Annotated in this window: 57 protein-coding genes and 3 tRNA genes (1 of these 60 only partly in view); 45 read left to right on the top strand and 15 right to left on the bottom strand. The window is 71.5% G+C overall.

From position 1 onward, the window contains the following. The first annotated feature begins 4 nt into the window (after positions 1–4). The 23 genes from ACPPVO_RS59765 to ACPPVO_RS59655 all read left to right on the top strand — a co-directional run bounded on the left by ACPPVO_RS59765 (position 5) and on the right by ACPPVO_RS59655 (position 25,509). Positions 5–865, top strand: a complete 861-nt coding sequence (locus ACPPVO_RS59765) for an Fpg/Nei family DNA glycosylase (protein WP_426508843.1) — start codon at positions 5–7, stop codon at positions 863–865. Positions 866–870: 5 nt separating this feature from the next. Continuing rightward, the gene (locus ACPPVO_RS59760; RefSeq protein WP_426508841.1) at positions 871–2,310 is read left to right on the top strand and encodes a DUF2142 domain-containing protein; all 1,440 of its coding nucleotides are present in this window, start codon (positions 871–873) and stop codon (positions 2,308–2,310) included. 205 nt (positions 2,311–2,515) lie between these two features. Then, positions 2,516–4,018, top strand: coding sequence for a sugar transferase (locus ACPPVO_RS59755; RefSeq protein ID WP_426508840.1), 1,503 nt, complete (start codon positions 2,516–2,518; stop codon positions 4,016–4,018). Positions 4,019–4,425: 407 nt separating this feature from the next. Then, entirely contained in the window at positions 4,426–5,610 is a 1,185-nt protein-coding gene (locus ACPPVO_RS59750; protein ID WP_426508838.1) for a sensor histidine kinase, read from the top strand. Further along, positions 5,607–6,368 (top strand): LytR/AlgR family response regulator transcription factor, encoded by a 762-nt coding sequence (locus ACPPVO_RS59745; protein WP_360368390.1) that lies wholly within the window; start codon positions 5,607–5,609, stop codon positions 6,366–6,368. Before ACPPVO_RS59750 ends, ACPPVO_RS59745 begins: the two co-directional genes overlap by 4 nt. Positions 6,369–6,528: 160 nt before the next feature. Further along, complete coding sequence (locus ACPPVO_RS59740) at positions 6,529–7,176, top strand: response regulator (protein ID WP_426514917.1); 648 nt, start codon at positions 6,529–6,531, stop codon at positions 7,174–7,176. Continuing rightward, on the top strand, positions 7,173–8,198 hold the full coding sequence (locus ACPPVO_RS59735) for a HAMP domain-containing sensor histidine kinase (RefSeq protein WP_360368396.1): 1,026 nt from the start codon (positions 7,173–7,175) through the stop codon (positions 8,196–8,198). The genes ACPPVO_RS59740 and ACPPVO_RS59735 overlap by 4 nt, the downstream gene beginning before the upstream one ends. Positions 8,199–8,290: 92 nt before the next feature. Beyond that, a complete protein-coding gene (locus ACPPVO_RS59730; protein WP_426508836.1) occupies positions 8,291–9,895 on the top strand; it encodes a DUF4153 domain-containing protein in 1,605 nt (534 codons plus the stop codon). A gap of 82 nt (positions 9,896–9,977) precedes the next feature. Next, entirely contained in the window at positions 9,978–10,367 is a 390-nt protein-coding gene (locus ACPPVO_RS59725; protein WP_426508834.1) for a hypothetical protein, read from the top strand. Beyond that, entirely contained in the window at positions 10,364–12,061 is a 1,698-nt protein-coding gene (locus ACPPVO_RS59720; RefSeq protein ID WP_426508833.1) for a cation acetate symporter, read from the top strand. Before ACPPVO_RS59725 ends, ACPPVO_RS59720 begins: the two co-directional genes overlap by 4 nt. A gap of 42 nt (positions 12,062–12,103) precedes the next feature. Continuing rightward, entirely contained in the window at positions 12,104–12,883 is a 780-nt protein-coding gene (locus ACPPVO_RS59715; RefSeq protein WP_426508831.1) for an ABC transporter ATP-binding protein, read from the top strand. Next, positions 12,874–14,655, top strand: a complete 1,782-nt coding sequence (locus ACPPVO_RS59710) for an ABC transporter permease (protein WP_426508829.1) — start codon at positions 12,874–12,876, stop codon at positions 14,653–14,655. The genes ACPPVO_RS59715 and ACPPVO_RS59710 overlap by 10 nt, the downstream gene beginning before the upstream one ends. Positions 14,656–14,748: 93 nt before the next feature. Further along, positions 14,749–15,258: a flavin reductase family protein gene (locus ACPPVO_RS59705; protein ID WP_426508827.1), complete on the top strand. Its 510-nt coding sequence runs from the start codon at positions 14,749–14,751 to the stop codon at positions 15,256–15,258. Positions 15,259–15,426: 168 nt separating this feature from the next. Next, entirely contained in the window at positions 15,427–15,813 is a 387-nt protein-coding gene (locus tag ACPPVO_RS59700) for a DUF485 domain-containing protein (protein WP_426508826.1), read from the top strand. Next, positions 15,806–17,563: a solute symporter family protein gene (locus ACPPVO_RS59695; RefSeq protein ID WP_426508824.1), complete on the top strand. Its 1,758-nt coding sequence runs from the start codon at positions 15,806–15,808 to the stop codon at positions 17,561–17,563. Before ACPPVO_RS59700 ends, ACPPVO_RS59695 begins: the two co-directional genes overlap by 8 nt. A gap of 80 nt (positions 17,564–17,643) precedes the next feature. After that, complete coding sequence (locus ACPPVO_RS59690) at positions 17,644–18,612, top strand: UDP-glucuronic acid decarboxylase family protein (protein WP_426508822.1); 969 nt, start codon at positions 17,644–17,646, stop codon at positions 18,610–18,612. Positions 18,613–18,682: 70 nt separating this feature from the next. Then, positions 18,683–19,918: an LCP family protein gene (locus ACPPVO_RS59685; RefSeq protein WP_426508820.1), complete on the top strand. Its 1,236-nt coding sequence runs from the start codon at positions 18,683–18,685 to the stop codon at positions 19,916–19,918. Between the two features lie 334 nt (positions 19,919–20,252). After that, a complete protein-coding gene (locus tag ACPPVO_RS59680) occupies positions 20,253–21,329 on the top strand; it encodes an LCP family protein (RefSeq protein ID WP_426508818.1) in 1,077 nt (358 codons plus the stop codon). Positions 21,330–21,356: 27 nt separating this feature from the next. Further along, positions 21,357–21,695 carry a rhodanese-like domain-containing protein gene (locus tag ACPPVO_RS59675; protein WP_360368428.1) on the top strand — a complete coding sequence of 113 codons (339 nt, stop codon included), beginning with the start codon at positions 21,357–21,359 and terminating at the stop codon, positions 21,693–21,695. Further along, positions 21,676–22,527 (top strand): glycerophosphodiester phosphodiesterase, encoded by an 852-nt coding sequence (locus ACPPVO_RS59670; RefSeq protein WP_426508816.1) that lies wholly within the window; start codon positions 21,676–21,678, stop codon positions 22,525–22,527. Before ACPPVO_RS59675 ends, ACPPVO_RS59670 begins: the two co-directional genes overlap by 20 nt. Positions 22,528–22,593: 66 nt before the next feature. Next, positions 22,594–24,099: a sensor histidine kinase gene (locus tag ACPPVO_RS59665; RefSeq protein ID WP_426508812.1), complete on the top strand. Its 1,506-nt coding sequence runs from the start codon at positions 22,594–22,596 to the stop codon at positions 24,097–24,099. A gap of 4 nt (positions 24,100–24,103) precedes the next feature. Further along, entirely contained in the window at positions 24,104–24,505 is a 402-nt protein-coding gene (locus ACPPVO_RS59660; protein ID WP_360368437.1) for an ATP-binding protein, read from the top strand. A gap of 119 nt (positions 24,506–24,624) precedes the next feature. Beyond that, positions 24,625–25,509 (top strand): DUF5926 family protein, encoded by an 885-nt coding sequence (locus tag ACPPVO_RS59655; protein WP_426508810.1) that lies wholly within the window; start codon positions 24,625–24,627, stop codon positions 25,507–25,509. A 102-nt stretch (positions 25,510–25,611) separates the two neighbouring features. On the opposite strand, the gene ACPPVO_RS59650 is transcribed toward ACPPVO_RS59655, so the two are convergent. After that, on the bottom strand, positions 25,612–26,784 hold the full coding sequence (locus ACPPVO_RS59650) for an arginine deiminase (protein ID WP_426508808.1): 1,173 nt from the start codon (positions 26,782–26,784) through the stop codon (positions 25,612–25,614). Positions 26,785–26,976: 192 nt separating this feature from the next. Here ACPPVO_RS59650 and ACPPVO_RS59645 point away from each other — a divergent pair, with 192 nt between their 5' ends. From ACPPVO_RS59645 to pheA, 5 genes are all read left to right on the top strand, one after another. After that, on the top strand, positions 26,977–27,678 hold the full coding sequence (locus ACPPVO_RS59645; RefSeq protein WP_426508807.1) for a hypothetical protein: 702 nt from the start codon (positions 26,977–26,979) through the stop codon (positions 27,676–27,678). 118 nt (positions 27,679–27,796) lie between these two features. Next, entirely contained in the window at positions 27,797–28,225 is a 429-nt protein-coding gene (locus tag ACPPVO_RS59640) for a hypothetical protein (RefSeq protein WP_426508806.1), read from the top strand. A gap of 117 nt (positions 28,226–28,342) precedes the next feature. Further along, positions 28,343–28,735, top strand: coding sequence for an ACT domain-containing protein (locus tag ACPPVO_RS59635; RefSeq protein ID WP_426508805.1), 393 nt, complete (start codon positions 28,343–28,345; stop codon positions 28,733–28,735). A gap of 36 nt (positions 28,736–28,771) precedes the next feature. Next, positions 28,772–29,284, top strand: a complete 513-nt coding sequence (locus ACPPVO_RS59630; protein ID WP_426508804.1) for a hypothetical protein — start codon at positions 28,772–28,774, stop codon at positions 29,282–29,284. Positions 29,285–29,308: 24 nt separating this feature from the next. Further along, a complete protein-coding gene (pheA, locus tag ACPPVO_RS59625; protein ID WP_426508802.1) occupies positions 29,309–30,253 on the top strand; it encodes a prephenate dehydratase in 945 nt (314 codons plus the stop codon). Between the two features lie 63 nt (positions 30,254–30,316). Here pheA and ACPPVO_RS59620 read toward each other — a convergent pair whose 3' ends face one another. The 4 genes from ACPPVO_RS59620 to ACPPVO_RS59605 form a co-directional block, all read right to left on the bottom strand. Then, positions 30,317–31,030 carry an AIM24 family protein gene (locus ACPPVO_RS59620; protein WP_360368460.1) on the bottom strand — a complete coding sequence of 238 codons (714 nt, stop codon included), beginning with the start codon at positions 31,028–31,030 and terminating at the stop codon, positions 30,317–30,319. A gap of 352 nt (positions 31,031–31,382) precedes the next feature. Next, entirely contained in the window at positions 31,383–32,111 is a 729-nt protein-coding gene (locus ACPPVO_RS59615; RefSeq protein ID WP_426508799.1) for an AIM24 family protein, read from the bottom strand. Positions 32,112–32,207: 96 nt separating this feature from the next. Continuing rightward, a complete protein-coding gene (locus ACPPVO_RS59610) occupies positions 32,208–32,561 on the bottom strand; it encodes a metallopeptidase family protein (RefSeq protein ID WP_426508797.1) in 354 nt (117 codons plus the stop codon). Positions 32,562–32,614: 53 nt separating this feature from the next. Next, positions 32,615–33,040 (bottom strand): OsmC family protein, encoded by a 426-nt coding sequence (locus tag ACPPVO_RS59605; protein ID WP_360368466.1) that lies wholly within the window; start codon positions 33,038–33,040, stop codon positions 32,615–32,617. A gap of 68 nt (positions 33,041–33,108) precedes the next feature. Between ACPPVO_RS59605 and ACPPVO_RS59600 the strand changes: the two genes are divergently transcribed. From ACPPVO_RS59600 to ACPPVO_RS59585, 4 genes are all read left to right on the top strand, one after another. Continuing rightward, the gene (locus ACPPVO_RS59600) at positions 33,109–33,603 is read left to right on the top strand and encodes a hypothetical protein (RefSeq protein ID WP_426508795.1); all 495 of its coding nucleotides are present in this window, start codon (positions 33,109–33,111) and stop codon (positions 33,601–33,603) included. After that, complete coding sequence (locus ACPPVO_RS59595; RefSeq protein ID WP_426508793.1) at positions 33,596–34,261, top strand: hypothetical protein; 666 nt, start codon at positions 33,596–33,598, stop codon at positions 34,259–34,261. The genes ACPPVO_RS59600 and ACPPVO_RS59595 overlap by 8 nt, the downstream gene beginning before the upstream one ends. Positions 34,262–34,354: 93 nt before the next feature. Then, the gene (locus tag ACPPVO_RS59590; protein ID WP_426508791.1) at positions 34,355–35,173 is read left to right on the top strand and encodes an HAD family hydrolase; all 819 of its coding nucleotides are present in this window, start codon (positions 34,355–34,357) and stop codon (positions 35,171–35,173) included. Beyond that, positions 35,170–35,970: an HAD family hydrolase gene (locus tag ACPPVO_RS59585; protein ID WP_426508790.1), complete on the top strand. Its 801-nt coding sequence runs from the start codon at positions 35,170–35,172 to the stop codon at positions 35,968–35,970. The genes ACPPVO_RS59590 and ACPPVO_RS59585 overlap by 4 nt, the downstream gene beginning before the upstream one ends. A 243-nt stretch (positions 35,971–36,213) precedes the next feature. Here ACPPVO_RS59585 and ACPPVO_RS59580 read toward each other — a convergent pair whose 3' ends face one another. Beyond that, positions 36,214–36,753: a bacterial proteasome activator family protein gene (locus tag ACPPVO_RS59580; RefSeq protein ID WP_426508789.1), complete on the bottom strand. Its 540-nt coding sequence runs from the start codon at positions 36,751–36,753 to the stop codon at positions 36,214–36,216. A gap of 95 nt (positions 36,754–36,848) precedes the next feature. Between ACPPVO_RS59580 and ACPPVO_RS59575 the strand changes: the two genes are divergently transcribed. Together ACPPVO_RS59575 and ACPPVO_RS59570 are read left to right on the top strand one after the other, a co-directional pair. Further along, positions 36,849–37,667 (top strand): alpha/beta hydrolase family protein, encoded by an 819-nt coding sequence (locus ACPPVO_RS59575; RefSeq protein WP_426508787.1) that lies wholly within the window; start codon positions 36,849–36,851, stop codon positions 37,665–37,667. A gap of 110 nt (positions 37,668–37,777) precedes the next feature. Then, positions 37,778–38,989, top strand: a complete 1,212-nt coding sequence (locus tag ACPPVO_RS59570) for an ABC transporter substrate-binding protein (protein WP_426508786.1) — start codon at positions 37,778–37,780, stop codon at positions 38,987–38,989. A gap of 4 nt (positions 38,990–38,993) precedes the next feature. On the opposite strand, the gene ACPPVO_RS59565 is transcribed toward ACPPVO_RS59570, so the two are convergent. Further along, the gene (locus ACPPVO_RS59565) at positions 38,994–39,386 is read right to left on the bottom strand and encodes a hypothetical protein (protein WP_426508784.1); all 393 of its coding nucleotides are present in this window, start codon (positions 39,384–39,386) and stop codon (positions 38,994–38,996) included. Between the two features lie 68 nt (positions 39,387–39,454). After that, entirely contained in the window at positions 39,455–39,880 is a 426-nt protein-coding gene (locus ACPPVO_RS59560) for a hotdog fold thioesterase (RefSeq protein WP_426508782.1), read from the bottom strand. A gap of 91 nt (positions 39,881–39,971) precedes the next feature. Here ACPPVO_RS59560 and ACPPVO_RS59555 point away from each other — a divergent pair, with 91 nt between their 5' ends. Both ACPPVO_RS59555 and ACPPVO_RS59550 read left to right on the top strand, forming a co-directional pair. Then, positions 39,972–41,327, top strand: a complete 1,356-nt coding sequence (locus tag ACPPVO_RS59555) for an ABC transporter substrate-binding protein (protein WP_426508780.1) — start codon at positions 39,972–39,974, stop codon at positions 41,325–41,327. Between the two features lie 80 nt (positions 41,328–41,407). Beyond that, on the top strand, positions 41,408–41,656 hold the full coding sequence (locus tag ACPPVO_RS59550) for a hypothetical protein (RefSeq protein ID WP_426508778.1): 249 nt from the start codon (positions 41,408–41,410) through the stop codon (positions 41,654–41,656). Positions 41,657–41,683: 27 nt separating this feature from the next. On the opposite strand, the gene ACPPVO_RS59545 is transcribed toward ACPPVO_RS59550, so the two are convergent. Both ACPPVO_RS59545 and ACPPVO_RS59540 read right to left on the bottom strand, forming a co-directional pair. Next, positions 41,684–43,102, bottom strand: coding sequence for a hypothetical protein (locus ACPPVO_RS59545; RefSeq protein WP_426508776.1), 1,419 nt, complete (start codon positions 43,100–43,102; stop codon positions 41,684–41,686). 75 nt (positions 43,103–43,177) lie between these two features. Beyond that, positions 43,178–43,492, bottom strand: coding sequence for a hypothetical protein (locus tag ACPPVO_RS59540; protein WP_426508774.1), 315 nt, complete (start codon positions 43,490–43,492; stop codon positions 43,178–43,180). A 216-nt stretch (positions 43,493–43,708) separates the two neighbouring features. Between ACPPVO_RS59540 and ACPPVO_RS59535 the strand changes: the two genes are divergently transcribed. Further along, positions 43,709–44,047 carry a hypothetical protein gene (locus ACPPVO_RS59535; RefSeq protein ID WP_426508772.1) on the top strand — a complete coding sequence of 113 codons (339 nt, stop codon included), beginning with the start codon at positions 43,709–43,711 and terminating at the stop codon, positions 44,045–44,047. On the opposite strand, the gene ACPPVO_RS59530 is transcribed toward ACPPVO_RS59535, so the two are convergent. Beyond that, on the bottom strand, positions 44,044–45,312 hold the full coding sequence (locus tag ACPPVO_RS59530) for a cryptochrome/photolyase family protein (protein ID WP_426508771.1): 1,269 nt from the start codon (positions 45,310–45,312) through the stop codon (positions 44,044–44,046). The genes ACPPVO_RS59535 and ACPPVO_RS59530 overlap by 4 nt on opposite strands. After that, positions 45,309–46,271 carry a phytoene/squalene synthase family protein gene (locus ACPPVO_RS59525; protein WP_426508769.1) on the bottom strand — a complete coding sequence of 321 codons (963 nt, stop codon included), beginning with the start codon at positions 46,269–46,271 and terminating at the stop codon, positions 45,309–45,311. Before ACPPVO_RS59525 ends, ACPPVO_RS59530 begins: the two co-directional genes overlap by 4 nt. Before the next feature lie 100 nt (positions 46,272–46,371). Here ACPPVO_RS59525 and crtI point away from each other — a divergent pair, with 100 nt between their 5' ends. The 7 genes from crtI to ACPPVO_RS59490 all read left to right on the top strand — a co-directional run bounded on the left by crtI (position 46,372) and on the right by ACPPVO_RS59490 (position 50,697). Beyond that, positions 46,372–47,865 (top strand): phytoene desaturase family protein, encoded by a 1,494-nt coding sequence (gene crtI, locus ACPPVO_RS59520; protein WP_426508767.1) that lies wholly within the window; start codon positions 46,372–46,374, stop codon positions 47,863–47,865. 3 nt (positions 47,866–47,868) lie between these two features. Then, positions 47,869–48,396 carry an isopentenyl-diphosphate Delta-isomerase gene (gene idi, locus ACPPVO_RS59515; RefSeq protein WP_426508765.1) on the top strand — a complete coding sequence of 176 codons (528 nt, stop codon included), beginning with the start codon at positions 47,869–47,871 and terminating at the stop codon, positions 48,394–48,396. Further along, a complete protein-coding gene (locus ACPPVO_RS59510) occupies positions 48,393–49,271 on the top strand; it encodes a MerR family transcriptional regulator (RefSeq protein WP_426508764.1) in 879 nt (292 codons plus the stop codon). The genes idi and ACPPVO_RS59510 overlap by 4 nt, the downstream gene beginning before the upstream one ends. Positions 49,272–49,394: 123 nt before the next feature. Beyond that, the gene (locus tag ACPPVO_RS59505; protein WP_426508762.1) at positions 49,395–50,288 is read left to right on the top strand and encodes a polysaccharide deacetylase family protein; all 894 of its coding nucleotides are present in this window, start codon (positions 49,395–49,397) and stop codon (positions 50,286–50,288) included. Positions 50,289–50,430: 142 nt separating this feature from the next. Further along, positions 50,431–50,503: transfer RNA gene (locus ACPPVO_RS59500), tRNA-Glu, on the top strand. Between the two features lie 21 nt (positions 50,504–50,524). Then, a tRNA-Asp gene (locus ACPPVO_RS59495) sits at positions 50,525–50,598 on the top strand. 25 nt (positions 50,599–50,623) lie between these two features. Then, positions 50,624–50,697 (top strand) — tRNA-Phe (locus tag ACPPVO_RS59490). 325 nt (positions 50,698–51,022) lie between these two features. Here ACPPVO_RS59490 and ACPPVO_RS59485 read toward each other — a convergent pair. Then, complete coding sequence (locus ACPPVO_RS59485; RefSeq protein WP_426508760.1) at positions 51,023–51,415, bottom strand: hypothetical protein; 393 nt, start codon at positions 51,413–51,415, stop codon at positions 51,023–51,025. A gap of 119 nt (positions 51,416–51,534) precedes the next feature. Between ACPPVO_RS59485 and ACPPVO_RS59480 the strand changes: the two genes are divergently transcribed. After that, positions 51,535–52,092: a Uma2 family endonuclease gene (locus ACPPVO_RS59480; protein ID WP_426514916.1), complete on the top strand. Its 558-nt coding sequence runs from the start codon at positions 51,535–51,537 to the stop codon at positions 52,090–52,092. Positions 52,093–52,537: 445 nt separating this feature from the next. Here the strand turns inward: ACPPVO_RS59480 and ACPPVO_RS59475 are convergent, their stop codons facing one another. Further along, positions 52,538–53,605 carry a MerR family transcriptional regulator gene (locus tag ACPPVO_RS59475; protein WP_426508759.1) on the bottom strand — a complete coding sequence of 356 codons (1,068 nt, stop codon included), beginning with the start codon at positions 53,603–53,605 and terminating at the stop codon, positions 52,538–52,540. A 403-nt stretch (positions 53,606–54,008) separates the two neighbouring features. Continuing rightward, positions 54,009–55,734: the 3' portion of a PKD domain-containing protein gene (locus tag ACPPVO_RS59470; RefSeq protein ID WP_426508757.1), read on the bottom strand. It continues 326 nt past the right edge of the window; only the last 1,726 of its 2,052 coding nucleotides appear in the window; its start codon lies beyond the right edge, outside the window — the gene reads right to left on this strand; the stop codon is at positions 54,009–54,011.

The following is a 55,734-nucleotide window of genomic DNA, read 5'->3' as shown; positions in this document are numbered from 1 at the left end:
ACGGGTGCCCGAGCTTCCCGAGGTCGAGGCGCTCGCCGCGTTCCTGCGGGAGCGTGCCGCCGGCCACACCATCGACCGCATCGAGGTCTCCTCGCTGAGCGCGCTGAAGACCTTCGACCCCCCGATCACGGCCGCGGCCGGCCAGCCGATCACCGGCGCCTCCCGGCACGGCAAGTTCCTCGACGTGCACATCGGCGAGGATCTGCACCTCATCACGCATCTGGCTCGGGCGGGGTGGCTGCACTACCGCGACGCGTTCAACGCCAAGACCCCGCTCAAGCCCGGGTCGGGCCCGATCGCCGTGCGCGTGCGCCTCGACGACGAGTCCGGCTTCGACCTGACCGAGGCGGGGACGAAGAAGAGCCTCGCGGCGTACTTCGTGAAGGACCCCCGCCTCGTCCCCGGCATCTCCCGCCTCGGGCCCGACGCCCTCGCGGTGAACGCGGACGAGTTCGCCGCCGCGATGCGCTCCCGCAAGGGCCAGATCAAGGGCGTCCTGACCGACCAGACGATCCTCGCCGGGGTCGGCAACGCGTACTCCGACGAGATCCTGCACGCCGCGAAGATGTCTCCGTTCGCGCTGACCAGCAAGATCCCGGACGAGGCGATGGCCCGGCTGCACGCGGCGATGCGCACCGTGCTCACCGACGCCGTCGCGCGCTCGGTCGGGCAGAAGGCGGCCACGCTCAAGTCCGAAAAGCGCTCCGGCCTGGCCGTCCATGCGCGCACCGGGCTGCCGTGCCCGGTCTGCGGCGACACCGTCCGCGAGGTGTCGTTCGCGGACACGTCGCTGCAGTACTGTCCGACCTGCCAGACCAACGGCAAGCCCTTGGCGGACCGGCGGCTGTCGAAGCTCGTACGCTGACCGCCGTGCGTCGTGCGTTCCTCTTGGCCTTCGCGGCCTTCTTCCTCCTCGGTGCGGCCTGGGCCCTCGCCCTGCCGGTGAACGGGACCTACGACGAGAAGCAGCACCTCGTCCGGGCCTACGCGGTGTGGACGGGCCAGTGGCTGCCGCATGAGCGGACCGCGGACGCGAGCGGCATCGAGACCAGCGCGTTCACCGGCCCGCGCAGCCTGCTGCCGGAGAACGCCGACTGCACCTGGATCGACAAGCCCGCCTACCACCCGGCGAGCTGCCTGGTGACGGTCGGCGACCACGCGGACACGCTGATGCCGAGCGCGGCCGCGCGGTACAGCCCGGTCTATTACGCCCTCGTCGGCCTGCCGCTGCGGATCAGCCCCGACGGCACCGGCCTGATCTGGGCCCGGCTGCTGTCCGCGGCGCTGTCGGCGGCCCTGCTCGCGGCGGCGGTGGCGATCGCGCCCGGCCGACTGGAGCGGCTGGCCGTGGTGCTGGTCACCACCCCGATGCTGGCGAACCTGGCCGGTTCCCTCAACCCCAACGGGCTGGAGATCGCCGCGGCCGTGCTGCTGTTCGTGGCGCTGCTGCACCGCCGGTGGGGGCTCGCCGGGGCCGGGGCCGCGCTGCTGTTCACCGTGCGGGACCTGGGGCCGTTCTTCGCGCTGGCCGCCGTGCTCATCGCGCTCTTCGTGACCGGGCAGCATCCACGGGTACTGCGGCAAAAGGCCTTTCTCGTTCCGGCCGCGCTCGGCGCCGCGTTCGCGGTGTTCTGGGCCGCGGTCGCCTCCCGCGGCAGCGATCTCGTGCCGGGCCGGCCGGTGCCGCCGACGACCTCCGGCGCGATCCTCTCCGACATCGCGCACGGCCGCGCCGAGTTCTGGGCCCGTCAGATCGTGGGCCAGTTCAACTACGGCGAGACCACGATCTCGATCGCCGTCATCGCGCTGTGGTACCTGCTGTGCGCCGCCCTGGTCCTGCCCGCCCTCGTGTTCGGCGACCGGCGCCTGCGGCTCGGCATCGGGGCCGCCTTCGTCGGCAGCGCGGCGCTGCTGGTGGCCCTGGAGCTGTACTTCGCGCCGAAGGTCGGCCAGTTCGCGCACGGACGGTACGTGATGCCCCTCGGCGTCGGCGTGCTCCTCCTCGCGCCGTTGGCCACCGGTTACACAGGGTGGCTGTCGTCCTCGCGGTGGCTGGAGTGGGCGCTTGTGGCCGCGGCGGCGCTGACGGTACCGATGCAGCTCTATGCCCTGGCCCGGGTCATGACCCGCTTCCAGCGCGGCATCTCGGCCGGGCTCAACCCCTTCGGGGGAGCGTGGTCACCCCCGCTGGGCACCCTCGTGCCGCTTCTGTGTGCTTTGGTGGGTGCTGGGCTACTCGGGGTGATTGTCACGCGCAGTTCTGTCCGCCCTACGCCAGTGCACTCGACAGCCAACACGTTCAGCAACTAGTGTCGGCCGGTCGTCATCGGTTGCTACGGCGCTCATGGGACACTTTGCACGTGCTTTCCGGTGTCCGTGAACCAGCAGCAACGGACCTAGTCGTAACCGGCCGAGCAGAGCTGTGCCGCGATCACTGCGTCGCGGCACGAGAGGACGCACTGAGGTGACCGCTAGTCTCCAACGTCCGGCCACCCCGCCGAGCCGGAGATCGACCTTGGGTGAACTCGACAGCTTCGAGATCCTGCCGGACCACGCGGTAGTCCCCCCCAACGGTGTGCCACGGTCGGGCTGGCAGCGGACGAAGCGGGCGGCGCGGTGGCACCGGCCCTACGCGGCCATCCTGGTCCTGCTCGACGTGTGCGGGGTGGCGTTCTCCTCGTTCATCGCCGAGACCAACCTGGCCAACGCCGACGTCGGCTTCAAGGACGAGCCGGGCCTGTTCGGCGTCATCGCCTACCTGGCGCTCCCCGCCGTGTGGCTGCTGGTCCTGTGGGGCCACGGCGCCTACGACCGCCGCTACCTCGGCACCGGCACCGACGAGTTCAAGCGGGTCGTGCGCGCCTCCTGGACCGTGGTGGCGATCGTCGCCTTCGCCGCGTTCGCGTTCAAGATCCAGCTCTCCCGGTTCTCGGTCGGCTCCGCGCTGATCGGCGGGCTCGTGTTCGTGCTCGTGCTGCGGTACATCGCGCGCCGGTCCCTCGTGTTCGCCCGCACGAAGTTCCACCTGGCCACCCACCGCATGCTGCTCATCGGCACGCTGCAGGAGGCGCTGGAGGTCCACTCGGCGATCGCCCGCGACCCCGCCTCCGGGCTGGTGCCGGTCGGCATCCACCTGATCGAGGGCTACGCGCCGCAGCCGACCAAGATCACTCCGGTCCCCGTGCACGCCGGCCGCGACATCCTGTCCCTGGTGCGCGAGCTCAACGCCGACACGATCGCGGTCTGCGGCTCGGCCAGCGCCGAGCCCGTGGAGCTGCGCCGGCTCGCCTGGCAGCTCGAGGGCACCGGCATCGACCTCGCCGTGGCGCCGCAGCTCACCGACATCGCCGGGCCGCGCGTGCACATCCGCCCGATCGAGGGCATCCCGCTGCTCTACGTCGAGGAGCCGAAGCTCTCCGGCGTCGCCTGGCTGTTCAAGAACATCCTCGACCGCATCCTCGCGCTGCTCGGCCTGCTGATCGTCCTGCCGTTCTTCCCGTTCATCGCGCTGGCCATCCGGATGTCGGACCCGGGCCCGATCTTCTTCCGCCAGCCGCGCATCGGCCGCGAGGGCAAGATGTTCCGGGTCTGGAAGCTGCGCACGATGTACGTCGACGCCGAGGAGCGCCTCGCGACGCTGCACGACCAGAACGAGAGCGACGGGCTGCTCTTCAAGATGAAGAACGACCCGCGCGTGTTCCGGGTCGGCCGGTGGCTGCGGGCGTCCTCCATCGACGAGCTGCCCCAGCTGATCAACGTGCTCATGGGCGAGATGTCGCTGGTCGGGCCGCGGCCGCTGCCCGCCGAGGACGGCGACTTCCTCGGTGACGTGCGCCGGCGGCTGCTGGTGCGCCCGGGCATCACCGGCCTGTGGCAGGTCTCCGGCCGCAGCGAGCTGAGCTGGGACGACGCCGTCCGTCTGGACCTGTACTACGTCGACAACTGGTCGCTGGTGCTGGATCTGCACACGATGTGGCGGACCATCTGGGTCGTGGTCTTCCGCAAGGGCGCCTACTAGGCCGCGAAAGTCCACACTGTTTCCCCCGAGCGCGCGTGAGCGCCGGCAAAGAGTGGCCGCGTGCGGCCATGGGGGTGCGGGGTGGGAACCCCCCGCCGCGTATCGGACGAAGTCCGCGCCAGGCTAGGAAAGCAGCAACACCGAGCGCGCGTGAGCGCCGGCAGAGAGTGGCCGCGTGCGGCCATGGGGGGTGCGGGGTGGGAACCCCCCGCCGCGTATCGGACGAAGTCCGCGCCAGGCTAGGAAAGCAGCAACACCGAGCGCGCGTGAGCGCCGGCAGAGAGTGGCCGCGTGCGGCCATGGGGGGTGCGGGGTGGGAACCCCCCGCCGCGTACCGGACGAAGTCCGCGCAAAGCTAGAAACAGTCAAGCTAGCTAACACCCCCCAACTCACGGCACCATGACGCGGTGGGTGCCAACCTCGCCGCCGGGCTGATCGTCGTCGTGCTGGTGTGCGCCCTCGGCTGGGCGGTCTTCGCCGTGATCCGCCACCGGGGCCGCCGGGCCATCGCGACCGCGGCCCAGCGCGCCACCTACGACGTGCTGCACATCGCCGAGCTCGCCGCCGAGCCGCTGCGCAACGGGCTCACCGAGGCCGCGGCCGGCAAGGCCATCCGGCACCTGCGCACCCTCACCGGCGCTCCCGGTATCGCGGTCACCGACTCCCGGCGGGTGCTCGCCTTCGACGGCATCGGCGAGCACCACCGCGAGCACGCGGCCGCCGCGGCGGTGAAGGCCGTGGCCGCGGGCCGCCCGACCGTGCTCGGCGGCCGCGAGCTGCCCTGCGACCTGGTCGACTGCCCGATCCGGGGTGCCGTGGTGGTGCCGCTGGCCCAGCGCGAGGGCGCCCTTGTCGCGCTCTCCGACGGCCCGCCGGCCCCGGGGCTGGTGCAGGCGACCGCCGAGACCGCCCGGTGGGTCGGCACCCAGCTCGCCCTGGCCGAGCTCGACACGTCGCGGGCGCGGCTGGCCCGGGCCGAGGTGCGGGCGCTGCGGGCGCAGATCAGCCCGCACTTCATCTACAACGCGCTGACCGCCATCGCGAGCTTCGTGCGCACCGACCCGGAGCTGGCCCGGGAGCTCATCCTGGAGTTCGCGGAGTTCACGAGGTACAGCTTCCGCGCTCACGGGGAGTTCACGACGCTGGCCGAGGAGCTGCGCTCGATCGACCGGTACCTCACCATCGAGCGGGCCCGCTTCGGCGAGCGGCTCCAGGTGCGGCTGCAGATCGCGCCCGAGGTGCTGCCGGTGACGCTGCCGTTCCTGTGCCTGCAGCCGCTGGTCGAGAACGCGGTCCGGCACGGGCTGTCGCGCAAGCCCGGCATGGGCACGGTGAGCATCGTGGCCCGCGACGCCGGCGCCGAGTGTCACATCACCGTCGAGGACGACGGCGTCGGCATGGACCCGGCCGCCCTGCTCAGCGCCGACGACACCACCGACGCCGGGCAGCACGTGGGCTTGCGCAATGTCGACGATCGGCTACGTTCGGTCTTCGGCGACGGCTTCGGTGTGGTGGTCGAGACCGCCCCCGACGCCGGCACCAAGGTCAGCATGCGGGTGCCGAAATTCCATCCCGGGGTGACTTCGAAATGAGCGAACACGGCTTTCTCCGCGTGCTGGCCGTCGACGACGAGGTGCCGGCCCTCGACGAGCTGGCGTACCTGCTGCGCGCCGACCCCCGCGTCGGGCGGCTGCACTGCGCGGGCGACGCGACCGAGGCCCTGCGCGTGCTGCGCGACGCCGACGTCGACGCGGTGTTCCTCGACATCCGCATGCCCGGGCTCGACGGGATGGAGCTCGCCCGCGTCCTGGGCCGGTTCGCCAAGCCGCCCGCGGTCGTGTTCGTGACCGCGTACGACGACCGGGCCGCCGAGGCGTTCGACCTGGGCGTGGCCGACTACGTGCGCAAGCCCGTGCGCGCGGACCGCCTGGCCGAGTCCATCCGCCGCGTGCTCGCCACCCGGCTCGTGCCCACCCACCCGGCCGTGGCCGCGCGCCGGGACCGCCAGGACGACCCGACGATCCCGGTCGAGCTCGCGGGCACGACCCGGATGCTGCCCCGCTCGTCGGTGCGGTGGGTCGAGGCCCAGGGCGACTACGCGCGGCTGCACACGGCCGACGCCTCGCACCTGGTGCGGGTGTCGCTGGCGACGCTGGCCGAGCGGTGGGCGGATGCTGGGTTCGTGCGCATCCACCGGTCGTACCTCGTGCAGCTCAAGCTGATCACCGAGCTGCGTATGACGAACACCGGCTATGTCGTGCTCATCGACGAGCATGAGCTGCCCGTGTCCCGCCGTCACACTCGGGAGCTGAAGGATCGCCTGGTGCGAGCGGCCAAGTCCTGGGGCTGACGGTTCTCCACAATTTCTGCACATCGCCGACCGAGGGCCTGCACGCCCCGGGCCTACGCTGCTGTACATGAAGTCGAACGGTGTTCAGCCGTCGCCGCAGGCGTTGTCATCGAACGCGGCTGGAGAGCGCCGTCGCGTGCTCGTGGTCGACGACGAGCGGATGATCGCCGAGTCGATCGCGGTGCGGCTCCGCGCCGAGGGCTTCTCCGTCGACACCGCCCACGACGGGCCCGCCGCGGTCGCCGCGGCCCGGCTGATGCGCCCCGACCTGGTGGTGCTCGACGTGATGCTGCCCGGCTTCGACGGCCTCGAGGTGTGCCGGCGCATCCAGGCCGAGCGGCCGGTGGCGGTGCTGATGCTGACCGCCCGCGACGACGAGAACGACCTGCTCGTCGGGCTGGCCGTCGGCGCCGACGACTACCTCACCAAGCCCTTCTCGATGCGCGAGCTCGCGGCCCGCGTGCACGTGCTGCTGCGCCGCCTCGAGCGGCTGGCGCAGGTGCAGCCCGACCCGAACCAGACCCCGATCGTCCTCGGCGACCTCGAGATCAACCGGGCGCAGCGCCGCGTCACCCGGGCCGGCATCGAGGCGCACCTCACGCCGACCGAGTTCGACCTGCTCGTCAACCTCGCCACCCGCCCGCGGACGGTCCTGCCCCGCGAGCGGCTGCTGGCCGAGGTGTGGGGGTGGGCCGACGCGTCCGGCACGCGCACGGTCGACAGCCACATCAAGGCGCTGCGCCGCAAGCTGGGGGCCGACCTCATACGCACGGTGCACGGCGTGGGCTATGCCCTGGAGTCCGCATGACGCTGAAGAGGATCGCCGATCTCCTGCCGCGGCCGCTCGACCCGCTGCGGTCCATCAAGCTCAAGCTCGCCGTCCTGCTGCTGGCCTCCGCCTGCGCCGGCCTCGGCGTGTTCTGGATCGGCATCGGCTGGATCCCGCCGAACACGACGTACATCGCGCTCACCGCCGGCCTGCTCACCTCCCAGGTCCTCGCGCACGGCGTGACGCGCCCGCTGCGCGAGATGACCGCCGCCGCGCGCGCCATGGCCCGCGGCGACTACTCGACCCGCGTCCGCGCCACGTCCAAGGACGAGGTCGGCGAGCTGGCGGTCGCCTTCAACCTGATGGTGGGCGAGCTCGCCGCGGCCGACCAGCAGCGCCGCGAGCTCATCGCCAACGTCTCGCACGAGCTGCGCACCCCGATCTCCGCGCTCCAGGCGATGCTGGAGAACATCGTCGACGGCGTCGCCGAACCCGACCCGGCCACGCTGCGCACCGCGCTGGCCCAGACCGAGCGGCTCGGCCGGCTCGTGACGGAGCTGCTGGACATCTCCCGGCTCGACGCCGGGGTCGTGCCGCTGGAGCGCGAGCTGTTCCACGTCGAGGACCTGCTGCACGAGGTCGTCGCCGAGGCCGAGGTGAAGGCGTCGGCGGCCGGGCACAAGGTCGAGTACCTCTCCTGCTCCTTCCCGGAGAACGCGCTGGTCAGAGCCGACCGGGCGCGCCTGCACCACGTCCTGACCAACCTCGTCGACAACGCCACGCGGCACAGCCCCGACGGCGGCACGGTGACCATCGTGGGCCGCCGCGAGCCCGGACGCGTGATGATCGAGGTCGCCGACGAGGGCCCCGGCATCCCGCACGCCGAGCGCGAGCGCGTCTTCGAGCGCTTCACCCGGGGCGCCCGCGCCTCGGGCGGCGGCACCGGCCTCGGCCTGGCCATCGCCCAGTGGCTGACCCAGCTGCACGACGGCACCATCGCGGTCGTCGAGCAGCCCGACGACCTGCCGGGCTGCCGCATCCGGGTCACCCTGCCCGCCTGACGCTCTCCGCTTCCCCCGTGACCGGGCCCGGCCCGGCCGCGCGCCCTTTGCTGGGCAATTTATCCCCTTTAGCACGGTTCAGGAGCCCACGCATGCCCGGAACCACGGTCCAGCCGCCCATGCCCCCGAGGCCCCCGCAAGGTCCGCCGGCCCGTTTCGCGCCGCCGTCGCCCGGCCTCGCGCTGCCGCCCCCGGTACCGAACCAGTTGCTGGTCGCCCTCGGCCCGCCCGCGCCCACCCTGTGGCAGCGCGCCTGGCCGCGGGTCGAGCCCGCGGCCGGCTCCGCGGCCCTGTACGGGGCGCTCGCCGCCGCCCTGGTCGCCGCGGTCGCCCTCCCGCCCGACCGGCCCGGCCTCGGCTGGCCGATCGCGGGCCTCGGCCTGCTGGTACCCCTGCTCCTGCTCCGCCGCCGGTCCACGCGGCTCGGCGCCCGGGTCGAGGCGGTGCTGTGGTGCGCGGCCGCGCTGGCCCTGCTCTCGGTCGGGTTCTTCCGGGCCGCCGGCTGGCTCTTCGCGCTGAGCGCGCTGACCGCCTTCGGCTGCCTGGCCCTGGCCGTGGGCCGGCACGGCCGCATCCCGGCGGTCCTGCACGCGCCGTTCACCGTGGTCTTCGCGATCTTCCGCGCGCTGCCCTGGTCGGCCGCCGGCCTGAACCGCCCGGGCAGGCCCGAGCCCCGGCCCGCCGCCTCCACCAACGGGCTCCGGCTGCTCGCCTCCATCGGCATCGGCGCGGCGCTCGTCATCGTCTTCGGCGCGCTGTTCGCCAGCGCCGACGCCGGCTTTGCCCGGGTCGTCGACGCCGTCACCCCCACGATCGACGCCGGCACCGTGGCGCGGTGGGCGCTGGTCGCGGTCGCGGCGGCCGCGCTGTCGCTGGCCGGGGCGTTCCTCGTGGCGAATCCGTCCACGGTCGGCGACGGCGCGCCGCGGGCCCGGGCCGTGCGCCGGGTCGAGTGGCTGGTGCCGGTCGGGGCGCTGCTGGGGCTGTTCGGGGTCTTCGTGGCCGTGCAGCTCACGGTGCTGTTCGGCGACCGCGACTACGTCATGCGCACCGTCGGGCTGACCTTCGCCGAGTACGCCCGCAAGGGGTTCTGGCAGCTCCTCGTGATCACGCTGCTCACGCTGTGCGTCATGGGCGTCACCGCGCGCAAGGCGCCGCGGACCGACCGGATGCTGCTGCGGGTGGTACTGGGGCTGCTCGCGCTGTGCTCGCTGGTGGTGGTCGGCTCGGCGCTGTGGCGGATGAACGTGTACGAGCAGGCGTACGGCTTCACGCGGCTGCGCGTCTTCGTCAGCGCCGTCGAGGTCTGGCTGGGCGGGCTGTTCGTCCTGGTCATGGCGGCCGGGCTGACGCCGTCGACGAGGTGGCTCGGCCGCGCCGGGGTCGCGCTGTGGGTGGTCACGCTGCTCGGGCTGGCGGTGCTGAACCCCGACCGGTTCATCGCCGCGCACAACGTGGCCCGCTCCGACCGCGGCAACGCCGACATCTGGTACCTGCGCACGCTCTCCGCCGACGCGGCGCCCGAGCTGGCCAAGCTGCCCACCGGGGCGCGGGAGTGCGCGCTGTCGGGGATCTCCGGCGACCTCGCCGAAGAACCGGACGACTGGCGGGGGTGGAACCTGGGCCGGGCCCGGGCGCGTCAGATCGTTCCAGAACCGATCGGTCCGGGGGACTACCCCTGCTACCGGCGGTACTGAAGGGGGAAGGGGCGGGGCCGACGTTCATACGGGGGACGTCGGCCCTTGCTTTTGTTTCACGGGCGTTGCAAGACTGCGGTCCATGGAGCCGCCAACTCCGCGCGTGCGGGTCGTGCTCGGCGACGTCTCCCGGGCCCCCATCCACCCCGCGCGGGCTCGCGTGGAGCTGGAGGAGCAGAGCCCGGTCGGCGCCGCGCTCGCGCGCGGGCTGGTGCGGGCCCAGCTGTCCGTGGCCGTGCGGCTCTCCGCCGTGGTCGCGGTCGGGCTCGGCGGGCTGCCGCTGCTCTTCGCGGCGGTGCCGGCGGTCGCGCACGCGCGGCTGTTCGGGGTCTCGCTGCCCTGGCTGCTGCTCGGCGTGCTGGCGTACCCGTTCCTCTACCTCGTCGGCGCCGTGTACGTGCACCTCGCCGAGCGCAACGAGCAGGAGTTCGTGGCCCTCGTCGAGGACCGCGGCCAGAACCCGCCCGCATGAACTCGTACGCGGTGACGGCCGTCGTCCTGGTCACCCTCGTGACCGTCGCCATCGGCATCTACGGGCTGCGCTTCGCCCGCACCACCTCGGACTTCCTGGTCGCCTCGCGGATGGTGAGCCCGACCTGGAACGCGGCCGCGATCAGCGGCGAGTACCTGTCGGCCGCGAGCTTCCTCGGCGTCGCCGGGCTGGTGCTCAAGCACGGGGCCGACCTGCTGTGGTACCCGGTCGGCTTCGCGGCCGGGTACCTCGCGCTGCTGCTGTTCGTGGCCGCGCCGCTGCGCCGGTCGGGGGCGTTCACGCTGCCGGACTTCTGCGAGGTGCGGCTGCGCTCGAAGCGGCTGCGCAAGCTCGCGACCGCGTTCGTGATGTTCATCGGCTGGCTGTACCTCGTGCCGCAGCTGCAGGGCGCCGGGCTCACCCTGCAGACGGTGACCGGCGCGCCCTATGCCCTCGGCGCGCTGCTGGTCGGGGTCGTGGTGACGCTGAACGTCGCCCTCGGCGGGATGCGCTCCATCACGTTCGTGCAGGCGTTCCAGTACTGGCTGAAGCTCACCGCCCTGGCCGTGCCGTTCGTGTTCCTGCTCATGCAATGGCAGCACGACGGCCGGCCCGGCCTGACGGCGCCCGACGGGCCCCGCTTCCCGGCCGTGACGACCGTCGACGTCGACCACGACACCCGGCTGACGGTGGTCGAGCCGACCGCGGTGGACGGCCGCGGTCTCGTCGACGGCGTGCTGGCCAACGGCACCCTGCTGCTCACCCCGGGCGAGCACGTCGTCACCGAGGGCACGCGGCTCGTGTTCGACGCGTCGGCGGCGGTACCGCGGGTGGCCGCCGTCTCCGCGGACTCCCCGGCCGAGTGGCTGCTGCCGGGCGAGGACGCGCAGGACCTGTTCGGCACCTACTCGCTGATCCTCGCCACGTTCCTGGGCACCATGGGCCTGCCGCACGTGCTCGTGCGCTTCTACACCAACCCCGACGGGGGCGCCGCCCGCCGCACCACGCTGGTCGTCCTCGGCCTGGTCGGCGTGTTCTACCTGACCCCGACCCTCTACGGCGTTCTCGGCCGGATCTACACCCCGCAGCTGCTCATGACCGGCAACACCGACGCCGTCGTGCTCCTGCTGCCCTCGGCCGCGCTCGGCGGCGGGACCACCGGCCGGCTGCTGAGCGCGCTCGTGGCCGCCGGGGCGTTCGCCGCGTTCCTGTCGGCCTCCTCCGGCCTGCTCACCAGCGTCGCCGGCGTGCTGTCCACCGACGTGCTCGGGCACGGCTCGGTCCGCGACTTCCGCCGCTCCGCCCTGCTCGCCGGGGTGGTACCGCTCCTGCTCGCCCTGTTCGTCGCGAGCCTGGACGTCTCCCAGGTCGTCGGGCTCGCCTTCGCCGTGGCCGCGTCGAGCTTCTGCCCGCTGCTGGTGCTCGGCATCTGGTGGCGCGGGCTGACCGCGGTCGGTGCCGCCGCCGGGATCGTGGTCGGCGGCGGGGCGGCCGCGACCGCCGTGCTGCTGACCGTGCTGGGCGGCCCGCTGGACGGCTGGGCCGGGGTGCTCACGGCCCAGCCCGCCGCGTGGACGGTACCTTTAGCCTTTCTGGTCATGATTCTGGTCTCCCTGCTGACAAGGCACCGTTTGCCCGCCGGCGTCGGAGCGATCATGCTTCGCCTGCATGCGCCCGATGCGCTGCGTTTGTGAGCGGTCCGGAGGGGCCACTCACCAGTAGCGAGGGTGGACAGCGTGACCTACGTTCAGAACGTGACGAGCGGGCCGAGTTCGGCTCTCGCGCTGCGGGGGCTCACGAAGCGTTTCGATGACAAGGTCGCGGTCGCCGGGGTCGACCTCGACGTGCCGACCGGCTCCTTCTTCGGGCTGCTCGGCCCGAACGGCGCCGGCAAGACCACCTCCCTCTCCATGGCCGTGGGGCTGCTGCGCCCCGACGCCGGGCAGGCCTACGTGCTCGGCCACGACGTCTGGTCGGACCCGGTCGAGGCCAAGCGGCGCCTGGGCGCGCTGCCGGACTCGGCGCGGATGTTCGACCGGCTGTCCGGCAGCGAGCTGCTGGCCTACACCGGCCTGCTGCGCGGGCTGCCGCAGGACGTGGTCAACGCCCGGGCCGCGGAGCTGATCGACGTGCTCGGCCTGGCCGACGCCGGCCGCACGCTGGTCGTCGACTACTCGGCCGGCATGAAGAAGAAGATCGGCCTGGCCTGCGCGCTGCTGCACGCGCCGCGGCTGCTGGTGCTCGACGAGCCGTTCGAGGCCGTCGACCCGGTCTCCGGCGCGCTCATCCGCGACATCCTCATCCGCTACGTGCGCAACGGCGGGACGGTCATCTTCTCCAGCCACGTCATGGCGGTGGTCGAGAAGCTGTGCACGCACATCGCCATCCTGGCCGACGGCCAGATCAAGGTGGTCGGCACCACCGAGGAGGTGCGCGGCGGCCGCGAGCTCGAGGACGTCTTCGTCGACGTGGTCGGCGGGCGCGTCTCCACGGGCGCGGAGCTGTCGTGGCTGTGACCGGTGGTCCGGAGTTCGAGGCCGCGCAGATCCCGCAGCAACGGACCGCGCCGGCCGAAGCGCCCGCGCTGCGGCCGCACGAGCCGATCGCGACGGGCCAACCGCGGATCTTGTACTTCGTGCGCCTCAAGCTGCGCATCCTGGGCAACTCGCTGCGGCCCGGCCGCGCCCACCGGGCCGACTCGGCGCGCAAGCGGTTCGGGCGGCACTCGCGGCTGATCCTGTTCATCCTCGGCGCCCTGTTCGGGCTGTGGGGCGCGTTCATCGGCTTCGCCGCGTTCGCCGGGAGCAGCGTGGCCGGGGACGACCTGCGCCCGACCGTTGCCGCGTTCGCCGGGGCCGCCGTCGTGCTCGCCTGGATCTTCGTGCCGCTGCTGTTCTTCGGCGTCGACGAGACACTCGACCCGGCGCGCTTCGCGCTGCTGCCGGTGCCGCGCCGCACGCTGATCGGCGGCATGCTCGCCGCGGCCTTCGTCGGCATCCCGCCGGTCGTCACGCTGCTGGCCACGCTCGGCTCGGTCATCGGGGCCGCGATCTACGGCGGGGCCGCGGCCGCGGTCGTCGCGGTGCTCGGCGCGGCCGTCGGCATGGGCGTGTGCGTGGCCGCGAGCCGGGCGGTGACGAGCGCCTTCGCGCGAATGCTGCGCTCGCGGCGGGTCCGCGACCTGGCCGCGCTGCTGATCGCGCTCATGGGCATCTCGTGCAACCCGGTGTTCCAGCTCGTCTTCGCGCTCATCCAGCGCGGCGAGTCGCGGCAGGCGACCTTGGTCGGCGAGGTGCTGTCGTGGACCCCGCTGGCGGCGCCCTACGTGGCGTACGTGGACGCCATCGAGGGCAACTGGGCGCTGGTCCCGGTGCGGCTGCTCATCGGCGTGGCCGGGATCGCGCTGCTGCTGTGGTGGTGGCAGCAGACGATCGAGTCGGCGATGGTCGGCAGCGCCGCGGGGCCGGGCGCCGCCCGCCGGGCCGCCGGCACCGAGACGCCGGTCGCCGGGCTCATCCCGCGGATCGTGCGGTTCCTGCCGGTCGGGCGCTTCACCGCGCTGCTGGCCCGGGAGATCCGGTACTGGCTGCGCGACCCCCGCCGCCGGGCGAGCCTCATCTCGCTGCTGGCCGCGTCGGTGGTCATCCCGTTCGCGTTCACCTTCGGCGCCAACGGCGGCCGGTCGGGTACGACCGGGCTGAGCGACGGCGCGCTCGTGTTCTCGCTGATGTTCGCGGGCGCGTTCGTCGGGCTGGTGCTGGTCAACCAGTTCGGCAACGACGGCACGGCCTACGCCCTGCACATGCTCACCGCCGTCCCGGGCCAGGTCGAGCTCGCGGCGCGGGCGGTGGCCGTGGCCGTTCTGGCCTTCCCGCTGCTGATCGTCGGTACCGTCGCCGCCTCGATCTTGAGCGGGCACGCCGCCCAGCTGCCGGCCGCACTGGGGGTCGGGCTGTCCGCCTTCGGCATCTCGGTCGGGGCCGCGGGCATCACGTCGGTCCTGGCGCCCTATCCGATGCCGGACTCGACCAACCCGTTCGCGATGAACAGCGGCCGGGGCGGGGCCAAGGGCCTGCTGTCGTTCGTGAGCATGATCGCCACCTGGATCCTGACCGCGCCGCTGGCGATCGCGTTCACGCTGCTGCCCGACGGGCTCGGCTGGATCCTGCTGCCGGTCGGCCTGGCCTGGGGCTTCGGCATCGCCTGGCTCGGCACCCGGCTGGCCGGCAGCCTGCTGCAGCGGCGCGCGCCGGAGGTTCTGGCCGCGGTGACGCCCAAGCGGGCCTGACAATGGCGTGAGCGGTCCGGAGCGGAGCGGAGGGGCCGCTCGCCAGGGGTAGAGTCTTGACGCGTCGGCACCGGAGCCTGCGGAGGTGGTGGCGTGAGTATCCATGCCTCGGACCCGTTCGCCACGCCGGACGAGCTCAGGTCGCCCGTCCGGCGGCTGCGCGGGCGGCTGCCGGCCGCCGTCACCCTGTGGACCGCCGCCGGCGAGCGGCACGGCGAGCGGGGGCTGACCGTGTCGTCGATGCTCGTCGTGGACGGCGAGCCGGGGCGGGTGCTCGGGCTCGTCGACGACGAGAGCGACCTGTGGGCCGCGGCCGAGGAGAGCGGCCGGTTCGCGGTCAGCCTCCTGGCCGCCGACGACCGGCAGCTCGCGGACCGGTTCGCGGGGCTGATGCCGGCGCCGGGCGGGCTGTTCGCGGCCGGGGAGTGGGAGCGCACCGAGTTCGGGCCGGTGCCCCGCGGGCGCAGCTGGGCCGGGTGCCGGCTGGCCGGGGCGGCCCCCAAGGGCTGGTCGCTGCTGGTGGAGGCCGAGATCGAGCGGATCGAGCTGCTCGACGGCGACGCCGGTCCGCTGGTGCACGAGCGCGGCCGCTACCGCCGCTGAGAAAGTTTCGATACCACCGGTAAACGGTGTGACGGGTGTCACTCGGCGCACCGGCGGTGCCGTTCGGCGCAGGGCGGTACCGATGCCGGGTGATGATCTTCATAGATGCCTGCCGGGTTCTTAGCGTGCGCGATTACCCGCACCCCTAACGGCAGGTGGTGATCAACCATGAGTACCGAGACCCCGGCTCCCACGGACACCGGCGACAACCGCTACGTCGCCGTCGCCCGCACGCCGGAGTTCGACGCGCTGCGCAGCACGCTGCGCCGCTTCGTCTTTCCCGTATCCGCCGCGTTCCTCCTCTGGTATGCGCTCTACGTGCTCCTGTCCGCATACGCCCGCGACTTCATGGGCACCAAGGTCGTCGGCCACATCAACGTCGCCCTGATCTTCGGTCTGCTCCAGTTCGTAACGACGTTCCTGATCGCGTGGCTCTACGCGCGGTACGCCGAGCGCCGCGTCGACCCGCTCGCCGACGACCTGCGCGCCCAGATCGAGGGCAACGCGGCCCCGGCCGCCGCCCCCGTCGCCACCGAGGGAGACGCCGATGCCTGAGATCCTCGCCGCGACGTCGGTGACCACTCAGCGGACGCTGACCCTGACGCTCTTCATCATCCTGGTCGGCGTCACGCTCGGCATCACCATCTGGGCGAGCCGGCAGAACCGCACCGCCGCCGACTTCTACGCCGGTGGCCGCTCGTTCAGCGGCTTCCAGAACGGCATGGCGATCGGCGGCGACTACATGTCGGCGGCGAGCTTCCTCGGCATCGCCGGCATCATCGCCCTCAACGGCTACGACGGCTTCCTGTACAGCATCGGCTTCCTCGTGGCGTGGCTCGTCGCGCTGCTGCTGGTCGCCGAGCTGATGCGCAACTCGGGCCGGTACACGATGGCCGACGTGCTCGCGTTCCGCATGCGGCAGGCGCCGGTGCGCACCGCGGGCAGCATCTCGACGATCATCGTGTCGATCTTCTACCTGCTCGCCCAGATGGTCGGCGCCGGCGCGCTCGTGGCGCTGCTGCTGGGCATCAAGGCCGGCGACACGTTCATGGGCATGAGCGCCGAGACGGCGAAGATCGTCACGATCGCGCTCATCGGCGTGCTGATGATCGTGTACGTCACGGTCGGCGGCATGAAGGGCACGACCTACGTCCAGATCGTCAAGGCGTTCATGCTGATGATCGGCGCGCTCGTGCTGACCCTGCTCGTGCTCGCGCACTACAAGTTCAACCTGTCGAGCCTGCTCGGCGACGCCGCGGCGAAGTCGGGCAAGGCCGATGCGTTCCTGCAGCCCGGCCTGCGGTACGGCCGCGAGTTCGCCGGCAACGCCACGGCGACGCTGGTGAGCAAGCTGGACCTGATCTCGCTCGGCCTGGCCCTGGTGCTCGGCACCGCCGGCCTGCCGCACATCCTGATCCGGTTCTACACCGTCCCCAACGCCAAGGCCGCCCGCAAGAGCGTGGTCTGGGCGATCGGCCTCATCGGCGTGTTCTACCTGATGACCCTGGCGCTGGGCTTCGGCGCCGCGGCACTGGTCGGCCGGACGGCGATCGTCGCGCAGGATGCGTCCGGCAACACCGCGGCCCCGCAGCTGGCGCAGGAGCTGGGCAAGCGGTACCTCGGCGGTGACTTCGGCGGATCGCTGCTCCTGGCGATCATCGCGGCCGTCGCCTTCGCCACCATCCTCGCCGTCGTCGCCGGGCTCACCCTGGCCTCCTCCTCGTCGCTGGCGCACGACCTGTACGCCAACGTCCTGCGGCGGGGCCAGACCGACGAGCGGCAGGAGGTCGTCGTCGCGCGGTACTCGGCCTTCGTCATCGGCGCCGTCGCCATCGTGCTCGGCATCCTGGCCCGCAACCTCAACGTCGCCTTCCTGGTGGCGCTGGCGTTCGCGATCGCCGCGTCGGCGAACCTGCCGGCGATCCTGTTCTCGCTGTTCTGGAAGAAGTTCAACACCCGCGGCGCGACCTGGGGCATCTACGCGGGCCTCATCTCGGCCGTCGGCGTGGTGCTGCTCAGCCCGATCGCCTGGGGCGGCGTCAGCGACGCCCGCACCCCGGCGACGCTCAACGCGGCCCAGGCCAAGGAGTGCGGCGTGCCGCAGACCTCCAAGGAGGTCTCCAACGCCACGGCGCTGTTCAGCTGCACCACGGCGGCGCCGATCCCGCTGGAGAACCCGGGCTTGATCTCGATCCCGATCGGGTTCATCTTCGCCGCCCTCGGCGCGTTGAGCAGCAAGGAGCGCAACCCGGACAAGTACAGCGAGCTGGAGGCCCGGTCGCTGACCGGCGCCGGCGCGCACTGATCGAGCCGTACCCATCCGCCGGGTCCGGGGGCACCGCCGAGCCCCCGGCCCCGGCACCGGGACACGCTAGGCTGTCGGTCATGGTCGTTGCGCAGCGTTACGGCGCGGGCCACCGCGTCCTTCTGACCGGTGGAGCCGGGTTCGTCGGGTCTCATCTCGCGGATGCCTTGATCGCCCGAGGGGCCGAGGTCGTCGTTGTCGACAACTTCGTCACGGGGAGTAAGGACAACGTCGCGCATCTGCAGGACAACCCGCGGTTCACCCTGGTCGAGGCGGACGCCACCGAGCCGCTGCCGGCCGTGGACGCGCTCGCGGCGCGGTTCGACGTGATCATGCACTTCGCGTCGCCGGCCAGCCCGACCGACTTCGAGGCGCTGCCGGTGGAGATCCTGCGGGTCGGCTCGGTGGCCACCCTGCAGCTGCTGGAGCGGGCCGCGACCGACGGCGCCCGGTTCATCATGGCGTCGACCTCCGAGGCCTACGGCGACCCGCTGGTGCACCCGCAGCCGGAGACCTACTGGGGCAATGTCAACCCGATCGGCATCCGCAGCGTCTACGACGAGGCCAAGCGCTTCTCCGAGGCGGCGGTCATGGGCTACCACCGCGGCCGCGGGGTCGACGTGGGCATTGTGCGGATCTTCAACACCTACGGCGAGCGCATGCGCCCCGACGACGGGCGGGCCATCCCGACCTTCATCTCGCAGGCGCTGCGCGGCGAGCCGATCACCGTGCACGGCACCGGCACCCAGACCCGCTCGATCACCTACGTCTCCGACCTCGTGCGCGGCATCCTGCTGCTGCTCGACTCGGGCGAGACGGGCCCGGTCAACTGCGGCACGACGCACGAGATGACCATGCTCGAGCTCGCCGAGACGATCGTGCGGATTTGCGACAGCTCCTCCCGGGTGGCGCTCGTCGCCCGGACGGCGGACGACCCCGAGCGGCGCCGCCCCGACCTGACCAAGGCGCGTGAGCTGCTGGGATACGAGCCCGTCGTCGGCCCGGAGGACGGATTGGCGCGCACGGTGGAGTACTTCCGCAGCCGCTGACACTCCCGGGTTCGTGCCGCGCCTGTCGGAGTTACGTGGCGCAGGGGCATCCAATTCGTATCGTGGTCTTATGCCCACCACGCCTGCCTCACGCGGTCCGTCTTCCTCGGGCCGCGCCTCGGTGCCCGGCGCGCTCGCTCCGACGTCGGGCGCCCGTGCCCGCGTCTCCGCAGTCAACGCCCCGACCAGCCCCGCGTCGCCAGGCGTGTACGGCCGGCCCGGCTCCCCGCCGCCGCCGAAGGGCCCGGGCCGCACGCCGGGCAACGGCGGCCAGTACTCGGGCCGCAAGAAGATCCGCCCGCGCTGGGGCCGCATCGCCCTGGTCGCCGGGGCCGGGATCATCGTGCTGGCCCTGCTGGCCGGGATCGGCGGCTACATGTACTACCGCAACGTCGACGCCGGCCTCAACCGCGACGACCCGTTCTCGCAGATCACCGGCGGTCGCCCGCCGAAGGTCGCGGACGGCGCGCTGAACATCCTGCTGCTCGGCAGCGACTCCCGCGACCCCGACAACAAGGGCAAGGCGGGCGAGTGGCGCACCGACACGATGATCGTGCTGCACATTCCGGCCGACCACCAGAAGGCCTACCTGATCTCGATGCCGCGCGACCTCTACGTGCACATCCCCAAGAGCCGGACGACGCAGTACGGCAACACGAACGCCAAGCTCAACGCGTCCTTCTCGTGGGGCGGCACCCCGCTGACCGTGCAGACCATCGAGGAGTACACCAAGGTCCGCATGGACCACGTGCTGCTCATCGACTTCGGCGGCTTCAAGCAGGTCATCGACGCCCTCGGCGGCATCGACATGAACGTCGAGAAGGACATCACCTCGATCCACCCGCCGAAGCGGCAGTTCAAGAAGGGCATGAACCACCTCAACGGCGACGAGGCCCTCGACTACGCGCGGCAGCGGTACCAGTTCGCCGACGGCGACTTCGCCCGCATGCGCCACCAGCAGGAGATGATGAAGGCCATCCTGGACAAGGCGGTGAGCTCCGGCACGGTGACCAACCCGGCCAAGCTCAACTCGTTCCTGAAGGCCGTCACCAAGGCGATGACCGTCGACAAGGACTTCTCGCTGGCCGACATGGCGCTGCAGTTCCGCAACCTGCGCAGCGACGACCTCACCTTCATGGTGAGCCCGAACGACGGCAGCAAGAAGATCAATGGCGAGGACGTCGTGGTGCCGGATGCGGAGAAGGCGACCGCCCTGTACGACGCCGTCCGCAACGACAAGATGAACGACTGGATGGCGGCCAACGGGCCGAAGCCGTCGACGAAGGCTACTTCTCAAACCAAGTGAGAAATCGGGCAAGCCCGGGCATGTCCTCCCTGTCGCAGGGTTGCATGCCCGGGCTGTCGTCTACATCTCATTGCCCGAACGCCGGGTGAACGCGTAGAAATCGCCCATTGACGGCTTTCCGGGGGCCCTTGCGCCGACGCGGCGGTCAGCGGATTTGTGACCGTGAACGTAGACTCGGATGGATTCCCGCCGACGTGCGGGCAGGTTGGCTCGGGGGCATTGAATGCAGCAGGAGCTCGAAGGTCGTGCCGGCGATCCCGCTCTCGACTCGACCGCGAGCCAAGATACCCCGAAAAATGCGGAAATCTCCGGATCCGCACCATCTGAATCGCCGGTGAAACTTCCCGGTCGCGACCCCATCTGGGCCAAGCTGCTCATCGCCCTCGGCCTCGTCGTCGTTCTGGTCTCCGGCACCGCCGTCGCCGGCGTCAACCTGCTCAACCACCGCTACACGGCGAACATCAACCAGAAGACCCTGCTCGGCGACAGCTCGCGGGCCGGCAACGCCGACGAGACCCGGCACTCCACCGTCGAGGGCCCGCTCAACTTCCTGCTGCTCGGCTCCGACCTGCGCGCCCTCGACCCCGAGGACGGCCAGCGGTCCGACTCGATCATCATCCTGCACATCCCGGCCACGATGGACCGGGCCTACCTGCTGTCGATCCCGCGCGACCTGCGGGTGCCGATCCCCGCCTTCGCCGCCACCAACTTCCACGGCGCATCGCACGAGAAGATCAACGGCGCTTTCCAGTACGGCGGCGGCGGTGAGGGCGGCGTGCAGCTGCTCGCCGAGACGCTGCACAACCTGCTGGGCATCCAGTTCGACGGCGCCGCGATCGTCGACTTCGACGGCTTCAAGACCGCGGTCGACCTGCTAGGCGGCGTGGACATGTGCATCGACCAGAAGGTCACCTCGATCCACCTCGGCTGGGACGAGCACGGCAACTACCTCTCGCCCGCCGACGGCGGGCGCCCGGCCGTCTACGAGCCCGGCTGCCAGCACCTCGAGTCGTGGCAGGCGCTCGACCTCGTGCGGCAGCGCAAGAGCCTCGCCAATGGCGACTACGACCGCCAGAAGAACCAGCAGAAGTTCATCCGGGCGATGCTCAACAAGGCGCAGGAGAAGGACCTCACCACCAACCCGATCGCCCTGGACAAGTTCATCCGGGCGATCGGCCAGGCGCTCACCGTCGACACCAACGGGGTGTCCCTGGCCGACCTGATGTTCGCGCTGCGCAACGTGAGCCCCAGCAACCTGATCGGCCTGCAGGTGCCGTCCGAGCCGCAGGACATCGGCGGCATCTCCTACGTGGTGGCCCTGTCCGAGGCCGACGGCCTCTACTCGGCCATGCGCGACGACCTGCTGGACTCGTGGGCCGTCGAGAATCCCACCTGGGTCAACCACATGTAGGTTCGACCGGCCCGTTAGCCTGGTCCGGTGTTCAGGGGACCTTCCATCCCGACCGCCTCGGTCGGTGACATAGCGGACGACGCCTACCTCCTCGATGTACGCGAGGACGACGAATGGGCGGCCGGCCACGCGCCGGGCGCCGTGCACGTGCCGATGATGCAGATCCCGGCCCGGGTCGACGACATCCCGCAGGACCGCGACGTCGTGGTCGTCTGCCGGGTCGGCGGCCGATCCGCCCAGGTCGTGGCGTTTCTGCAGCAGAACGGCGTCGAGCGCACGATCAACCTCGACGGCGGCATGCAGAGCTGGGCGGCCGCGGGCCGGCCGATGGTGAGCGAGGACGGCGGTGTACCCCGCGTCATCTGAGCCGCCGGACTCGTGGCGGCCGCTAATCTTCGCGCACCGGGGCTCGTCGCACCGGCACGCGGAGCACACCCTGGACGCGTACCTGCTCGCCATCGAGGAGGGCGCCGACGGGCTCGAGTGCGACGTGCGGCTGACCCGCGACGGCCACCTGGTGTGCCTGCACGACTCGCGCATCGACCGTACGAGCGACGGGCGGGGACGGGTCAGCACCCAGACCCTGGCCGAGCTCGACCGGTTCGACTTCGCCTCGTGGCGCGGCGACCTGCCCGAGTCGCCCGACGAGCTGATCGTCGGGCGTTACCAGGTCGACGACAAGTGGCGCGGCAAGGTGCTCACACTCGATCGGCTGCTGGGCGTGGCGACCGACGCGGGGCGCCCGATGCGCCTGCTCATCGAGACCAAGCACCCGGTGCGCTACGGCGGGGCGGTCGAGCTGGCGCTGCTGGGACTGCTGCGGCGGTACGGGCTGCATCGCCCCGACCCCGATCGCCCCCTGCAGGTCAGCGTCATGTCATTCTCGGCCAATGCGATCAAGCGCGTCCGGCAGCAGGCTCCGGGGCTGCCCACCGTGATGCTCATCGACGTGTGGTCGGTGCCGAGCCGGATCGGGTGGCTGCCGCCGGGGAGCTCGATCGGGGGGCCGGGGGTGCAGCTGCTGCGGGCGTCGCCGGAGATCGTCGAGCGGCTCCACCGGCGCGGGTACCCGGTCTACGTGTGGACCGTGAACGAGCCGGACGAGGTGGACCTGGTGGTGAAACTGCGGGTGGACGGGATCATCTCCGACCGCCCGGCCTACGTCATCGACCGCCTGCGGGAAATGGGCGCCCGCTGACTCTTGGGTCGGACAAGTTTCAAGCTCCGCCTTTCGCTGTCCTCTGATGCGAGGCAGACTCGCACCATGGTCGATGCTGCCGCGGAAGGGTCCGGCGGCCTCGTTCCCGGCGGCGGCGTGTTCGGCGGCCTGGCCGAGGTGACGGAGGCGCTGAACTCGGGCGGCGGCGGGCTCACCGGACTGCAGCGCTCGGTCGAGGTGGCGGCCGCGGCGACCGGGGCGGCGGGGGCGGCCTTCATCGAGTACGCGGCGGACAGCGGCCGGGTGGTCGCGGCCGCCGGCGACCTGGAGTGGGCCCTCGGGCGCCCCATCGACCTCATCCACCCCGCGGTGCGCGCCCTCCTGCAGTTCGGCACGCGCGTCCGCGAGTTCCCGAGCAGCCTCATCGGCACCCCCGGCGGCCAGCAGCTCGACAGCCGGGGGCTGCACCGCGTGATGGCCTCGGAGGTCACCGCCAACGGCACCGGCGCCGGGGTGCTCTTCGTGAGCTACTCCGACGCCGAGGGGGCCGCCGACGAGGGCCAGCGGTCCGCGCTGGCGTTCCTGGCGTCGTTCGTGGCGCTGCAGTACAGCCTGGGGCGCGGCCTGCCCGTCTACAGCGACGGCCCCGCGGTCGCGCCCGCCGGCGAGCCGTTCGCCCTGCTGGACCCCGAGCACCGGGTCCGCTCCTGGAACCCGCCCGCGGCGCTGCTCACCTCCCGGACGGCCGAGTCGGTGCTCGGCGAGCCGTTCCCGTTCCCGCTGCCGGCCGGCGACGCGACGATCGCCCACAAGCTGCCCTCGGGCGTCTGGATCGAGATCCGCACGGCCCGGGTGCCGGACTCCGATGACCTCGCCGTCTCCTTCCGCGCCCGTCCGGAGCAGCCGCCCGAGGGCCGCGACCTGTTCATCGCGCTGACCGGGCACGAGCTGCGCACCCCGGTGACGGTGATCCGGGGGTACGCCGACACGCTCGTCGACCATTGGGAGTCCCTGCCCGAGGACGCCCGCCGCGAGGCGATCCAGGTCGTCGGGCAGCGCGCCCGCGAGCTCAGCCGGCTCGTGGACCGGCTGCTCAACGCGGTCGGCGACGACGGCGTGGCGATCGAGTCGACGACGCTGCTCCCCTTCGACCTCGTCGAGTCGCTCGTCGCCGCGCTCGACGAGCTCAACGCCGAACAGCGCCGGCACCTGGTCGCCGACCTGCCGTCGTCGCTGCCCAAGACCCGGGGCGACCGGGCGAGCCTGGCCACCATCCTGGCGGAATTGGTGACGAATGCGGGTAAATACTCGCCGAACTGGGTACAGATCGAGCTGACAGCGGGGGCAGACCCTCAGACCGTCTGGTTCCGAGTCTCGGATCGGGGTATCGGCATCCGGCCGGAGCACGTCGAGCGTGCCTTCGACCGCTTCTGGCAGTTGGAGACCGGCGACCAGCGCTCGAGCGGCGGGGTCGGCCTGGGCCTGTACCTCGTTCGCCGGATCGTCGAGCGTCAACATGGATGGGTATCATTGCGACCACGTCGAGGGGGAGGGACCGTCGCCGAGGTGCGACTGCCCCGAGCTGACGCCGACGGCCCCGGGGAGGCTTGAGAGCGTGTCCACAACCGTCGCGGAACCGCGCGCCTGGTGTGTCGTGGTGCCCCACCACGCCCGTGGCGCCCACGTCGCCCGCCACCGCCTCGCCGACGAGCTCGACGCCCTGATCACCGCGGACCGGCTCGACGACGCGATCGCGATCGCCGCGGAGCTGGTCGGCAACGCGGTACGCCACGGCGCACCCCTGCCCGGAGACGTCATCCGGGTCGCCTGGCGCCTGCTGGGCGACGGCACGATCGAGATCCGGGTGACCGACGGCGGCTCCCCGGCCGGCCCCCAGCTGCGCGTCGCCGCCCCTGACGCCATCGACGGCCGCGGCCTGACCATCGTGGCCGCCCTGTCCACCGGCTGGGGCGTCGAGCGCGACGGCCTCGGCCAGTGCGTCTGGGCGACGCTGTAGAGACAACGCTCCAGGCTTCGCCCCATATGTCCGTTTTGTGGGACTGGCCCGGGTGACTGACGCGCCGGTGGTCGGTGTGTCTGCCCGTTGCGGTGCGTGAAGGCCTAGGCTGGGTCGCCGTGAGCAAGCGTGCGAAGACCCCCCGTGGCCGCGCCGGCGGCGAGAAGCGCGAGAAGATCCGCGACGTGTACGTCGGCCGCCCGTTCGAGGGCCTGGCCGATGAGCCCGAGTGGATCGCCCTGCGAGAGCTGGTGCCCGCCGCTTCGGCGCCGCTGAAGCTGGCGCCCGCCTTCGTCGAGAAGTACGGCGACCGCCAGATCACCCTCGCGACCGTCCTGCCGATGGCGTGGCCGGCCATGACCAAGCCCGACGGGCGCGTGCTCATCGGCCTGCAGCGGCACGTGCAGTCCGGCGATGTGTCGCGCGACCTCGCCGTGGCCCTGCTGTGCGCGCTGGAGACGCCCTCCGGACAGGCGGTCGACATCCCGGCCCTGCCCGGCGTCGGCGACCGCCTCCAGGACGTCATCGAGAACGCGCCGCTGGAGATCGCGGTACACACCGGCTTCGACTTCTGGCTCGACGAGAACGCCACCGACGACCCGAACGTGCGCGCGTCGCTCGAGCGGGCCAACGCGAGCATCTTCCCGACCGTGAAGCTGGCCGCCGCCCCGGCCACGTACTGGTGCCAGGTCACCGACCGCTCCCACGTGCGGCTGGTGCTCGGCGACGACGAGGACCGGGCCCTCGACGCGCTGTCGCGGCTCTCGGCCGGCGGCGGGCTGCTGCTGGGCGACAACACCAAGTTCGCGGGCATGTTCCGCGCGCACGGGCTGCTGGCGCCGGTGTGGGACCTGCCGCTGGAGGTCGAGGCCGAGCACTGGGAGAACCCGGTGGCGGAGTTCAGCAAGCGGTACCAGGAGGCCCTGGCGGTCGCCGAGCCGCTGACCGCGGCCGAGCGGCGGGCCAAGCAGGGCCTGATCGGGCGCCTGCAGCCGCTCCGCTAGGTTTCGGCTCGGCCGGGCGGAGCTTTCGGCCCGGCCGGACTGGGCGTTTCGCCCGGTCCGGACGGGGGCCTTTCGCCCGGTCCGGACGGGCCCGGCCCGGGCTCAGGCGCGGTGGATCGGGGCGGACATGCAGCGCGGTCCGCCCCGGCCGGAGCCCAGCTCGGAGCCGGAGATGCGGATGACCTCGATGCCGTGCCGCTCCAGCTGGGCGTTGGTCTCGACGTTGCGCTCGTAGGCCACGCACAGCCGCGGGGCGATCGCGAGCGTGTTGTTGCCGTCGTCCCACTGCTCGCGCTCGGCCGTCACCGGGTCGAGGCCGGTGTCGATCACCCGTAGCGTGTCGATGCCCATGGCGGAGGCCGCGGCGGTGAGGAACGGGGCCGGGCCGGTGCACGTCTCGGCCGTGACCGTCCACGCCTGCAGGGTGGTGGCGACGTTCGGGTACATCACGACGGCGTCCACGTCGACCATGGTGCAGACGGTGTCGAGGTGCATCGTCGCCCGCTCCTGGGCGATGGGTACGACCAGGACGGTGTGGGCCAGCCCCGCGGCGAAGCAGCGCCGGGCGAGCCGCTCGGCGCCGGCCGGGCGCGTCCGCTCGCCGACGCCGACCGCCAGCACGCCCGGGGCGAGCAGGAGGACGTCGCCGCCCTCCAGGTGCTCCAGGGACGGGTCGTACAGCAGCGGGGTACCGGCGAAACGCGGATGGTGCCGGTAGATCGCGTGCGTGAGGGTGGTCTCGCGGCCGCGCGCGTGCATCGCCAGGCTCGTGACCGCCACCTGCGGGCCGACCCACACCGACGAGTCCCGCGTGAAGAGCAGGTTGGGCAGCGGGTCGATGACGAACTCGCCGGGTGCCATGAGCGCGTGGACCACGCCGGCCCGCCGCCCGTCCAGCCCGAGCTCGGCCCGGCTGAGCCCGGCGATCAGGGTGGTGGCCAACTGCGCCGGCGAGAGGTCGGACAGGTGGGCCGCGACGTGCTCGCGCAGCGTGTCGCCGAGCCGGTAGTCGGCCAGGACCGCCGCGCTCACCTCGGACCGGGCGGCCTCGATGGTCAGGGTCTCGGCGAGCAGCGTCGCCACGTAAAGCACCTCGACGCCGTGTGAACGCAGCGCCGTGGCGAACGCGTCGTGCTCTTCCTGGGCCCGGCCGACCCACGGTATGCCATCGAAGAGCAGCGAGTCGTTGTTGCGCGGCGTGAGCCGCGCCAGCTCCGCACCCGGACGGTGCAACAGCACCGTGACCAGGCGTCCTACCTCCGTGTCGACACTCACGGGGTCACCTTAACGGTCGATCCGATATCGTCTGGTTGGCGCTATGTGAAATTCATGACCGGTCGTGAATGTGGCATTCATCCCAGTCACTCCATGTCATTCCGACCACTAAATGATGCCGACTGTGGGCCCGCTCACGTACGGTGTTTGGACACACACGCAACCGAAGCGGCGACATCGGAGGTGTGCGACATGACCGACGTCCTGTACCGCGGTCAAGATTCGCAGCCCGAAGGGTTCGAAGATCGCGTCATCGTCGACGCGGGCCGGCCGACCCCCATCGACTGGGTTCGTACTCGTAGGGCGGAGCGCGAGACGCGCCGGGAGGAAGCGGCGCACAGCCGCGCCTACCGTCGCATCGGCACGCTCATCGGCCACCTGGGCGAAGAGTGGCACGTGCTGGACCTGCGCGAGCTCGGCGGCGCCGAGCGCACCGGCTTCCTCGCGGTCGGGCCGGGCGGCGTCTTCGCCGTCACGGTCAAGGACCACGGGCGCAGCCGGGTCGCGTTCGCCGGCGACGTGGTCCAGATCGACGGCAAGCGGCCGCGCTACGTCGAGGAGGCTCGCCGCGAGGCGCGCGCCGCGGCCGAGGCGCTCTCCCGCAGCGCCGGCGTCTCGATCCCCGTGATGCCCGTTCTCGCGTTCGCGGGTAGCGGAAAAATCAGCTTCTACGGCGTGCCCAAGGGCTGCCTGGTCACCGCGTACCACGAGCTTCCGCGCGTGCTCAACGCCCGCGGCCAGCGGCTCGCGGCCGACACGGTCGACAAGGTGTTCACGCTGGCCATGCACCCCGCGACCTGGTTCCAGGCGGACTACGGCAACCTGGCCGAGGGCTACCGGTGGTACCGCGAGGGTGAGCAGGTGGGCACTGACAAGCGGGGTCACTCGGAGTAGCCTCTTCGAGGTGGCCGGACGCGATGCGATGAAGATTCACGATCGGGCTTCACGTCGGCCGACGGCGGCTTGCACGCCGGGTGTTCGCATTCGCACGACCGGTGCCTGAGGAGGCGCTGTGCCGCAGCACGTCGAATTCTCCATCTCCGACCTTCCCCCTGCCGAACCGGGCCTGGAGCGCTGGGGCTCGACCGTGGACGGCGCCGCCGAAGCCTGCCTGGTGATCGACGCCCAGCAGGTCGTGGTGGCGATGTCCGCGTCGTTCGAGGCGATGCTCGGCCTGTCCGAGTCGCCGGTGAGCCGCCCCCTGCTCGAGGACGACGGCGGCGTGCTGCAACTACTCGACTTCGCCGACGGCAAGCCGCTGGAGCAGAACGAGGTCGCCCGCATGCCCCCCGTGCTGGCGCTGACGTCGAGCCGGCTCGCCCGCGGCCTGATCCGCATCCGCTGCGCCAACGGGCCGCGCACCTTCGACGCGATCGCGACGCCGCTGACCGAGGACGGCCAGACGGTGGGGTCGCTGACGTTCTTCTCGCTGATCAACTGAGCCCGCTCCATGGATCGACAGCGTTGATCACCACGATCGCGTGCGAATCGGTCAATACGGAGTAACCGTCGTCACGCACATCGCCACGGAGCGCGTTCAGACCGTAATCTCCTTGTCATGTTGGACCTTGCGCTCGTCCCGGGCGACTATGCGATCTGCCGCCTGCCGGCCGGGTCCGTCATGCCCGCGGGGTTCGCCGAGGCCGCAATGGCCGGCGACGGCGTCATCTCGGTGACGTGGACGCCGGAAGAGGTGTCGATCCTCTGCCCGGCCGAGCGGGTGCCGCCGGGCGCGACCGTCGAGACGCCCTGGCGCTGTCTGCGGGTCGCCGGGCCGGTGCAGCTGGCATTGACGGGCATCCTTGCCTCGATCGTCTCGCCGCTGGCCGACGCGCGCGTGAACATCTTCGCCTTCTCGACGTACGACACCGATTATCTGCTGGTCCCGGCCGTGCGGCTGGCCGAGGCCCTGGCCGCCCTCAGCGCCGCCGGCCATAGGGTCACGACCTGACTTCCGGCCCCGGAGCGACCCTCCTACGATGGGCGCATGCGAACCGGGGCGGCCGTACTGGCGATCGTCAGCCTTGGATTCCTGCTGACCGCCTGCAAGCACGAGACCGAGACCGCGCCGCCGCTGGTGAAGCCGAGTCTGCTCAGCCAGGAGCCGCTCATCCCGGTGCTGCCGCCGACCCCGGAGATCACCACCGCGCCCGCCGACCCTTACGCCTCGCCGAGCTCGAGCCCCAGCGCGACGGGCTTCCCCGAGTCGCAGGTGAGCTACTGCAACGGCCGGCCGAGCGGCGCCCAGGTCCTCGCGGCCGTGCGCCGGGTGCGCACGAACCTGCCCGCGGGCAACGGCGTGACGGTGCAGAAGGAGCCGGTGTGCTCGGGCTCGTGGCAGTACACCGTGCTCAGCGTGGCCGACAGCGAGCCGCTGCGTGTGATCACCAAGGGCAGCCCGGGGTCGCTGACCGTCGTGACCGTCGGCACCGACCCCTGCACGGTCGAGGTGCGCGCGACGGCCCCCATCGCCTTTCTCGGTGCGGTCGACTGCAACTGAACGGCGTTAACTAGGCTGGTCAACATGCCTGGTGTACCGCCGACGCGGTTTGTGTTCCTGGGCCCGGAGGGCACCTTCTCCGAGCAGGCGCTCAAGACCATTCCGGCCGCCGAGCGCGGCGTCCTGACCCCCGCCCGCAGCGTCCCCGAGTGCCTCGACGCGCTGCGCAACGGCGACGCCGACGCGGCCGTCGTACCGCTGGAGAACTCGATCGGCGGCCAGGTCGGCGTGACCCTGGACGAGCTGGCCAACGGGGAGCCGCTGGTGATCACCCGCGAGGTGGTCCTGCCGGTGCAGTTCGTGCTCGCCGCGCGCGAGGCCCGGCCGCTGCCCGGGATCCGCTCGATCGCCGCGCACCCGCAGGCCGGGGCGCAGTGCCGCGACTGGCTGCGCACCCACGCGCCCGGCGCGACGGTGGTCGACGTGCTGTCCAACGCGACGGCCGCGATCGGGGCGGCCGAGGGCGAGTTCGACGCGGCGGTGTGCGCGCGGATCGGGGCCGAGCGCTACCGGCTGCACATCCTGGCCGACGACATCGCCGACAACCCCGACGCCATGACCCGCTTCGCGCTCGTGGCCCGGCCCGGCCCGCCGCCCCCGCCGACGGGGGACGATCTGACGACGCTCGCGGTGTACATCTCCCACGACCGCGTCGGCGCGCTGCTGCAGGTGCTCACGGAGCTGTCCGTCCGGGGCATCAACCTCACCCGGATCGAGTCGCGGCCGACGGGGGAGCGGCTCGGGCGGTACGTCTTCTTCCTCGACTGCGGCGGGCACGTCGCGGATCTGCAGATGGGCGAGGCGCTCCAGGCGCTGCGCCGCATCTGCGCGGATGTGCGCTTCCTGGGTTCGTACCCGCGCGCCGCGCACAGCGACGCGCCGACGCGCCCGGCCCCAGGGCTCTCGGACGCCGACTTCGCCGACGCCGCGTCGTGGCTGTCCCGCGTGCGCCGGGGTGAAACTTCCTGAATCTCCGCGTGGGCGCCGCGCCCTCTCGGACGCGGCGCCGCGCGAGGCGTCTTTACGCTGGGGTCAGCCGCTCAGGACGCTGCCGAGGATGCCGCCGCCGCTGCTCTGCTGGGCCGGGGCCGGCTTGCCCTCGCTGGGCTGCACGATCACGAAGCCCTGGCCCTGCAGCGCCAGCTGGAAGAGCTCGCCCGAGCCGCCGCGCAGCATCGACTTCAGGCTCTGGTTCTTCTGGATGGTGGTCTGCAGGCTGCTCGACCAGCCGACGATGGCGTCGGTGTCGACGCAGACCGGCGCCTGCGGGGTCACCGGGATCACGATCGGCGCGCCCTCGGAGACGATGGCGAGCCGGCCCTGGCCGGTGAAGACGCAGTTGAAGAGGCCGCCGCCGAACATGCCGGCGCCGCGGACCATCTGGATGTTGTACTGCAGCGACGGGTCGAAGCACAGCACGTTGCGGCCGTTGATCGACAGGGCGTCGTTGGGCTCGAGGTCCAGGATGAAGCAGTCGGCCGCGCCGGAGGCGAACCAGACCTCGCCCTGGCCGCGCACCGCCATCAGGGACACGCCCTCGCCGGTGACGGCGCGCTTGAGGAAGTTGCCTACGCCCTGGCTCTTGACCTCGAAACCGAGGTTGCCACGGAACGCGACCATTGCGCCCTGGCGGGCCAGGACCTCGCCGTTGACGGCGTACTTGACGCACTTGGAGTGCTGCAGGCTCATGCCTGCTTGGGTTGGGGGCTGGGCCATATTGTCGGCCTTGAAGATGTCACCTCGCACGACCCGCAGCGTAGCTGTTTCCCGCGGTCGCTTCGCTCCCTCCCCATTGGGGGAGCTCCGCTCCACCCAAACCCGCTGTGTTTCGCGCTCCCTTCGGTCGCTCGCGCTCCCTTCGGTCGCTCGCGCTCCCTTCGGTCGCTCCCCATTGGGGGAGCTCCGCTCCACCCAAACCCGCTGTGTTTCGCGCTCCCTTCGGTCGCTCCCCATTGGGGGAGCTCCGCTCCACCCAAGCCCCCTCCCACACGTTGGTCACCTTCCGTGGGGAGGGGGGCGGGAGCGTCCCCGGTGCGGCCTTCACGGACCGCACCTGATCCTGCTTCCTTTTGCCTTTTGCTTCTTGCCTTTGCTTTGGTCAGCCGCCGAGGAGGCCGCCGAGGACGCCGCCCTGCTGTTGCTGGGCGCCGTGGGCGGCGCCGGGCGGGGGCTCCTCCGACGGCTGCACGACCACGAAGCCCTGGCCGGAGAAGCTCATCGTGAACGCCTCGCCGGTGCTGCGGCCGATCAGCGTGCCGAGGCCGAGCTGGTCGGCGCGGTGGTAGCCGGTCTGGAGGGTCGCCGACCAGCAGATCGCGGCCTGGGGGTCGACGTAGGTGGGCTGGTCGACGGTGAGCACGACCGGGGTGCCCTTGGTCGTGATCGCCAGCCGGCCGCGGCCGGTGAAGACGCAGTTGAACAGGCCCGCCGAGGACATCATGCCCATGCCCTGGACCATCTTGATGTCGTACTGCAGCGTCGACTCGAAGGCGAGGACGTTCGACCCGTTGATCGAGATCGCGTCGCCCTGCTCGAGGTCGATGAGGTGTACGTCCGCGGCGCGGTCGGCGAAGAAGACGTCTCCGCGGCCGCTGCACTTCATCAGCGGTACACCCTCGCCGGTGAGCTTGGACTTGAGCCACTTGCCCACGCCGCCCGAGCCGAGCGCCTGGAACTGGACCTGGCCCTGGTAGGCGACCATCGAGCCCTGACGGGCCATGATCTCGCCGTTGAGCTCGGCCTTGAGCAACTTGGAGTTCTGCAACCGCAGCCCGGGCTGTTGCGACTCCTTCTCCATGTTTTCGGCGGCAAACAGCGCACTGCGCATCGTGGGTAGTCCTCTCCGAGACGTACTTTGAACCGCACAGTGACGGTAGATGGTTGGCGCAACCGTGACCATCGGTCACCAGGGTTCCGTCGGTTGTCAGTCCCAGCCGAGGGCATGCAGCCGCTCGTCGGAGATGCCGAAGTGATGGGCGATCTCGTGTACCACGGTGATCGCCACCTCCTCCACCACGTCGTCCTCATCGTCACAGATGGCAAGGATCGGTTTACGGAAAATCGAGATCCGGTCCGGCAGGACGCCGGCGTAGTCCCACCCACGCTCGGTGAGCGCGTGCCCTTCGTAGAGCCCCAGGAGGTCCGGATCCTCCGGGGGTGCGTCGTCGACGACCAGGATGACCACGTTGTCCATGAGGTCGAGCAGCTCCTCGGGCACCTCGTCGAGGGCCTCCCCGACGAGTTCCTCGAAGTGCTCCTTGCTCATCTGCACCGGCATGCGAAAGAGGGTCCCCGAAAACGGGAACCCTCTCAACAACGATTGGTGAACGGTCAGACGAGCTGCGCGTCCAAGGTGATGTCGACCGCGGCGAGCGCCTTCGAGATCGGGCAGCCGGCCTTGGCGTCCTGCGCCTGCTTCTCGAACTCGGCGGCGTCGATGCCGGGCACGTCACCGCGCGTGGTCAGATCGATGCGGGTGATGGCGAAGCCGCCGTCCACCGGCCCGAACTGCACGGCCGCGGACGTCTCGACCGAGGTGGGCGTGAAGCCGGCCTTGGCCAGGCCGTTGGAGAGCGCCATCGAGTAGCAGGCGGCGTGCGCCGCGGCGATGAGCTCCTCGGGGTTGGTGCCCTTGCCCTCTTCGAAACGAGAGGGGAACGAGTAGTTGCCCTGGAAAGTGCCCGAGCCGGTGGAGACCGTGCCGGCGCCGGAGCGGAGGTCGCCCTCCCAGCGGGCCGATGAAGTGCGAGTAGGCATGAACCAGACGCTAGCCCATTCCGTGTCCCTCGTGGGACGAGCCCGGCACACGGAGGGGAGCAAAGTCGATGCGGCGCAAACTGGTGCAGATCGGCGGGTGGATGGCGCTGTTCGGCCTGCTCGGGGGCGGTGCGTCGATCTTCGTACCGTGGATGCGGCAACTGGTCGTGACGGGTTCCGGGCGGCGCGCCGAGTCGCGCGTGGAAAGCGTCACGGTGCTGAACCTGCCGCACGGTCTTTGGTACGTGTTGTTCCTCTGTTCACTGTTCGCGCTGCTGGGTACCGCCGCAATGGGCGTCGACCGGGGACGCAAGCTCGCCGGGGTGGCCGGGCCGATCCTGTCGCTGGTGACCGCCTTCGTGGTCGTCGGCCTGATCACCACCTTCGACGGCAAGGCGCCCGCCGCCGGGCGGGTCGCGGACACGGCGGTCGCCGCGGGCGGCTGGCTCGGCCTCCTGTCGCTGCCGCTACTGGGCTTCGCCTGCGGTTTGATCGCCATCGGACGGGCGCGCGCGAGCCTCCCGGCCGACCCGTCCGGGCTCTACGATGCGGGGCATGCCTGAGCAGCCCGCGTTCATGCCGGAGATCCTCGCTCCCATCCCGGCCGAGCCTCCGGCGGCGTCCGCGGCCGCGTTGTCGTCGCCGCGGCGCCGTCCGAACGTGTTCGCGCTCGCGCTGCTGGCGATCGGGTTCGGGCTGGCGCTGTCGGCGCAGTACATGCCCTGGGGCTCGTTCAGCCTCGGCAGCCGCTCGGCCACGACCGACGAGGAGCTCGTGCTCGCCCCGGACTCGACGGCGCAGCGTTCGGTCGACGTGCCGCTGACGTACCTCAGCGCCGCCCACGTCACCGTCTACCTCATCACGCTCGCGGGCGCCCTGACCGCGCTGGCGGTCGTCCTCGCGGTGAACTCGGGCGGGGCCCGCCGCGTCTCGGCCGCGGTCGCCGGCGGCCTGCTCGCCGCGAACGTGCTGGTGCTGGTCGGGTTCAAGAGTGTCATCGAACACATGGGCAGCGGCGACTTCTCGTTCCTGCTCGTGGCGAACTCGCAGTCGAAGTCCGGGCCCGGGTACCTGCTGGGCTACGCGGCCACCCTGGTGCTGGCCGCGGCGCTGGTCGTCGCCGTGCGGCCCCAGCCCCTGCGTGTGCGCCGCGGCGCCGACGAGGCCGAGGGCGGGGAGCCGATGGAGCTCACGGTGACCCCTGTACCGCCGACGTTCTAGTAAACGTTCGGTCGAGTTTTATTCGCAGCCTGTCACCGGTCGGGATCCGAGAGGTACGGTTGCTGCCCCGCTTCAGCGGAAGGAGCAGCAAAAATGCGTGGTTCGGGCTTGCCCAAGCTGATCGCGACCGACCTCGACGGCACGCTGGTGCGCAGTGACGAGACGGTGAGCGCGTACACGCACGAGGTCCTCGAGCGGGTCAGAGCGGCCGGTATCCACGTGGTCGGCGCCACGGGCCGCGGCCCCCGCCTCACCGCGCTCGTCCGCCACGACATCCCGGCCGCGGACTTCCTGGTCATGGGCGGCGGCAGCCGCGTGCTGGACATGCGCGACCAGCAGCGCCCGCTCGTCCTGCGCGACGAGCGGCTCGACGGCGCCGTGCTCGCCGACGTGCTGGCCCGCCTGGAACAGGAGCTCGGCCCGCTGTCGGTCCTCATCGAGGCCGGCGACCACCACGACGCCCCGCTCTGGGGCGACGCCGACCCGAACTGGCGCTACGACGCCGTCGAGGCCCGCGTGCGCGCCGAGTGCCTGACCGGCCCCGTGATCAAGGGCTTCGCGCGCCACCCCGCCTGCGACGTCGACGACCTGCTGGCCACCGCGCAGCGGGTCATCCCGGCCGACGTGGCCACGGTGACGCAGGCCGGCCTCGGGTACATCGAGATCTGCCCGCCCGGCGTCGACAAGGCCACCGGCCTCATGGTCGTGGCCACCGCGCTCGGCATCGACCCCGGCGACGTGCTCGTCTTCGGCGACATGCCCAACGACATCCCGATGTTCCGCTGGGCCGGCTTCGGCCGCGTGGCCGTCGCCAACGCCCACCCCCAGCTGCGCGCGCTGGCCGACGAGACGACGCTCACCAACGACGAGGACGGCGTGGCGGCCTACCTCGACGCTATGTTGAAGCTGTGAAACTCGTTGCGACCGATCTCGACGGGACCCTGGTTCGCAACGATCGCACGGTGAGCCCGCGCACGATCGCGGTGTTCCGGCGCCTGCACGACTCCGACGTCGTGATCGTCCTGGTCACGGGGCGCCCGATCCGCTGGATCTTTCCGGTGTACTCCCAGCTGGGCATCCCTGCCCTGGCGATCTGCGCCAACGGGGCCGCGACCTACGACCCCGGCACCGACACCATCGTGCACAGCGCGCCGCTGGAGGCCGACATCCTGGCCGAGGTCTGCACCCGGCTGCGCGCCGAGGTGCCCGGGGTGGTCTTCGCCGTCGAGCGCGACGGGGGCCGGCAGATGCGCCACGAGCCCGACTTCCCGGTCGGCCCGTGGGAGGCGGACCACGAGTCGGTGGGGCCGGCGCCGCTGGAGGAGATCCTGACCCGGCCCGCCGCCAAGCTGCTGGTCCGTGCGGGCGTGCAGTCGCCGGACGAGTTCACGGCCCGCGTCGGCGCGTGCCTGACCGGCCTCGCGGAGGCGACGAACTCGTCGTCGAGCGGGATGGTGGAGGTCTCGGCCGCGGGGGTGACGAAGGCGTCGGCCCTCGCGCTGGTGGCGCGCACCCACGCCGTGGACGCGGCGGAGGTGATCGCGTTCGGCGACATGCCCAACGACCTGCCGATGCTGACGTGGGCCGGCCGCGGGGTCGCGATGGCGAACGGCCACCCGGCGGTGCGTGCGGCGGCCTCCGACGTGACGAAGCACAGCAACGAGGACGATGGCGTGGCCGAGTACCTGGAGCGGGTTTTCGGTTTCTGACCGCGCGCCCGCCCGCGGACTCCCGGGCGTCGATGCATTCGCGATCCGGTCGGCCCCAGATGCCGCCTCCCGTTGCCTTTCGGGAATGTCCGACTTTCTTCGCGCTTTCCCCAGACCGGATATATGACCCGACGGGCGAAAAATCCGCTATGTCGCGGCGCGGAGCGCCCGACATAGCGTTTCCACAGCGCGAGCAAAGCGGGCCCGACCGAAATGGTCGGGCCCGCGAAAAATGACGACGACTTACAGGTACTGGCCCGTGCCCGACGGCGACGGGGCGCCCGGCTGGCCCGGGGCGTTGCCCAGCGGGCCCGGCAGGGCCGGCCGCCCGCGCATCTGCTCGAGCTGCACGCGGGCCGCCATCTGCTGGGCGACCAGCGCGGCCTGGATGCCGTGGAAGAGGCCCTCCAGCCAGCCCACGAGCTGGGCCTGCGCGATACGCAGCTCCGCCTCGCTCGGGGTGGCGTCCTCGTCGAACGGCAGCGACAGCCGCTCCAGCTCGTCGCGCAGCTCCGTGGCCAGGCCGTCCTCCAGCTCGGTGATCGAGCGGCGGTGGATCTCCTTGAGCCGCTGCCGGCCGGCCTCGTCCAGCGGCGCGGCGCGGACCTCCTCGAGCAGCTGCTTGATCATGCTGCCGATGCGCATCACCTTGGCCGGCTGCTCGATCAGCTTGCTCGGGTCTTCCGCGTTGTCGTCCTCGCCGGTGGACATCGTGCCCAGCGGCCGCCCGTCGGGGCCGACCACCAGCACGGTGCGAGACTCGTCCTGCGCCTCTTCTGCCATGGCACCAAGTCTTACCCACGCCCCCTCCCCGCAACCACGAAGGGGTGCCGTTCCGGCCCCTGTTGCCACCCTTCGTGACGCGATAACGTCTCCCGGTGACGAGTGATCCCCGGGATGTCCTGAACCGTCCGGCTCCGCCGCCGGACTTCACGCTGCGCTACGGCGAGCACCCGGATCACATTGCGGATGTGCGGCTTCCCGCGGTACCGGATGCGCCGCTCGTTCTTTTCCTGCACGGCGGCTTCTGGCGGCACGAGTGGGATCGGGCGCACGCCGGGCCGCTCGCCGCCGACCTCGCCGCGCGCGGCTACGCCGTTGCGACGCTCGAGTTCCGGCGCACCGGGCAGCCCGGCGGCGGCTGGCCCGGCACGTTCTCCGACGTGGCCGCGGCGGCGGTGGCGGTGCCGGACCAACTGGCCAAGGAGGTCGCGCACCGGGGGCTGCTGCCCGTGTCGGTCGACCGGCCGATCCTCGCCGGCCATTCGGCCGGTGGGCACCTCGCGCTGTGGTACGCCTCCGTCGCCCCCGACGCCGTCGGCGGCGTGGTGGCGCTGGCCCCGGTGGCCGACCTCACACGCGCGTACGAGCTCGATCTCGACGCGGGGGCCGTCGCCGATCTGCTGGGCGGGTCGCCCGACGCGGTGCCCGACGCGTACAGGTCGGCGGACCCGATGCGGAACCTGCCCTCGGGCGTACGCACCGTGCTCGTGCACGGCGAACTCGACGAGATCGTGCCCGTGGCGTTGTCGCGCGACTACTGCCGGTCCGCGCGCCGGGCCGGCGACGACACCACCCTGATCGAGCTCGCGGACGTCGAGCACTTCGGGCTCATCGATCCCAGGTCCGCGGCCTGGCCCGCGGTGCTGGCCGCATTCGGCACACTGACCAGGGGCGAGACCGCCGACGCCGATTGACTGTCCGGCGCGATGGCGGTAGAACGCACCGTGGGTTGTAGGCTCGTGGCTCGCGAGGAGCGCGGGCAGTCGACGCCCGCGTAGCGCGGGGTCCCGGGGAGGAAACGCACGTGTCCCACCTGAACCGCCGCCAGGCGCTCCGGCTCTTCGCGGCCGCGGGTGCGGCGGGCATGGCCGCGCCGCTCCTGTCCGCCTGTAGCAGCTCCGACGACTCGACCGACAGCACCGCGGTGCCGAGCGGTCCGCCGATCAAGATCGGCATGATCGTTCCGCAGACCGGCATGTTCAAGGACTTCGGCAACGAGCTCGACAACGGCTTCAGCCTTTACCTCCAGCTGCACGACGGCAAGCTCGGCGGCCGGCAGGTCACGGTCGTCAAGGCCGACGAGGGCGAGACCGCCGACAGCGGCAAGGCCGCGGCGACCAAGCTCATCAAGGAGGACAAGGTCCTCGCGCTCACCGGGGTGGCCAACCCCGCGGCGATGCTGGCCCTGCGCCAGGACATCGAGGACGCGAAGATCCCACTCATCGGCTCCAACGCGTCGCCCAAGGCGCTGCAGACGCTCGGCCCGAAGTACATCTGGCGCACTTCGTTCGTCTCCGACGAGCCCGGCACCGCGATCGCCCGGTGGGCCGCGGGCAACGCCGGCGGCAGCCTCGCCATCTGCGGGCAGACCGGCCCCGGGGGCGACGACGATGACGTCGCCAGCTTCGTGGAGACGTACAAGAGCGCCGGGGGCACGATCGCGGGGCAGGCGCGCACGGTCGGGTACGGCAGCAAGGACTTCACCGCCATGCTCAACGGCGTGAAGCAGTCCGGCGCGAAGGCCATGTACGCGCTGTTCAGCGGCGCCTCGGCGATCGAGTTCGTCAAGCAGTACCGCAACATGCACTTCCCGGCCGACTTCAAGCTCTTCGGCACCGGCAGCCTCACCGAGGGCTACGTGCTCAAGCAGCAGGGCGACTCCGCGCGCGACATCTACACGGCGCTGAACTACTCGCCCGACCTGGACAACGTGGCCAACCGCCGGTTCATCGCCGACTACCAGAAGGCGTTCGGCACGGTGCCGTCGACGTTCGCGATGTCGTCGTACGACGCGGCCGCGGTGCTGGACAAGGCGATCACGGACGCGACCCGGAACCTCGACTCGTTCCAGCTCAACGCGGCCATCGGGCGCCTGGGCCAGATCGACAGCCCCCGGGGCGGCTGGCAGTTCACCCAGACCCGCACGCCACTGCAGCGGTGGTACCTGCGTCAGGTGCGCAACGACGGCGCCGTGCTGTCCAACGTGCTGACCGCCGAGCTCTCGACCCGCGGCTGATGGCTCACGCGGCCCCGCGGCGCTTCAGCGTCGCCACCGCCGAGCCGGCCAGCGTGAGCAGGCACTCGGGCAGCTTGCCGTCGACCAGCGCCACGGTGAACAGCGCCGTGGCGCTCGGGACGTCCTCGTTGACGTACGCGCTGACGAACCGCGCCACCCAGCGCTTGTCGTAGTTGGCGTCGTCGATGTCCGGGAAGTCCAGCCGCCAGGGCCCGCGGGCCAGGTTCTCGCCCACCATCTCGCCGGCCAGGCGCCACGCGACGTCGTACGCGGCGCCCATGCCGCGCCGGTCCACCACCGAGTCGAAGGTGTGGGCCACCGCGTCCTCGTCGCCCGCGAGTGCTGAGGCCAGGACCTGGGCGGCGTCCTGATATGTCTCGTCTCCCGGGTCATCCACGCCGCAACCGTATGTCGCGCGGTCAAGCCCCGCCGTCACTCCTTGGTATTGCCGCGGTGACTCGCGGCTCATCCCCGCCGGAGCGCGCACGTGAGCCGGGCGGTGCAGACGCGCTCGCCGTCCTCGTCCGTCACGACGATCTCGTAGCTCGCGATCAGGCCCCCGAGCCGCAGCGGCGTGGCCACGCCGGTCACCAGCCCGCTCTTGGCGGACTTGTGGTGGGTCGCGTTCACCTCGATGCCGACCGCGATCCCGTTGTACAGGCGGCCGGCGTGCAGGGCCGCCCCGATCGAGCCGAGCGTCTCGGCGAGCACGACCGAGGCGCCACCGTGGAGCAGACCGTACGGCTGGGTATTCCCGTCGACCGGCATGGTCGCCACGACCCGCTCGGGCGACGCCTCAAGGATCACGATCCCCATCCGCTCGGGCAGGTGGCCCTCCATCGAAAGGCCGCCCGCCGTCTGGCTCGGAGCCTGGGATTCTTGATCAGCCATACCGGGGAGCGTACCCGCGCCCCCGCTGAAATCCGGCCGACGCCCGCGCTAAGGTGCGCACGGCCCCTTTGGGGAGGCCTTTGGGGAGGAGATGCCCATGCGCGCACGGTCGGCCACCGCCATCGTGGGAGCGATCACGGCGATTGGAGTGTTGCTCGCCGCATCCGGCTGCACCTCCGGCACGAAAGATGACGGGTCTGTGCCCGCGGCCGACATCCGGCTGTACGGCACCGACGGCAACATGGCCAACTCGTTCGGCGACGCGCTCAAGGACTCCCCGGCGGTCCTGAACGGCATGAAAGGTACGACGCCGCTGACCCCGCTCAGCGACGACTTCAAGCGCCGGGTCAAGAGCGTGGACCCGACGCTCACCGACTTCAACTACGCGGGCGAGTCCTACGACGCCGTCGTCATCGCCGCGCTGGCCGCCGAGGCGGGCAAGTCCTCAGATCCGGCCGTCATCGCCAAGCAGATCGTCGGCGTCACGACCGGCGAGAACACCTGCGACGGGCCGGCCGCGTGCCTGACCGCCGCGAAGTCGGGCAAGGACTTCAAGTACCGCGGCATCTCCATGCGCAGCAGCGGCTTCACGACCGTCGGCGAGCCGTCCGCGGCGATGTACGGCGTGCTCAACTTCGGCACCAGCAACAAGATCGACGACGCCAAGACCGAGTTCGTGGGCGCCGGCGACCAGGCCGCCGAGGACAAGACCCCGCCGCCCGCCGCCACGACGCCGGGTGGGAACAAGAACCAGAAACCGCCGCTGAAGTACGGCCTGTTGCTGCCGAAAACGGGCGCGCTCGCGTTCCAGGGCCCGCCCATGTTCGCCGCGGCCAAGCTCGCGATCAAGGAGATCAACGAGGCCGGCGGCGTGCTCGGCCAGCCGGTGCAGGTCGTGGAGGGCGACGACGGTACCAATCCGGAAGTTGCCAAGGCGACCACCGCGCAGTTCATCGCCCAGGGCGTCGCGGTGATCATCGGCGCGGGCGCCTCGGGCGTCAGCGCGGCCGTGATTCCGCAGGTCGCGCTGGCCGGCCGGGTGATGATCTCGCCGTCCGCGACGTCGGACGCGCTGACCAAGGTCGACGACAAGGGCTTCTTCTTCCGCACCTCGCCGCCGGACACCCTGCAGGCCAAGGCCGTCGCGGACATCATCATGCGCGACGGGCACACCAAGGTCGCGATCATCGCCCGCGACGACAACTACGGCAGCGGCCTGGCCGAGGGTGTGAAGGCCGACCTGCAGTCCGCGGGCATCCGGCCCGAGAACATTCTCGTCAAGAAGTACGAGGCCAAGGACAAGTACGAGAAGGCCGAGGGTCCGAAGCTCTTCGACCCGATCGCCGGGGACATCAAGAGCTTCGGGGCGACCGGCATCCTGGTGATCGGCTTCGACGAGTCCGCGATGGCGATCAAGTCGCTCGTGACCTCGGGCGTCAAGGTCTGACCGTCCTGGGCTCGCGCGTTGCGGAGCCAAGGCCTACCGTGAACCCGATTGCCCCTTAGTCAGGTGAGAGGACCCACCAGATGACCGACAACGAGACCGTCGAGACCCGTGGCGATGAGCGCGTGGAGCTTCTCGTCGGCGACACGAACAACGACGGCAAGCCCGACCTCTGGGCGGTCGACACCGACGGGGACGGCAAGGCGGACCTGTTCCAGTTCGACACCGACGGCGATGGCAAGGTCGACATCACGATGAGCGACCTCGACCAGGACGGCACCCCCGAAGCGGTCGTCGACGGCGACGGCGGCATGCCCCCGGCGTCGCTCTGAGCTGACCGGACCTGGCGGCGCGGGTGACTACCCGCGCCGCTGTTGTTCCACGTAGTCGCGCCACTGCTGTTCGAGCTGGGCCCGCCCCACGCCGAGCACCGCGCGGGACACCGACTCCACCTCGGACATGCGCTGGAAGCCCTCGTAGAAGGCGATGAGCTTGTCCGGGCCGTACTTCTCGGCGATCATCCGGCACGCGAGCCAGCCGCTGACGTAGTTGCGCGACTCCTCGTAGAACTGCTTGTCGTCCGGGAACGTGGTGACCGCCAGGTCCCCGAGCGCCTGCCGAATCCCGGCGGCGTTGAACCGGCCGTCCCTGTAGGCGACGTACTCCGCGAAGCCCTCCACCACCCAGCGCGGCGTGTACGGCCCGGTGACCGGCCCCATGGCGGCGTGCGTGAACTCGTGGGTCAGGTCGTGCTGGAGCTCGGCCCGTTCGGCGGTGAGCTCGCTCGGGTTGAACACGATGCGGGTGGTCGCGTACGCGGGCCGGTTCGCCCACTCCGCCACCGCCGAGTAGTACGGCACCGCGATCGCCGCGACCTGCGCGACGCGGTCCTGCGACTCGGCGAAGTACGTGTCGAAGATCTGCCGGTCGGCGACCGCGGTGATGAGCACCTTGCCGTCCCACCCGCCCGGCCGCACCGCCGCCACCTGCTGCAGCGCCGTCTCGGCCAGGTCGAGCAGCCCCTGCCCCTTGTCGGCCGCGCCGGCCGAGAGCACCGCCACGACCCGCTGGCTGCGCACGACGGTGATCGCCCCGGACGCGTCCCAGGGCTGCCCGGCCTCGCCCGTGGGCAGCTCCTTCCCGCCACCGTCACCGGCGATGAGCCAGCGCCCCTTCACGAACCCGAACACGGCGAGCCACGGCGTGGCGACGGGCTTGCTGTCGACCCCCTCGATCCGGTGCCGGACGACGACGGGCACCACGGTGACGGCGGCGTGGTACCGCTCGAACAGCCCCGGCGGCAGGAAGGCCGCCATCTTCCCGGCGGGCTGCTCGGCGCGCTCGAACCCGATCTCGGCGAACGGCAGCTTGGTCAGGTTCTCGAACTCCTGCCGCTGCCGCTGCACGAACACGGCGTCACTCGGGTCGACGTCCCCCATCCACTCGCCGACGTCCTTGCGCTGAACGGCCTCGGCCCGCCGCGCGAGCACCTTGTCGACGGCCGCGGGCGCCCCACCGACCCACGCGACGGCGTCGGGCGCATTCCCGTGCCCGCGCAACATCCAGGCGGCGGCCCCGCACCCGGCGAACGTGACGAGCATGGCGGCCACGAGGAGCGCGGTGAGCAGGGGCCAGAGGATGCTGCGGCCGGGCGTGGGCGGGAGCTGGAGGGCGGGGTACCACGGGCTGGGGACGCCGCCACCGTAGACGGAGGGGGTGCGCTCGTCCGGCGGTCGCTGCTGCGGGACGGGGGCAGCGATCGGCTGGGGGATCGTCACGGCACCTACCGACGTCGAAGAGCGGAACCACATCCTCCGCCAGCCCGCACACGGTTGTCGAGCGCGTCCACGTCGTCATTCGCCTGAGGGATACCAGCGATGCTCGATCGAGCGATGAGGCGGCCCGGCGTACTCGGTGAGCGTGAACCGGCGATGCCTGTCGGCGGGGTGCACGGTGACGGTGACGGCGCCCTCGTCCGCGAATCGCAGCAGGAAGACGCGTTCTTCGTCGCTGTCGACGGCCCGTTCGGGGTCGGATTGGGTGAGGTCCGCGCGGAGCGGAACTGCGACCTTACGACGAATTGTTCCGCGGGCATGGCGTGTGGCAATAAGGCGGGCCGCGTCACTCGGCAGGGTGGTTGGTGGCTGGTCGGGGCCGATTGGGGCCATACGTCGTTGCTATCTGCACGTGCATGTTGGAAGAATTGTCGTGTTCGTTGATGTCTCGCGGCGCAGCGCCCGAAGCCCCGGCTGTGTGCTGACAAGGGGTCCGCGCGGTCGGGTGAAACGGGCGGGCGTCCGGACTCGCCAACTGACCCTTGGCGGTCCGGGCGCCCGCCCCCCAATGCCAACCTACGTGTACGCACGAGAGGCGGTTCAGCAAACGTGGGCAACTCACAGGCCGGCGTCGTCGCGGCGCAGCAGGTCGTCTCCCAGCATCTTCCCTCGCTGACCGGGGAGCAGTGCTCCGCGTGCGGGGACGTTTTCCCGTGCGGGTTCCGCCGCGTCGCCGATCGGACGCTCAACGCGTTCGGACTCTTACCCCGGCGCGTGCCGGGGGCCGCGCTGCGAGCCGCCGGCGTCCGGCCGGCGCACAACCAGAGGCCGAGCGGGCGGAATCGGCGCGATCTCGACTGGGCGAACGCGGACCGGAACCTGCGCCGCCGCGGGTGGTTCGAGGCCGTGGTGAATCCCGCGGTCGGGCGGGCCAAGGTGCCGGGCTAGGAGCTCACGTCCAGCGCCAGCGGCGCGGGGTAGCCGCGACGCTCGCCGGCCGGGCGCTTCCACGGCTCGTGCACGGCCTTGCCGGGAATGCCGGCCAGCTCGGGCACGTAGCGGCGTACGTAGTCGCCGGTCGGGTCGAAGCGCTCGGCCTGGCGGATCGGGTTGAACCGCCGGTACGGCTTCGTGTCGTTGCCCGTGCCGGCGACCCACTGCCAGTTGCCGTAGTTGTTTGCCACGTCGCCGTCCAGGAGCTGGTCGAAGAAGTGGTCGCCGCCGGCGCGCCAGTCCAGGTTCAGGTGCTTGGTCAGGAACGACGCGGTGATGAGGCGGGCGCGGTTGTGCATCCAGCCCTCGGCCAGCAGCTGCCGCATCCCGGCGTCGACGATCGGGACCCCGGTGCGCCCCTCCTGCCAGGCCTGCAGCGCGTCCTTCTCGTCGCGCCAGCGGTCCTCGGCACCGGAGCGGTACGCCTGGTGCCGCAGCTCCGGGAACGCCGACAGCACCTGGTGGTAGAAGTCGCGCCAGCACAGCTGCCGCAGGAACGGCTCCGCGCCCTCGCGGCCGCGCACCGTCGCCGCGACCTCGCGCGGGGAGAGGCAGCCGAAGTGCAGGTACGGGCTCAGCCGCGACGTGCGGTCGGCGGCGAGGTCGTCGTGGATGTCGGCGTACGACGAAAGCGAGGGCAGCCAGGAGGACAGTCGCTGCCGTGCCGCGGTCTCGCCGGCAGAGCCGGTGGCGCCCTTGAACCAGGATTTCGGCAGGTCGGGCGGCAGCACCAGCCGCTCCGGCGGGTCGAGCACGGGGCGCCACGAGGCGGCCTCCCACGCGCGGTAGTACGGCGTGAACACCTTGTAGTGCGAGCCGCCCCCGCCCGGCCGGACCGCCCCGGGCGGCAGCACCGTCACGCCCGGGAAGGTCTTGAACGCGACGCCGGCCGCGGCCAGGCGCGTCTCCCGGGATCGCGCGTAGCCGCTCACATCGCCGGCCACCGCGATCGCCGTCGCCCCGGCCGACCTGGCCACCCGCAGCGCCTCGTGGACCGGGTCGCCGCGCAGCTCGGCGAGGTCGCCGCCGCGCCGGCGCAGCGCGCCCCGCAGGTCGTCGAGCGCCCCGCGCAGGAACTGCCGCCGGTGCTCGCCGACGGCCAGCGCCGTGTCGTGCACGAAGAGCGGCACCACCGCGTCGAACGCGCGCACCGACTGCGCGAGCGCCGGGTTGTCGTGCACCCGAAGGTCGCGCGTGAAGAGCACGACACAGACGGTCATGCGGCGGTACCGCGAAGATCCAGCAGCCCCGCGCCCTCCCGCTGCTGCGGAATCTCCACCGCGGACGGCGCCGGCACCGGGGCGCCCGGGCGCGCCAGGACGCACGACAGCGCCACCGCGAGCCGCTTCCACTTCGGCACCGTCGCGCGGCGCGCGAACACGTCGCAGTCCTGCGCCTCGACCTCGTCGAGGATCCCGCCGTACAGGCGATAGGCCGCACGCATGCACGACTGCGACGCGGGCGCCAGCATCGGGATGCCCGGCGCCGCGAGGGCGTAGTGGCGGCGGGCGCGGCTCATCTGGTACCGAACCAGGCTCTTGATCTTTTCGGAACTTTGCTTCGAGGCGAGCGCCGCCTCGAGGTCGGCGCGGGTGACGCCGAACTCGGCGAGGTCGCGCTGCGGCAGGTAGACGCGCCCGCGCTCGAGGTCCTCGGCCACGTCGCGGATGAAGTTCGTGAGCTGGAAGGCCAGGCCCAGCTGCCGGGCCGGCTCGCGCGCGGCCGCGCGGTCGGACGACTCGAGGATCGGCAGCATCATCGTGCCGATCACCGCCGCCGAGCCCTCCATGTACCCGAGCAGGTCGTCGTACGTCTCGTACTCGGTGACGGTCAGGTCCATCGCCATGCTGTCGAGGAACTTGCGGAAGTCCTCGAGGTCGATGTCGAACACCTGGATCGTGTGCAGCACCGCCGGCAGCAGCGGGTCGTCGGTGTGCCCGCCGCGCAGCCCGTGCAGGAACTCGGCCGACCAGGCGGCGAGCTCGTCGGCGCGCTCCCGCGGGGTGCGGCCCTCGGTGCGGTCCACGATCTCGTCCGCGTAGCGCGTGAACCCGTAGAGCGCGTGCACGTGCCGGCGCTTCCAGGCGGGTAGGAGCCGGGTCGCCAGGTAGTAGGTGCGACCGTGGAACCGATGCAGCGCGCGGCACCGCTCGTAGGCGGCGGCTAGGGACGCGTCCATCTGACCTCCAGGCTCGCAGCAATCGACGCAGCAATCGACGCAAGGTCGAGCCTACGCTACTGTTGACGACGCAGCTACCCGAAACGTTCAGGGGGACACCATGCGGACCGTCGAGGGGCGAACCGATCGGGTGGTCGTCGTCGGCGCGGGCCTGGGCGGACTCGCCGCCGCCATCCGCCTGGCCGCCGCCGGCCGCGCCGTCACCCTGCTCGAGCGCGAGGACCAGCCGGGCGGCCGGGCCGGGCGGCTCGTCCTGGACGGCTACGAGTTCGACACCGGCCCGACCGTGCTCACCATGCCGGACCTGCTCGCCGACCTGCTCGGCACTGTCGGCGAGGACCTCACGGCCTGGCTGCCGATGGAGAAGCTCGACCCGGCGTACCGCGCCCACTTCCCCGACGGCTCCACGCTGGACGTCATCGCCGACACCGCCCGGATGGCCGGCGAGGTGGCGCGGGTCTGCGGGTCGCGGGAGGCCGACGGGTACCTCCGCTTCGTCGACCACGCCCGCGAGCTCTGGGCGCTGGAGCGCGACGACTTCATCGACCGCAACCTCGACCGGCCGCGCGACCTCGTCACGGCCAACCTGTGGCGGCTGGCCCGCCAGGGCGGCTTCGGGCGGCTGCAGGCCAAGGTGGACCGGTACTTCAAGGACCCGCGGACCCGCCGCATCTTCTCCTTCCAGGCCATGTACGCGGGCGTCGCGCCGCACCAGGCCCTCGCGCTCTACGCGGTAATCGCCTACCTCGACTCGGTCGCCGGGGTGTACTTCCCGCGCGGCGGCATCCACGCCGTCGCCCGCGCGCTCGCCGGGGTCGCGGAGAAGCACGGCGTCGAGATCGTCTACGGCACCGAGGTGAGCCGCGTCGAGACCGCCAACGGGCGGGCGACCGGGGTGTCCACCGCGGACGGCCGCCGTTACGCCGCCGACGTCGTGGTCCTCAACCCCGACCTTCCGGTGGCGTACCGCGACCTGCTGCCCCCGACCCGCTGGCGCAGCCCGTTGCTGGGCGCGCTGCGGTACTCGCCGTCCTGCGTGGTGCTGCACGCCGGCTCCCGCCAGGCCTACGGCTCGATCGCCCACCACAACATCCACTTCGGGCGGGCGTGGCGTGAGACCTTCGACGAGGTCATCGACCAGGGGCGGCTGATGAGCGACCCGTCGCTGCTGGTCACCAACCCCACGCGCAGCGACCCGTCGCTCGCCCCCGAGGGCCGCCAGACCTACTACGTGCTCGCCCCGACGCCCAACCTGACCGCGAAGCTGCTCGACTGGCGGGGCACGCTCGCCGGCACCTACCGCAGCGAGCTCATCGAGACGCTGGAGCAGCGGGGGTACGTCGGGTTCGGCGACGGCATCGAGGTGTCCCGGTTCATCACGCCCGCCGACTGGGCCGACCAGGGCATGGCCGCCGGCACCCCGTTCGCCGCGGCGCACACGCTGCGCCAGACCGGCCCCTTCCGGCCGGGCAACCTGCACCCCACACTGTCCAATGTGGTCTTCGTCGGCTCGGGCACGCAGCCCGGCGTCGGCGTGCCCATGGTGCTCATCTCCGGCCGCCTCGCGGCGAGCCGGGTCACGGGAGAGTCGTAGCCCTTGTCACGCGAACACCAGCTCGTCGAACTCGTCGCCGCCGACGGCCGGGCCGCGGGCACCGCGACCGTCGAGGCCGCCCACCAGGCCCCCGGCCGGCTCCACCGCGCCTTCTCCGTGCTGCTCGTGGCGCCCGACGGCCGGCTCCTGCTGCAGCAGCGCGCCGCGGTGAAGACCCGGTTCGCCCTGCGCTGGGCCAACTCCTGCTGCGGGCACCCCGCCCCCGGCGAGCCGGTCGAGGCCGCCGCCGCGCGCCGGCTGGGCGAGGAGCTGGGCGTCCGCGCGCCGTTACAGGAGGTCGGGGTGTACCTGTACCAGGCCGCCGACCCCGACTCCGGACGCGTCGAGTTCGAGTACGACCACGTGCTCACCGGCCCCTACGAGGGCCCGGTCCGCGCCGACCCGGCCGAGGTGGCCGAGACCGAATGGGTCGCCCCGGACGAGCTCGCCGCGCGCATCAGCCGCTTCCCCGACTTCTACGCGCCGTGGCTCGCCGGGGTGCTCGACGCCTGGCGGTCAGCCGCGCGATGAACGGGGCCGCCGCCTACTCGGCCGGGGCCGTGGCGCGGCGGCTCGGCGTCGCCGTGACGACCCTGCGCACCTGGCACCAGCGCTACGGGATGGGTCCGTCGTTGCACGAGCCGGGGCATCATCGGCGGTACACCGAGCAGGACATCCAGCGCCTGGAGCTCATGCAGCGCCTGATCGTCGAGGGCGTCGCCCCGGCCGAGGCGGCGCGCTGGGCCCAGCGCCCGGCCCTCACCATGGCCTCGCCCGAGGTGGGCCCGAACCTCTCCGCCGTCCGCGGGCTCAGCCGCGCCGCGCTGCGCCTGGATGCGCCGGCGGTGCGCCAGCGCGTCGCCGAGGCCGTCCGCGAGCTCGGGGTGACCGCGGCGTGGGACGGCGTGCTGCGGCCCGTCCTGGCCGGGATCGGGGAGCGGTACGCCGCGACGGGCGAGTTCGTCGAGGTCGAGCACCTGGTCTCGGGGTGCATCTCGGCCGTGCTCGGGGCGGTGCCGCGGCCGCCGGTCGGGGTACCGCCGAAAATTCTTCTGGCTTGTGCCGACGACGAGCAGCACAGCCTGCCGATCGAGGCGGTTGCGGCGGCCCTGGCGGCCGACGGGGTGCCGGCCCGGTCGCTCGGGGCCCGGGTGCCGCCCGAGGCGCTGCTGGCCGCCGTGCGCCGCACCGGTCCCGCGGCGGTGCTCGTCTGGTCGCACCTCACGTCGACCGGCGCGCCCGAGCAGCTCGCCGCGATCCTCGCCGAGCGCGCCCGGCCGCTCGTGATCGCCGCGGCCGGCCCGGGCTGGCCTCGGCCGTCCGTGCCATCGGGGGTCCTCCTTCCGGACAGTCTGGCCGAGGCGTTGGGAATGCTGCGCTCGGTACACGACCAGCCCTCTGCGTAAAAGGACCTTGTGCCAGTACTCCCGGGTTCGTGCCATGGGCCGAATGCGGGAGCACAGTGACGGTCTCGAATCAGTAACGTGTGGCTCCGTCAGCGAAACCTCAAAGACCCCTCGGAGCCCCTCATGCCTCGTCTACGACTCGCCGCGGTGGGAGCAGTGATCAGCGCCGCCGCCGTCCTGGCCTTCGCCGCCGGCTGCGACTCCGGCACGCCCTCCGCCGCCTCGTGGCACGCGCAGTCCGGCTCCGGCTCGTACCCGGGCTCCGGTCAGGGCGGCGGCGACCCGATCGCCCACCCCGCGGCCGCCCCGGCCGGCTCCACCCCCGCCGCCAAGCCGTCGGCCTCCGCCTCGGCCTCACCCTCGGCGTCCACCTCGGCCGCCCCGTCGGTGTCGGCGTCCACGGCCCCGCCCGCGGACGGCATCATCCGCACCACGGGCGACGCGACGGTGGCCCTGACCTTCGACGACGGCCCCGGCCCGGACACCCCGAAGATCCTGCAGATGCTGCGCGACCAGGGCATCAAGGCCACGTTCTGCCTCATCGGGGTCAACGTGCAGGAGTACCCGCAGTACGTGCAGGCCATCGTCAAGGACGGCCACACGCTGTGCAACCACACCTGGAACCACGACGAGAGCCTCGGCAAGAAGTCCGCCGACGTGATCCGCGCCGACCTGCAGAAGACCAGCGACGAGATCCACAAGGCCGTCCCCGACGCGCAGATCAAGTACTTCCGCCACCCCGGCGGCAACTTCACCCCGACCGCGGTGCAGATCGCGTCGGACCTGGGCATGAAGTCCATCGGCTGGAGCGTCGACCCGTCGGACTGGAACACCAAGAAGTGGTCCGGCCAGCAGATGACCAACCACATCTGCTCGAACGTGAGGAACAACACCAAGCCGGGCTCGATCGTCCTGTCCCACGACGGCGGCGGCGATCGCAGCGCCACGATGGCCGCGTACAAGACCCTCCTGCCGGAGCTGAAAGGCAAGTTCACGCTGGTGGCATTGCCGGTCTGAGCTGGACTTCCTCCTCCTGCAGCGCCAAGGACGGATACTCATTTGGAGAACGCTGGAGCGGTCACGTATGCTCTGAAAGCCTCCGGCGGGGCCGGATGGGAGCAACACCGTACGAGTCGCGATATGCGATGATTGCGGGGCCGCCCTCATCGTCTAGCGGCCCAGGACGCCGCCCTTTCAAGGCGGTAGCACGGGTTCGAATCCCGTTGGGGGCACGTGGTACATGTACATAGCTAGGTCCTGTGGAGCAGTTGGAGTGCTCGCCGCCCTGTCAAGGCGGAGGTCGCGGGTTCAAGTCCCGTCAGGACCGCAAGGCCCACTGTGTGGGTCACTCTGGGCAGGTAGCTCAGTCGGTACGAGCGTCCGCCTGAAAAGCGGAAGGTCGGCGGTTCGACCCCGCCCCTGCCCACAAAGCTCTTCGCCGGGCTTTACAGACCCCGACCAGCGGAAACGCCGGTCGGGGTCTTTGTTGTTGGTCATCTGCCACGAAGATCGTTATGTAGCAACGCCGGACCTTTGGACAGCGGACGGTCACCGAGGCGTACCGCAACCTGACCCGCAGCAAGTCGCCGGGCGCATGGACGACACCAAAGCCAGTGTGACCAGTTCGAGCAGGGCGTAGTCTCCGGCCAGGACGTCCTGGCTATCCACTTCGACGACGGCGGCATCACCGCCGTCGCCTGACCACCAGCGTCGTCGCAGTAGCGGCGCTCGCCCGGCCTGACGCTTTTGATTCAGGACGGCTTCCGCTCGTAGCCGCACTCGTCGTGAACCCAGCGATCGAGGTAGGCCGCTCTGTCGTGCTGCGTCTCCACGGCTGCCAGCCACTCGGCGGTTGCCTGCTTCATATGTCGGACCGCGGCGACGTCCTGCTCCGGCGAACCCCTGCCCGGAGCGTCCATCTCATCTGTCAGAGCTCCCCAGATGAGATAGAGAGCCGCCGGCACTTCGGCGACGTACTCGCCTTCAGGCGTCTCGGACATCGCGCTCATGGCCAAGCCCAAGAATCCGATACCCGCCTCGTAGGTTGGCTGGCCCTCGTCCGCGTCCCGCACGAGGCACGCCTCGTTCACGGTCGCTGCAAGGAAGTCCTCTGGCCCGGTCTCCGGGTGCCATCCGCCTGCCACGGCGCACAGTATGCACTCAAGTCTGACAGCGGACGGTCGTCGACGCGTCTGGTCAGGCTCGTCATCGTGAGACACTGGTATGCGGCAGCCGCACAGTGTCCCGGGAGGTGGTCCAGACCGTGAGCGTGGCAACGATGGAGCACGCCGGCCCCTGGAACGAGGATGACTACCTCGCGCTGGGCGAAACGCCGAACCGGATCGAACTGATCGATGGGAGCCTGCTGGTGAGTCCCGCGCCAAGTTCGCGCCACCAGCGCCTCGCTCGCCGCATCGCCAATCAGCTGGACACACCCGCTTCCGTCGCGGGCCTGCTCGTCTACGAGGCGGTGAATGTCCGGCTGCACACCGACCGCCTCGTCATCCCCGACCTCGCCGTCGTGGATACGAGCGACGACTTCGTCGTCGTTGACGCGGCGCAGGTCGCCCTCGTCGGCGAGATCGTCTCACCCGGCAACGCCGCAGCGGACCGCGTCATGAAGATGCACTTCTACGCCGCCGCGCGCATCGAGTGGTACCTCCTCGCCGAGCAGGACTCGCCCGACTCGCTCATCCTCCGGCTCAACCGGCTCGATGGCACCCACTACGTCGAGGAATCGGTCGCCAAGTCCGGCGAAAGCCTGCGCGCCCTTCAGCCGTTCCCGTTCCAGCTCGACACTCGCACGTTGCTCGCCCCGTAGCCGGCCAGCCGAGCCTCAGCCGTGTAGCAGCGCGTGTAGCAACGGGTCGGCACACCGCCGACCACCAGCGACCGGATCCGCACGTCCGCCGGGGCCATGGATTCCCTCCAAGCGGGGCTGCGCAGATCTGAAAAGCGGAAGGTCGGCGGTTCGACCCCGCCCCTGCCCACAAAGCTCTTCGCCGGGCTTTACAGACCCCGACCAGCGGAAACGCCGGTCGGGGTCTTTGTAGTTTCCGCTCCTCTTCGGCTGCTCATGATCGTGATGTAGCAACGAGCAGTAGGCCTACGTCCAGCTTCCGGAGCGCCGCCCGCTTCTCGTTCAGCGAAGCGTCTCGGTCGGCGCGACCTTCGGCGCTTTGACCGGCTCGGTCGATGGGCCAGGCATTGGCGTCGCGGATGTCGTGCCGGCCGCGCTGCGGTCGGCTGCCGTGCTGAGGACGCCGCTACGCGGCGATGATGTCGGCGACGATGCAGGCGATGTTGTCCGGCGCGCCTGCTGCGTAGGCGAGGTCGATCAGCCGTTGCGCTGTCGTTTCGGGCTCGCCGGTCTCGGCGAGGGCGGTGTGCAGATCGCTGCGGCTGACGACGGCGGACAGGCCGTCGGAGCACAGCAGGTAGCGGTCCCCGGCCAGCGCGGTGCGCAGCGCCAGGTCGGCCTCGACGGGCTGGCCGCCGGCGCCGAGCACACGGGTGAGCAGAGCGCGTTGCGGGTGGGCGGCGGCCTGATCGGGGCTGAGCTTGCCGTGCTCGACCTGGCTCTGGACCCAGGTGTGGTCCTGGGTGAGTTGCGAGAGTTCACCGCCGCGCAGCAGGTAGGTGCGGGTGTCGCCGATGTGCACCAGGGCCAGTTGCGAGCCGCGACGCAGCAGCGCGGTCAAGGTGGTGGCCGGCTGGTTGTCGTCGGTGCTGGTGGCGCGCACCGCGCGATCGACGTCGTCGACGGTCGCGGCCAGCATGGCGAGCAGGTCGGCGGCCGGCTTGTCGGCCAGTTCGAGCGCCTTGAGCGCGTTGACGGCCGCAGTGCTGGCGGCGGCGCCGGCCCCGCGGGTGCCGTCGGCGACGGCGAGCAGCCGGTCGCTGGCGTAGGCGACGTCCTCGTTGGTGTCGCGTCCGTGGCCGGGGTCGCAGCGCACGGCGTAGCGGATGGTCAGGGTGGGGTTGGTGTCGGACATGGGGCCGTCCTCCTGGGACAGGTGCTCGACGAGGCGGGCGACGTGTTGCGCGCGGGTCGCGGTGTCGGCGGTGACCTGCTGCCAGTAGGCGGTGACCGCTTTGGCCGCCGCGTCGGGCTCCAGGTCGCACACGGTGCGGATGTCGGCCAGGGGCATGCCGATGCGGCGCAGCTGGGCGATCAGTCGGGCGTGAGCCAGCTGCTCCGGGTGGTAGAACCGGTAGCCCGACTCGGGATCGACCGCTGCGGGCGGCAGGAGCCCCACCTCGTCGTACAGGCGCAGCGCCTTCGGGGTCAGCCGCGCCGCTCGGGCGAACGCGCCGATCGTCAGCAGCTCCACGGTGTCATCCTCCTCGTGCCGGCCGGGTGGCCGGCACGGACCACGGTGGGGCTTGCCCAAGGGTCAAGGTAAAGCGCCGGGCAGAACCTTCCCGGTAGCGGGTCTGTGAGCAGGCGCGATCGGTGTGAGTCGGAAAGAGTTGGCGGCCTTCTGCCGGTCGATCTCCTGGGTGGTTGGCGTCCTAGCCGAGTTGCGTAGCGGCCTCTTCGGCGGCCTGAAGGAATGTGTGGGTGGTGATGGCGTCGTTGGCGCGGGCGGCGGCGCGCCTCAGCGCGGCCGGACACGTTCCGGGTGGAGGCCGCGGTCCACGACGAGACCTCCCGCCGGCCGATCGAATCAAGCTGCGCACCTGACCCGCGCCGGGAGCAAGGCCCCCGGCGCGGGTCGGGTCGAGAGTGCGGCATCAGCGCAGGCCCGCGAACCTCTCCCACGCGCCCGCCGACGTGCGGTTGGCGATCAGCGGCTGCGCGCCGCCCGCCTCCGCGGTGACGTACCGGCCGTTGACGCTCGCCACCAGCCCCTGGGTGTCGTCCATGTTGGGGATGATCCGGAACTTCTCCCACGCGCCGACCGAGGGGCGGTTGGCGATCAGTGGTTGCGCGCCCGCCGCCTCCGCCGTGACGAACCGGGAGTTCGCGTGCGCGAAGAGGGCCACCTGCCCGTCGCCCGCGTCGATCAGGTCGAACGTCTCCCACGCGCCCGCGGACGTGCGGTTGGCGATCAGTGGTTGCGCGCCGCCCGCCTCGGCGGTGACCAGGCCTCGGACCTTCGCCGCGAAGGTGATGTTCGTGCTCCGGGCGGCGAGGAACTGCTCCCACGGGCCGGCCGCGTCGCGGTCCGCGGTCAGCTGGCGGTCGTAGTTCGTGCTCACGTACTTGCCCGTCGCCCGGTACCGCAGGCTGATCACGCCGTCGGGGCCGGACACGTACTGGAACCGGTCGGGGGTCGTCGCGCTCGCGACCAGGCGCGACGTGGCGGGGTCGACGGTCACGTAGTGTCCGTTGACCGAGGCTCGCAGGGCCACGTCGCCGTTGCCCACGTCTTCCAGCTCCAGGCGCTCCCAGGCGCCGGCGGCGGTCCGGTTGGGCACGAGCGGCTGGCGGCCGGCGTCCTCCGCGGTGACGTACCGCAGATTGCTCAGAGCCAGCAGCGCGACCGGCCGGCTCAGCCAGGTGATGCGCAGCGGCTGGGCGGTGGTCGCGGTCCGGCCGTCGGCGTCGGTCACGGTGAGTGTGACGACGTACGTGCCGGGGCCGGGGAACGTGTGCGAGGGGTCGCGCTCCGGCGTGGCGACACCCGTGCCGTCGCCGTAGTCGAACCGGTAGGCGACGATGCGGGCCACGCCGGTGAGCGAGTCGGTCGCGTCGAACTGCACGAAGCTGTAGGGGTTCGTGCGGTCGCTGTAGGTGAAGGCCGGCGCCAGTGCGGCCGGCTCGGGCACGGTGACGTAGGCGATGCCGTAGGCGCCGCGGGTCAGGTCGATCGCCGCCCCCGCTGTGTCGGTGGTCGTGTCGATCGGGACCAGGTCGTTGAAGACGCCCTGGGCGGTGACGTACGCGTGCTTGCCGTCGGGCGCCATGGCGATGCCGTTCGGGTGCTCGCCGACCGGCAGCGCGATCGTCGCCGTGACCGCGTTCGTCGTCGTGTCGACCGCCGTCACGGTGCCCGGGAGACGGTTGGTGACGTACGCCCGCCGGCCGTCCGGCGTGACCGCCACATCGACCGGCTCGGCGCCGGCGGTGATGGTCGCGGCGACGGTGTTCGTCGCGGTGTCGATCACCGACACGGTGCCGGCGGCGAGGTTGGTGACGTAGGCGCGCCGGCCGTCGGGCGCAATGGCGATGGCGGTGGGCTTGCGGCCCACCGTGACGGTCGTGGTGACGGCCCCGGACGCGACGTCGATGACCGCGACCCGGCCGGCGGTACCGTCGTCGGCGCCCTCGACGGCCACGTAGACGCGCTTGCCGTCGGGCGTGACGGCGACATCGCTCGCGTTGCCGCCCACGGCGACGGTCGTGTAGCCGGAAAGGTTCGCGAGGTCGATGACCGTGACTTCGCCGACGGTGGTCGCGGCGTAGATGCGGCCGCCGTCCGGGGTGACCGCCAGGCCCCGCACCGGGCCCCCGGCG

The sequence above is a fragment of the Dactylosporangium sp. McL0621 genome (assembly GCF_049995355.1).
Classification (GTDB): Bacteria; Actinomycetota; Actinomycetes; order Mycobacteriales; family Micromonosporaceae; genus Dactylosporangium.
Note: the sequence above shows the minus strand (reverse complement) of the source record. Positions and strands in the feature narration are given on the sequence as shown.

Bases quoted from the DNA above. Each gene is read 5' to 3' on its own strand.
- ACPPVO_RS59605 (WP_360368466.1), bottom strand. From the start codon at position 33,040: ATGCCTACTCGCACTTCATCGGCCCGCTGGGAGGGCGACCTCCGCTCC.
- ACPPVO_RS59610 (WP_426508797.1), bottom strand. From the start codon at position 32,561: ATGCCGGTGCAGATGAGCAAGGAGCACTTCGAGGAACTCGTCGGGGAG.
- ACPPVO_RS59530 (WP_426508771.1), bottom strand. From the start codon at position 45,312: ATGACCGTCTGTGTCGTGCTCTTCACGCGCGACCTTCGGGTGCACGAC.
- ACPPVO_RS59645 (WP_426508807.1), top strand. From the start codon at position 26,977: ATGACCGACGTCCTGTACCGCGGTCAAGATTCGCAGCCCGAAGGGTTC.
- ACPPVO_RS59555 (WP_426508780.1), top strand. From the start codon at position 39,972: ATGCCCATGCGCGCACGGTCGGCCACCGCCATCGTGGGAGCGATCACG.
- ACPPVO_RS59510 (WP_426508764.1), top strand. From the start codon at position 48,393: ATGAACGGGGCCGCCGCCTACTCGGCCGGGGCCGTGGCGCGGCGGCTC.
- ACPPVO_RS59685 (WP_426508820.1), top strand. From the start codon at position 18,683: ATGCCCACCACGCCTGCCTCACGCGGTCCGTCTTCCTCGGGCCGCGCC.
- ACPPVO_RS59630 (WP_426508804.1), top strand. From the start codon at position 28,772: ATGCGAACCGGGGCGGCCGTACTGGCGATCGTCAGCCTTGGATTCCTG.
- ACPPVO_RS59590 (WP_426508791.1), top strand. From the start codon at position 34,355: ATGCGTGGTTCGGGCTTGCCCAAGCTGATCGCGACCGACCTCGACGGC.
- ACPPVO_RS59720 (WP_426508833.1), top strand. From the start codon at position 10,364: ATGAACTCGTACGCGGTGACGGCCGTCGTCCTGGTCACCCTCGTGACC.
- crtI (WP_426508767.1), top strand. From the start codon at position 46,372: ATGCGGACCGTCGAGGGGCGAACCGATCGGGTGGTCGTCGTCGGCGCG.
- ACPPVO_RS59550 (WP_426508778.1), top strand. From the start codon at position 41,408: ATGACCGACAACGAGACCGTCGAGACCCGTGGCGATGAGCGCGTGGAG.
- ACPPVO_RS59740 (WP_426514917.1), top strand. From the start codon at position 6,529: ATGATCGCCGAGTCGATCGCGGTGCGGCTCCGCGCCGAGGGCTTCTCC.
- ACPPVO_RS59540 (WP_426508774.1), bottom strand. From the start codon at position 43,492: ATGGCCCCAATCGGCCCCGACCAGCCACCAACCACCCTGCCGAGTGAC.
- ACPPVO_RS59745 (WP_360368390.1), top strand. From the start codon at position 5,607: ATGAGCGAACACGGCTTTCTCCGCGTGCTGGCCGTCGACGACGAGGTG.
- ACPPVO_RS59560 (WP_426508782.1), bottom strand. From the start codon at position 39,880: ATGGCTGATCAAGAATCCCAGGCTCCGAGCCAGACGGCGGGCGGCCTT.
- ACPPVO_RS59695 (WP_426508824.1), top strand. From the start codon at position 15,806: ATGCCTGAGATCCTCGCCGCGACGTCGGTGACCACTCAGCGGACGCTG.
- ACPPVO_RS59595 (WP_426508793.1), top strand. From the start codon at position 33,596: ATGCCTGAGCAGCCCGCGTTCATGCCGGAGATCCTCGCTCCCATCCCG.
- ACPPVO_RS59525 (WP_426508769.1), bottom strand. From the start codon at position 46,271: ATGGACGCGTCCCTAGCCGCCGCCTACGAGCGGTGCCGCGCGCTGCAT.
- ACPPVO_RS59505 (WP_426508762.1), top strand. From the start codon at position 49,395: ATGCCTCGTCTACGACTCGCCGCGGTGGGAGCAGTGATCAGCGCCGCC.
- ACPPVO_RS59725 (WP_426508834.1), top strand. From the start codon at position 9,978: ATGGAGCCGCCAACTCCGCGCGTGCGGGTCGTGCTCGGCGACGTCTCC.
- ACPPVO_RS59665 (WP_426508812.1), top strand. From the start codon at position 22,594: ATGGTCGATGCTGCCGCGGAAGGGTCCGGCGGCCTCGTTCCCGGCGGC.
- ACPPVO_RS59580 (WP_426508789.1), bottom strand. From the start codon at position 36,753: ATGGCAGAAGAGGCGCAGGACGAGTCTCGCACCGTGCTGGTGGTCGGC.
- ACPPVO_RS59600 (WP_426508795.1), top strand. From the start codon at position 33,109: ATGCGGCGCAAACTGGTGCAGATCGGCGGGTGGATGGCGCTGTTCGGC.
- ACPPVO_RS59635 (WP_426508805.1), top strand. From the start codon at position 28,343: ATGTTGGACCTTGCGCTCGTCCCGGGCGACTATGCGATCTGCCGCCTG.
- ACPPVO_RS59735 (WP_360368396.1), top strand. From the start codon at position 7,173: ATGACGCTGAAGAGGATCGCCGATCTCCTGCCGCGGCCGCTCGACCCG.
- ACPPVO_RS59615 (WP_426508799.1), bottom strand. From the start codon at position 32,111: ATGCGCAGTGCGCTGTTTGCCGCCGAAAACATGGAGAAGGAGTCGCAA.
- pheA (WP_426508802.1), top strand. From the start codon at position 29,309: ATGCCTGGTGTACCGCCGACGCGGTTTGTGTTCCTGGGCCCGGAGGGC.
- ACPPVO_RS59700 (WP_426508826.1), top strand. From the start codon at position 15,427: ATGAGTACCGAGACCCCGGCTCCCACGGACACCGGCGACAACCGCTAC.
- ACPPVO_RS59730 (WP_426508836.1), top strand. From the start codon at position 8,291: ATGCCCGGAACCACGGTCCAGCCGCCCATGCCCCCGAGGCCCCCGCAA.
- ACPPVO_RS59690 (WP_426508822.1), top strand. From the start codon at position 17,644: ATGGTCGTTGCGCAGCGTTACGGCGCGGGCCACCGCGTCCTTCTGACC.